Origin of the sequence: uncultured Sanguibacteroides sp. (assembly GCF_900543425.1) — a bacterium.
Classification (GTDB): domain Bacteria; phylum Bacteroidota; class Bacteroidia; order Bacteroidales; family Marinifilaceae; genus Gabonibacter.
This window is the reverse complement of the sequence record NZ_UQRQ01000011.1, coordinates 57,672-115,342: the sequence shown is the minus strand read 5'-3', so window position 1 is coordinate 115,342 and position 57,671 is coordinate 57,672. Positions and strand designations below refer to the sequence as shown.

Genomic DNA, 57,671 nt, shown 5'->3' with positions numbered 1-57,671 from the left:
AAGAAATAGAATAATAATTGAAAAGAAATAGATGATATCTTTTGTATCGATGATTCCGCGCGAGAATGAATCAAAATGTTCTCCCATGGCAAGATAATGAAAAATATTTGTCAGGAGCCCTGTCTCGAATAATTCTGCAATCCATTCGAATAATTTTTGAAAACAAAGTCCTACTCCGATGCTGATGAAAAACGCAAATAGAGGGTTACTGGTAAGGGAAGAGGCGAACATACCGATACTGATGTAGCAACTACTTACTAAAATTAGCCCTATATAACCGCATATACCTACCGCATGATCGATATGCCCTAAGTAGGCAAGGGTAATATAATAAGAGAGTGTTAATACCAAACAAAGAGTGACCTGTAATAGAATAGCACAAAACTTTCCCCAGATGATCTGCCATGTTGTAATGGGTTTGGATAGGAGGAGTTCATAAGTACCCACCTTGCGTTCCTCCGCTATACTTTTCATGGTGAGAAAAGGGATTAGAAAAAATAAGGCCCAGTAAAAGATATTGAAAAGATAGCTAAGAGGGACGAGTCCGATAGAGAATATATTTGACCAGGAAAACCAGCATATAAAGCCTGTCACTCCAAAAAAAACGATGAGAGCGATGTAAATGAGTATGGAGTTAAATGTAATCTTCAGTTCTTTGTTTACTAATATCCTAACTGTACGCATACCTCTAATTTTGAGTGACTTTATGAAATATATCTTCCAGACGCGCTTGTATAGGGGTCAATTCAGTGATATACCAATTGTTATTATGGCATAAGTCAAATATGATCTTTTCGATCTCTTCCCCTGGGGTGTATTCTAATTCGAATGTTTGCCTATTTAATTTGTCAATATTTTTTATTTGAGGTAATAAAGAGAGCGCTTCATAAATGTGATTGGTTTCTCCTCCTTTTATTGCTAATCGAAGACAATGTTCAGAAGCTGATTTTTTACGAAGTTCCGAAGCGGTACCGTCCGCGACTATTTTTCCGTGGCTCATGATCATAACACGATCGCAAGTCGTTTCGATTTCGGCGAGAACGTGTGAACTTAGTATGATTGTTTTATCCTCTTTTACTTTTTTGATGATATCCCGGATCTCGATGATCTGATTCGGGTCAAGACCGGTCGTCGGTTCATCCAAGATGAGAATATCTGGATCATGAATGAGAGCCTGGGCCATTCCGAGACGTTGACAATATCCTTTGGATAGTTCTCTAATTAACTTGTGTTTCTCATTTTCCAGGCCGCATAGACGTAACATATCCAATACTCTGGCTGTCGTTTTATAGCGGGGAATGTTGTATAGCTTGGCAATAAAGAATAAGAAGTCAATGACGTTCATTTCGTTATATAACGGATTGTGTTCTGCCAGATAACCGATTGTTCTTTTAATTTTTGCCTTGTGTTTATATATGGAGTAATTTCCGTAAAAAATATTTCCTTCGTCCGGATAAAGAAATCCGGAAAGAATCTTCATGATGGTTGTTTTGCCAGCTCCATTCGGCCCTAAAAAACCGAGAATTTCTCCTTTCTTGGCTGTGAAAGAGATCGATTCCACGGCTTTTTTACGTTCAAAAGACTTGGTTAAATTTTCAACGACGATATCCATTGGGCTGCTGCTATTAGTTTCCTACAAATTTAATGATGTAGTTTTGGGCTATAGGTGGTTTAACAATATTTAACCATGTGATTAACAAGGTTTTAGTCTCCTAACTTTAAATATGATTAATTATTATGTAATACTTGTCGTTTACGGTTTGACGAGTCCCGAACAATTAATTCACAATTCACGATCTCTTCTCTTATTTTTGCATGTCTATTATCTAAGATTTGTTCAAAAAGGAGTTCAGCCGCAATTTTCCCTATTTTTTCCGGGAATTGATTGATGGAACTAACGGTGGGCGACATATATCTGGAACGTTTCGTGTTGGAGAAACCAACTAAGGCGACGTCTTCCGGTATACGTAAACCTGCTTCTTTCAAGGCCTCGATTGCCCCGATAATTAAATCGTCGTTGATTCCGAATATCGCCTCCGGAATATCTTTTGCGGCAATGATCTGCTGAACGGCTTTTTTGCCGGCCTGCTCCGTATAATCATCACAATGACAGATATAGTGAGGTTTTACTTCCAAGCGATTACTTTCCATTGCTTTCAAGTATCCTTTCATTCGATTGCCTCCGATTGCAATTTGTTTCGGTCCTGTAAGTATAAAAATCTTTTTTGCACCGGTCTCCACAAGGTGTTGAACTGCTTGGAAGGCAGCGGTCAGTCCATCTGTTACAACTCTTGAAATTTCAAATTTATCGGTTGTCCGGTCGAATAGAACGACTGGAATCCCTGCATCCTGTATATTTTTAATATGATCGAACGTGTGAGTCTCATGAGCTAAAGATAAGATGATGCCATCCGCCCGGGTACCCAATAAGATATCGATACTTTTCATTTCTTTTTTAAAACTCTCGTTAGAGGAGCTGACTAATACGTTGTATCCGTACTTATCGGCAACTTCTTCGATCGTTTTTACTACAGTTGCGAAAAAAGTGCTGACGATTTGGGGAACGATAACTCCGATCGTATAACTTTTATGCGTTTTTAAGGCTACAGCAATAGGATTAGGCTTATAACCTACCTTTTTCGCCAGGTCTTGCACGGCTTTCCGGGTCTTTTCACTAATTTCGTGATTATCTTTTAGTGCTCTGGATACGGTAGAGACGGAAATATTCAATTGTTCGGCAAGGTCTTTAATCGTTATCGGTTTTTGACTCATGATCTGTAGATTTACTATCTTGTTGTTTTAATTTTGGATAAGCAATACGGGCATGATACACATTGACTAACATTTCCGTGTATACTCTTTTTACCGTAGAGATATCTTTGAACGTGATGTCGGCATTGGCAAATCTTCCTTCTTTAAGTTGGTCATCAATGATATTATTTACCAGTTTTGCAATATTCTCTTCATTTTTTATTTCTAATGCGCGAGAGGCAGCTTCCACCGCATCTGCCATCATAACAACAGTACACTCTTTACTCATAGGATCGGGTCCCGGGTAAGTAAAGAGCTCTTCGTCAATCTCTTTATCGGGGTATTTATTCTTGTATGAATAATAAAAATACTTGACTTTACTTTTACCGTGGTGAGTACGGATAAAATTGATTATAGCTTCCGGTAATTTGTATTTATTAGCTAATTCGACACCTTTCGTTACGTGTCCGATAATGATTTGTGCACTTTCATCAAAATCCAATGCCTTGTGTGGACTGATTCCCCCGGATTGGTTTTCGATAAACATGATTGGATCGTAGGTTTTCCCGATGTCGTGATACAGGGCTCCGGTCCGGGCTAATAGAGGGCTTCCTCCGATATGATATATGGCTTCTTCTGCCAGATTGGCTACCATTAGTGAATGCTGAAAGGTTCCGGGGGCTTTTCTGGTTAGCGTACGTAAAACAGGATGGTTCGGATTGGAGAACTCCATCAAACTGATTTCGGAAGTATAACCGAATAGTTTTTCTACTAAATAAAGTACCGGATAAGTCAGGCTAAGCAAAAGCACATTAATCATTAAAAAGATGATATCGAAAAGCTGACGAGGTAATATGGTCCCGTTTTGTATGAGGGCAAATGCCCCGTAAACGAGGGTATAGGTGATAAAAATAAAAGCGATAGCCAAAAATAGTTGCCCGCGGCGTTGTAATTGTGATAAACTAAAAATGGCAACGATACCGGCGGATATCTGCATAAAAAGGTACATGTAGCTATTCGGCGAATAGTAAGATACCAACATACTTGTGCCGATTAATAGGTACAATGCCGGGCGGGGACCGAATAAAATATTCACGATAATCGGGCAAAAAAGTACAGGAATAGCCAAGATATTAATATCCCGGAAGTAAGAAAGACTTCCTAATAGGATCGTGAGCAGGAACATGCTGTAAAGGAACAGGAAATCTTTGTTGTTGTAAAAAAGCCGCTTCCTTGAGAAATAAAGAAAAATAGAGAAACTGATAAGGGCTATCAGGGTCAGGATTGTTTGTGCAACGATCATTTTTATCCTGTCACCGGAGGAACCGAGATCTTGTTCGTGTTCGATTTTGAATGATTCCAATATCTTGTATTTTTCCGGAGTAACCAACTCTTCTTTTGAAATAATAACCTCTCCCTTCCGGACCATTCCTTGTGTCGGACTGATATTCTTGATCGCATTGTCTAAGGCCAAGCCTGTTTTTAGTGCATCATATTCCAGATTCGGAATCAGGTAATTATTCAGATCCATTCCGATTAATTTCTCTTTTGCTTCTTGAGATATATTCAGTTTATGAATATAATCGGTCAATGTTTCATATGCCTTTTTAAGCGTGTATACCTGTTCGAAATTTTCTTCGAAAGCGATGTTATTTTTTACGACGAGAATAGATTTAATGTCACTTTTGCTTAATTTCTCGGGCAAAAGAATGATGCCCTTCTGGTAGATCTCTTTTAATTTCGTGATGATTTGCTGAATGGCTTCACTATTGTCTCTATTTTTTAAATCGTTGATCTTTTCTGAAAATTTATTTAGTTGTCCGGTAATTAATGCTTCGTTGAAATTGAAAATAGGTAATTGCTCTTTCTTGACTTTTTCAATTTCGGACATTTTTTCCTGGGACGTTTTATGTATGGGGAAATCCATAGGAGAGGTTAAGGTTCCGTATCTCCAGGGCATTCCTTTTTGATAAGTATATTTAAATCCTTCTATTTTAGGTAATAAGGATACGATGATGCCACAAATAATAATGATTATGACTATTTTGAAAAAATGTTGTAGCCTGCGATGCTTGTTATTCCTTGTGCTATTTGACATAATGATCTCAATTGAATGACGCGACCGTAAATCGGGGAATAAAGATACAAAAAATTTTAAAGCCCCCCATCCGGGAGGCTTTAAAATCATTTATTGTATTCCTGATGTCTCTGCGTCCGGATTTACTTTTTTGATAAGTCCTTGTAAGACTTTTCCCGGTCCTATTTCAAGGAAAGAAGAAGCTCCGTCTGATAACATGTTATGGACTGTTTGGGTCCAGCGTACGGAAGCAGTTAGTTGTGCGATTAGATTTGTTTTAATCTCTTCCGGATCGGATACGGGGGCGGCATTGACATTTTGGTATACCGGACAGGAGGGTTGAGAGAATTTCGTGTTCATGATCGCTTCAGCCAATTCTTTGCGGGCCGGCTCCATTAAAGGGGAATGGAAAGCACCTCCTACATTCAGGGGGAGTACCCTTTTTGCCCCGGCAGCTTTTAATTTTTCACAAGCGATCTCAATACCTTTATTGCTGCCGGATATCACGAGTTGTCCCGGACAATTGTAATTGGCCGTAACAACAACTTCGTCGATTTCGTCTAAAATCTTCTCTACGGTTTCGTCGGGTAGGCCTAATACTGCAGCCATCGTTGAAGGATTGGCTTCACAAGCTTTTTGCATGGCCAATGCTCTTGCATGTACTAATTTCAAACCGTCTTCAAATGAAAGGGCTCCATTGGCGACCAAAGCGGAAAACTCTCCTAAGGAATGCCCCGCGACCATATCCGGTTTTTCATTCAACGATTTGGCTAATATCACGGAATGAAGAAAGATAGCCGGTTGTGTTACTTTGGTTTGCTTTAGATCCGCTTCCGTTCCGTTGAACATTAAATCGGTGATACGAAATCCCAGGATTTCGTTTGCACGTTCGAATAACTCTTTTGCCTCCGGTGAATTTTCATATAGATCTTTACCCATTCCGACGAATTGGGCTCCCTGTCCGGGAAATACAAATACTTTTTTCATACATTTTTGTTTTTAGTGAAATTTATTACTGATTAACCGGATGAACTCTTCTCTTGTTGCCAGTTTCTCGAAAGCGCCACTAAAATCAGAGGTCGTTGTAACAGAATGTTGTTTTTGAACGCCGCGCAGGATCATGCACATGTGTTGTGCTTCAATAACGACGGCAACACCTAATGGGTTTAAGGTGTTTTGAATACAGGTTTTGATGTCATGGGTCAGACGTTCCTGTACTTGTAATCTCCTGGCAAAGGCTTCAACCACCCGTGCAATTTTGCTTAATCCGGTAATATATCCATTAGGAATATACGCTACATGGGCTCGCCCGATAAAGGGGAGCATATGGTGTTCACATAAAGAATATATTTCTATATCTTTCACTATAACCATCTGCCGGTAATCTTCTTTAAAAAGAGCCGAACGTAAAATCTCTTCCGGGTCTTGCGTGTAACCCTGTGTCATAAATTGCATCGCCTTGGCGACACGATAAGGCGTTTTGGCAAGACCTTCCCGGCATGGATCTTCTCCGAGTAATTTGATAATTTCGTTATAGTGATAACTTAGTTTTTCTGTTCTTTCTTTGTTGAAACATTCTATTTTATGATAGAATTCGTTGTTGTTATCTGTTTCAAAGTCCATCATTCCTCTTTCTCTTTATGAAATTTGATCTATGTGATCAATTATGCAAATTGAAGTGCAAAGTAAATATAAATATTTTAGATTAGGATTGATGACGAGAAATAAAATGTCTTATTCCTGATAGAAGAAGCTAATTTACTTCTTTTTGATAGGATTTTAATAAAAAAAATATACCTTTAAACGAAAATTTAAATCGATAGTATTATGGAGTGGTTGGTGCTTATTATGTTGATTCTAATAGGTTTTGTTTTATTAATTATGGAGTTTTTGGTCTTTCCGGGGGTAAATGTTGCCGGGATTATCGGTTTTCTTTGTATAGGTGTCGCTATTTATATGGCGTACAGTAATATGGGAGTATGGGAAGGACATTTTACTTTATTGGGAACAGCCGTGGGAGGTATTGGAATTACTTATTATGCCTTGCGGTCTAAAACTTGGAAGCGATTGCAGTTAAATACTCAAATCGACGGGACGGTTGAGGGAATCGATCATTCGATTCGAGAAGGTGACACGGGATTGTGTTTGGGGAGATTGGCTCCGATGGGCAAAGTAAAGGTCGGAGATTATGTTGTGGAGGGGCAATCCCAATCCGGTTATATTAATGAGAATAGTGAAGTAGTGGTGATAAAAGTTTTAAAAAATAAGATTATTGTTAAACTAAAAACAGAATAGAATGGATGGAATGGTTTTATTGATTATTGTGATAGCCGGAGGACTTTTCCTGCTTTGGATCGTACTCTATTTTATACCTATCGGATTGTGGTTCCAGGCTTTGGTGTCGGATGTGAAAGTATCTCTTTTGCAATTGGTGCTGATGCGTTGGCGGAAAGTTCCGCCTTCTGTTATCGTGAGAGCTATGATCGAAGGTAAAAAAGCCGGATTGGAACTTTATCGCGATTTATTGGAAGCACATTATCTGGCGGGAGGGCATGTCGCACAAGTTGTACATGCATTGGTTTCTGCTTCTAAGGCAAATATTGATTTGACTTTTCAAATCGCAACGGCGGTAGACTTGGCAGGCCGGGACGTATTTGAGGCTGTCCAGATGAGTGTAAATCCTAAAGTAATCAATACTCCTCCGGTAGCGGCGGTGGCAAAAGACGGAATCCAGTTAATAGCCAAAGCCAGAGTTACCGTGCGGGCAAATATCAGACAGCTGGTCGGTGGTGCCGGAGAAGAAACCATACTGGCTCGTGTTGGTGAAGGAATTGTGTCATCCATCGGGTCGGCTAATTCACATAAGGAGGTATTGGAAAATCCCGATTCGATCTCTAAGGTGGTTTTAAATAAAGGGTTGGATTCCGGAACCGCTTTCGAAATTTTGTCTATTGATATTGCTGATATTGATATCGGTAAAAATATAGGAGCGGAATTGCAGACGGATCAGGCTGATGCTGATTTGAAGATAGCACAGGCCAAGGCGGAGGAACGTCGCGCTATGGCTGTTGCTACGGAACAGGAAATGAAGGCGTTGGCTCAGCAGATGCGGGCTAAAGTGATCGAGGCGGAAGCCGATGTCCCTCGGGCTATGGCGGAAGCTTTCAGAAATGGAAATTTAGGAGTAATGGATTATTATCGGATGAAAAATATAGAGGCCGATACGACAATGAGGGAGTCCATTGCGAAACCGAATGATAAAAAAACTCCTCGCAAGTGAAAACATAGAATTAAAGATATGGGGAAAAGACGCCGTCCAAAATGGACGGCGTTTTTATTTTCCTCGACGTGTCGGAAAAATAGGAGTCGGGAAGTTCTTACTGGTAATGGCGAAAGGCTATGACTTCTCCGTAAACTCCGTGTGACGGATCATACTTTTTGATTTAATGCTTTTAAAGCTTTCCGCTTGTCTTCCTGCTTTACGAGTAAAGAGATGCTGTGTTCGCTGGCTCCGTATGAGATCATATGTAACGGGATCTCTTGCAATACATGTAATGTTTGGCCGGATACGCCTGCCTTGTCTACGTTGAAGTTACCTACGACACAAATAATAGTCAGGTTATGTTCAATTTCTACTGTCCCGTATTGTCGGAGGTCTTTCAGTATTTCTTCAAGGTGTGAGGTATCGTCGATTGTCAGAGAGATAGCGACCTCGGAGGTAGCGATCATGTTAATAGAAGTTTTCCATGACTCGAAGATTTCAAATACCTTTTGGACAAATCCGTAAGCTAACAGCGTGTGACTGGATTTGATACGAATCGATGTAATACCGTCTTTTGCGGCGACTGCTTTTATATCCTGTAAAGGGCTGTCTTTCGTGATTAACGTCCCCTCGTCTTCCGGGCATATTGTGTTTTTGAGTCTTACCGGAATGTTGGCTTTTTTTGCCGGTTGAATACTGGAGGGGTGTAGGATTTTTGCTCCGAAATAAGCTAATTCTGCCGCTTCGTCGAAAGATAGAGAACGTAAAGCTTTTGTGTCCTCCACATACCTCGGATCGTTGTTATGCACTCCGTCGATGTCTGTCCAGATTTGGATTTCGTTTGACTTTAAAGCGGCGCCGATAAGGGCGGCCGAATAATCGCTTCCCCCTCTTTTCAAGTTATCGATTTCTCCGTAAGCATTTCGACAGATGAATCCCTGGGTGATAATGATCTCTCTGGTGTCCGGAGAAGAAAGCAATCGGTTTAGATTTTGTTGTATATAGAAATAATCCGGTTCTCCGTCTTTGTCGATACGCATAAAATCCAGGGCTGAAATCAGGGTAGAAGGAATATTTTGTTCCTGAAGGTAATAATGCATCAGGGTTGTTGACAGGATCTCTCCTTGGGCAACAATTGCTTTTTCTTGCAGGGGATAAAAATCTTTATTAATGAACGAACGCAAATAAGTAAAAAGGGTTTGGATAAACTCCTTTCCTTTTCGGGTATATTCGAGACTATGGAATAATTCGCTATTCACGATCAAGTAATTGATCTCCATATCTTGGATAAGATCTGCCGCTTCCTGTTTTTCATTGCGATATAAGGCGTTCGTGATTTCCAATAGGGTATTGGTCGTGCCCGCCATGGCTGAAAGAACGGTGATGTTCGGTTCCCGGATTCCCGAAATTAATTGAGCTACACTTCGAATGCGTTGGGCTGTACCCACGGATGTTCCTCCAAATTTTAATACGTTCATGATATTTTATATATGTGATGTGATATGAAATAAAAAAGCCCGTGTAATTTACACAGGCTTTTTCCACAGTTTTGACTGAAAACAGTTCATCGGCCTGCAAAGAATCTTTGCATGCACATAAGTTTGTATGAGTTGTTAGTAAATATCATTATCCTTTATTTTTTTGCCGATGCAAATTTATACATCTGTTTTCAATTTGCAATAGGTTGTTAAATATTAAACAAATTTACTTTTATTTGTTGAATATTACAACGGTCCAATTCTCTTTCACTTTGTGGGATTTGAACCGGAGTCCCAAATTTTCTGCTTCTTTCTGGATTTTAGGCAGGTCTTGCAAATAGAATCCGCTCATGATTAAATAACCATTTTCATTGAGGACGGAGGTGTAGCAATGCATATCATTTAGCAGAATATTACGGTTTATATTGGCCAAGATGATGTCATAATCTTGTTGTTCCTGGAGTAAGTTTGCATCTCCGATTCTTATGCGTACGTTAGATATGTGGTTGGTTTTTAAATTTTCCATGGCATTATCGTATGCCCATTCGTCGATATCGATTCCGGTTACCCGGGATGCGCCCGATTGTGCGGCCATAATAGAGAGGATTCCCGTTCCGCATCCCATATCCAGTACTTTTTTATTTTTGATTTCCGGTTTAATATCCAGTATGGTTTCGAGCATAAGGGCTGTGGTCGCGTGATGACCGGTACCGAAACTCATCTTGGGATCGATGATGATTTCGTGCTCTATACCGGGAATGGAAGCGTGAAATCCGGCTCTGACTAAAATCCGGTCTTTGACGATGATCGGGGTGAAATTTTCTTCCCACACCTTATTCCAGTCTTGATCCTCAATTTGAGTTATTTCCCATTTGATTTGATATTCTTGTTCGAAGAAGGGGAGAATCTCCATTTGTGAGATGGTATCTTCGTCGTATTGTTTGCTGGGAATGTAAGCTTTAAATCCTTTGTCTGTATAAGAAAAACTATCGTAGCCTAAATTGCCGAGTTCCGAAATAAGAGCATCCGTGATGTCTTCCGAATAGGGGGTGATGTAAAAATTGACTTCCGTGTAATACATGCTATCTAATTTTTTGCAAAAGTAGCAAAAAATTAGATAGCTATGCTCTTCACATGAGTTTATCCAATTCTTTTAAGGACTGGTTAATTTCTATATCTGAGATTTGAAAATCCGAGAGATTCCCGTTCAGATATTGTTCATAAGCGAACAAATCGATCATGCCATGTCCGGATAAATTGAAAAGGATGGTTTTCTCTTTCCCTTCTTTTCTGGCAATTAAAGCTTCCCGTATGGTTTGTGCTATGGCGTGGGTTGATTCCGGTGCCGGAATGATACCTTCGGTTTTGGCGAATAAGATACCGGCCTTAAACGTTTCCAATTGCGGGATAGACACGGCTTCTATCAAGCAGTCTTTCAGAAGTTGACTCACGATCATGCCTGCCCCGTGGTAACGTAATCCTCCGGCGTGGATATCTGCCGGTTGGAAATCGTGTCCCAGGGTATACATCGGTAATAAAGGGGTTAGACCTACACTATCTCCGAAATCGTAGTGGAATTGTCCTCTGGTTAATTTCGGACAGGATTGCGGTTCGACAGCGATAATGCGGGTGTTTTTATTCTCTTTTAGTTTTTCGCGTATAAAAGGAAAAGAGATTCCGGCAAAATTAGAACCGCCTCCAAAACAACCGATGATGATATCAGGCTCCTCCTCTGCTTTTTGCATTTGTAAAATGGCCTCTTCTCCGATAATCGTTTGATGCAGCAGTACATGGTTTAATACACTACCTAAGGAATAATTTGTATACGGGTCTTTGGCTGCCATTTCTACGGCTTCGGATATGGCAATGCCTAAGCTGCCTGATGAATCGGGATGTTCCTGTAATATTTTTCTTCCGGCTTCGGTAAGTGTACTGGGGGAAGGGATAACATCAGCACCCCAGGTATTCATCATCAGTTTTCGATAAGGTTTCTGACCGTAGCTAACTTTTACCATAAATACTTTCAGATCGATTCCGAAATGTTGACAGGCAAAACTGAGTGCGGATCCCCATTGTCCCCCTCCGGTTTCCGTTGTCATCCGTTTGATACCTTGTTTATAGTTGTAATAGGCCTGTGGAATAGCCGTGTTGGGTTTATGCGATCCGGCTGGGCTTGTTCCTTCGTTTTTAAAGTAAATTTTAGCGGGTGTGTCGAGGGCCTTTTCTAAAGCGTAAGCTCTCACGAGTGGAGTTGCTCTCCATATTTTGTACAATTCTTGAACTTCGTCGGGAATCTCGATATAGGGTTCCGTTGCGAACTCTTGATCAATAAGCTCTTGGGCGAATAGAGGGGCGAGGTCCTCTTTTTTTAAGGGAAGTTTTGTTCCCGGATGGAGGGCCGGCAACGGTTTGTTCGGCATATCGGCCACGATGTTATACCATTGGGTCGGCATCTCTTTTTCCGAAAGCAAAATTTTTTTGGTCTTTTTCATGATAATAAAATTTATAAGTGAATAAAAAAGAAGCGAGCCTACTGTAGTAAACAATAGGCTCGCCTGAAATCTTTATGCAATACAATTACATAACCTCATCGTTTACTACGAAGTTTAAACAGGTGCCACCACCAATTTAAGGTTATGTATTGTTTTCTCATCACGTTTCGTGTTCTATTTGTGAGCGCTAATATAGAATATTCTTTTTTTCGACACAATAATTTTGTCGGGTATTTAGGTTTTATTAGGGTTCTTTATTCTCTTTGCAGCATGCTAACCGATCCTCCAGCTTCCCGATTTCCCGGTTTAGTAATTTGATCTCTTGATCTTTTTGGAGAATAAGTTCCTGTAAATATTCTATCTTTTGTTCTTTTTTGATACATTCTTCACAAAATCCGTAAGCATTCCGGTTAATGTAACGTACGATTCTTTGATCATTAAACATGTTTCCGATACTGGTTATAAACCAATTGGCATTTAGTTCCGGATAGAGCTCAATAATCCGAATGATATGTTTTTCCGAAATTTTTTCTCTGCAATTGATCCAATTACTGATTTGTTGCCGGGTTTTTAAACCTAATTGTGAGCGCAATTCCTCTTGACTAATATGTTTTTCTTCTAAAAAATTGCCAAGTCTTTGATTTATTGTCATATCCATGATAGAACGATTCTAAATTTCAATACATGTATTGATTATTGTATATATTTATTCGTAAAATCAATACTTTTGTCCTAAATGTCGTTTATAATTTAATGATAAATATGGATAATTACCATAATTAGGAGGATTAGATTATTTAAAAGGAACTGTCATGCAACCAGACAGTATTTATAAAGTGTGCAGGGTGTCGGTGATTTATTTCATCGGCACTTTTAATTTTTCAAGAAAAGAACGGGACAAAGAGAAGATTTTAGGTGAAACTTTTTGTAGACACATCCGTAATGGAAAGTGTTGGAACAACTTGTTAATTTAAACTGGGAAAAAATGAAAACTTGGAGAAGAATAGGATGGGTTAATTTGTTAATGGTCGTTGCGGCTTTAACCTTTGTTGCTTGTGGAAATAAGCAGAAAAATCAGAATGCAGACCAAAAGTCGACAACGCAGTCTCAGTCGGCTCCTGATTCTACGGATGTTGTTGTGGAGGAATCGGAGGTTCTTATCGTAACGGATAGCATCGCCCCCGATACAACGGCTCCGGCGAAGCAAACCAAACCTACGAAGTAAGGAAAAGAGGCGGTCTCTATTTGGACTACTCTTTTGGTTTTTAACTGATTGATTATCAGTGCTGGTTTTGCTGAGAATTGCGCATCTGTCTTTGTAAGTATACATAGATGGCGTTGACAGCCAACTAATTGCGAATACAAAGGTATATGAAATTTTTGGATTGAAACACAGAAAGAGAGTCTCTTTTACCGGAATGCGTATACAAAACAAAGCGACGTGTGTAGGGGGGCAATTTTACCGTACATGCGCCGCTTACTTAATCCGCTGATTATTATTCGTCTATATTGGTTGATGTTACGTACTCTCCATTGCTATTGGTTGCAGTCGGAGTTCGGTATTGTCCACTTGCCGAATCAGGAATATCTCCTTGAAACGGGTTTGATGAGCAAGCCTATGTGCTCGTGTTCGAGAATGTATTCCATGCCTTTAGCGGGACGATGCCCCGCGTATAAGGCGTTGGATGGCCGCATCGGTGCGGTAATCCCATTCCCTGGCAAGCAACATGTGCAGAAAGGAGTCGATTGTCATTGTCTCGGCCATAGTAGAGGTTAGGCTTTCAGTGGAGGCGGTAATCATGCCGCGGAGTTTCATATGGTTCATCAGTTCGACCGTCAACGTGTTGCGGGACAGTTTAAAGCTCGTGCTTATCTGCTTTATTCCCATCCCCAATGCATGACATTGGAGAATGTTTGCTATCTTTGTTGCATAGTAGAATGATTTTATCCCACCGGTCAAGACGGGAATCAAATCTACGAAAAACACCTCTGTCAGACAACGTTCGGCAGGGGCATTTTTATGTTGGTATCAAGGGGGATGTTTATTTGGCACAAAGGGGCAGAATCGCTTGGTTTATGGGGGCAGCTTCCGCTGGATATTCCAGATGGCGGCTTTCGTGATTCTCGGCGGAGTCATATGGTTACGACACCGACATGTCGTGCGGCTGAGGACGGAACGGTACCGTTACCAATCAAATAGTACGGCGCTTGCTTCCGAGACATTGCGGTTGACTCTCGGCGCGTATAAGCGGTTCAGGGCGGAAGATGCCGCTATCCGCGATACGGTCGTAGGGCGGGATACAGTTTCGGTTCTGAGACGGAAAGTGTAGATGATTACGCCGTATATCCGGTTGGCCGGTATTATCGAGAATAACCGGCCGCATGGTAAGATGCGGGTAGCGGTGACGTTGCATCAGGCTGTATGGATAGAATACCGAGGTTGGTGGTTTTGGAGTCGGGTGAAGGCGGTCTATCAAACGATTTCGGGTGACAATCCGTATGCGGAATCAGGTATTCCGAATACATAGGAATACGTAAAAATAAAAATAGGAGCCTTCATTTTTTTAATGAAGGCTTTTTTATTGGCTGAAATCAAAAACAAATCGTATGGCAACAGTAAAAGTGAAATTTCGTGCTTCTACCATCCCAACGAAGGAAGGCACAGTATTTTATCAAGTGATTCATAACCGTGTGGTACGACAAGTCAATCCCGGTTACAAACTCTACCCGCATGAATGGGATACGGCAAACGCGGAAATCGTCTTTCCTCCGGGTATAGAAAGCGGTCGCCGGAATTATCTTTTTTCCTTGAAAAGCGCTTTGGCGGAAGATGTCAGACGTTTCAAAGGCATCATCACCCGCTTCGAACGGGCGGCCCGGAACTATACGGCCGAAGAGGTGGCGGAACGCTTCCTTGTCTCGGCGGACAGCGGAGGGTTCATGTCGTTTGGCCGTGAACTTGTGCGGCAGTTGAAACAAATCTGCAAAATGCCTACCGCCGAGCGTTATACGACCGTCCTGAACAGTTTCGAACGGTTTCTCGGGGAGAAGGACGTTCCTCTGGACGAGGTGGACTCCCACCTGATGGTCGAGTATGAAATCTTTCTGCATGCGAATGATGCGTGTCCGAATACCTCATCCTACTATATGCGGGGATTACGGGCCATCTACAACCGTGCCGTCGAAAAGGAACTGACCATACAGCGCAGCCCTTTCAAGCACGTCTATACAGGAATCGACAAGACCGTCAAACGTGCCGTGCCCTTGAAAATCATCCGGCAGATAAGGAAACTCGACCTGACATTGTTTCCGGCCATGGACTTCGCCCGGGACATTTTCATGTTCTCGTTCTACACACGCGGAATGTCGTTTGTGGATATGGCCTACCTGAAAAAGAAGGACCTGCAAAACGGTATACTATCATACCGCAGGCAAAAGACGGGTCAGCTACTTTTCATCAAATGGGAAAGACCGATGCAGGAGATCATCGACAAGTACGATACGGGCGGGAGTCCCTATCTGCTGCCGATTATAAAGAACATGAATGCGAATGAACGCTGGCAGTACAAGAATGCCGCGCATCTGGTCAATAGTAAGCTTAAACGGCTCGGTGAAAAACTGGGACTGGCCATGCCCTTGACGAGTTATGTGGCCCGCCATGCGTGGGCTTCCATCGCCAAAAGCAAAAACGTGCCGCTGGCAACCATCAGTGAGGCTATGGGGCACAATTCCGAGAAAACTACGCAAATCTATCTGGCTTCACTGGATACGTCCGCTGTGGATAAGGCCAACAGCCAGATATTGAAATCTTTGTAAGTGATGAGGTCGCCGGAGTTTGTCGGACAATAGTAAAGTTCTCTTTTTAAGAGAAATAGTACGCAGTTGCAAAATTAGTGAAAACGTGGCAAACATTAAATTTCGGACAGATAAAAAAAAAAAAATGCCTGCACAAATTAAAAATAGCGTAAGTCTGCTTTGTAACCCGTAAAATTCTTTTTAAGAGAAATAGCATACAGACGCAAAATTAGTGAAAACGCTGAAAACGACAATGAAAACCGATAAAAAAAAATCGGTTTTCAAAAATGAATCTGGTCGGATGTTAAATGAATACTGGAATTTGTTGTACAATTCTGCCATCCTTTAACTATAACTCCCTAAAAATAAGGCAATATTATTTCTGTCTTTCTCTTAAAAAGAGAAGTGGTTAGAAAAAGTTGTATGTATATCAAGAAATGCCGTGTCGTGTTAATTTTCTTGTATTTGCATACGCATTATACATGTATTGCAAATGATTGCCATAGAAGGATATATAAAACAACATATGTAACATATAATGGATATGAGACTGAAATTAACTGTCATCGCTGTCATGCTGACGCTTTTTTCGAGTGTCAAGGCGCAGGATGTAGCATTGAAGACGAACCTGCTCGCCGATGGCTTTTTCAACCCGAACCTCGGTATCGAGGTGGGGCTTGCTCCGAAATGGACTTTGGACATTACGGGACAATTCAATGCGTGGACTCTCTCGCACGACCGTCGCTGGAAACACTGGGCCGTGCAGCCCGAGGTCCGTTATTGGCTGTGTGATCGTTTCGGCGCACATTTTTTCGGTGCGCATTTACATGGCGGACAGTACAACATCGGCGGTTTCGATGGCAAAATCAACATTTTTGGGACGGATGCCCGGAAACTGAAGGATTCTCGTTATCAAGGCTGGTTTGTAGGTGCGGGCGTGGCATACGGCTATGCATGGATTCTCGGTCACTATTGGAACTTGGAGGCGGAAATCGGTTTCGGTTATTCCTATACCCGTTACGATAAGTTCCGGTGTGCAGGATGTGGGAAAAAGATAGAAACGAACAAGCCGCACCACTACGTGGGACCCACCAAGGCGGCCATTAACCTGGTTTATCTATTCTAAATTGCAACGAACATGAAAAAGACGATATTCATACTGGCAACCTTGCTGGGCATGGGAAATATGTCGGGAGCGATGGCGCAAGACACAAAAAACATTCTACCCGGTGTTTCCATCGAGAATTTCAATATGAATCGTAACGGCAAATACCTTACTGTAGAGATGGATGTCGATTTGACCGCACTCGACGTGGACGCCAACCGCGCCGTACTGCTTACCCCTCGATTGGTCAATGGTGCGGATTCTTTGGACTTGCCGTCGATAGGTATTTACGGACGCCGTCGGTATTATTATTATGTACGAAATGGTATAAGCACCATTTCGGGCGGGTCGGAGAAGTCATTCCAAGTATCGAAAAAACCGGAACAACTGGAGTATAACAACCCTATTCTCTACGAAGATTGGATGAACGGAGCCACGCTCAAGCTACATCGTAGCGACTGGGGATGTTGTCAGGAAATACTGGCGGAATACGAAGGCGATTTGGGAAGCCACCATGAGGCGTTTTTCCCCGAACTGGTATTCGTGCAGCCCAAGGCAGAAATCATGAAAAGCCGTTCGTTATCCGGTTCGGCATACATCGATTTCCCGGTGGATCAAACGGTGATTTATCCCGACTACCGTCGGAATACGGTCGAGTTAGGCAAGATACAGGCGACCATCGACTCCGTGTGCGATGACAAGGATGTCACCATCACTTCCGTGTGGTTAAAAGGGTACGCCTCGCCGGAGAGCCCCTACAAACATAACACGGAACTTGCCATCGGACGTACCGCCGCACTCAAAAAGCACATAGGACAACTATACCGTTTTGCGGATAACGTCATCCAAACCGATTACGAGCCTGAGGACTGGGCCGGATTGCGCCGTTACGTGGAACAATCGAATATCGACCACCGCGCGGAGATTCTGGCTTTGATAGACAGTGATATGGAACCGGATGCCAAAGAGACGAAAATTAAGCGCACTTACCCCAACGAGTATCGCTTCATGCTGCAAAATTTCTATCCCGCGTTGCGCCATACCGACTACCGCATAGACTACAACATCCGCACGTTCAGCGAAGTGGATGAAATAAAACGCATCATGGCGGAGCAGCCGCAGAAATTGAGCTTGGACGAGTTTTACCTCGTTGCCGGAAAGTATGAACCCGGCACGGACGAGTTCACGGATGTCTTTCAAACGGCGGTGCGCATGTTCCCGAACGATGAAACAGCCAACCTGAACGCCGCCAACGCCGCCATCCGCCGTGATGATTTCGGGACGGCACGCAAGTATCTCGACAAGGCCGGCGACTCCGCCGAGGCTGTCTATGCACGTGGAGCGCTTGCCGTGCGGGAGGGAGATTACGATACGGCACGCCGCTACCTCGGCAAGGCGAAAGAGATGGGACTTGAACAGGCCGGCAGGACGCTTGACGAACTGAACGAAAGGCAGAAATGACATCAAATCAATAATATAAATCAAAAGAGAAGAAACATATTTTCAAACAATTTAATTTAACGATATGAAAAAGAACTTTTTATTTATATCTGTGTTGGCATCCCTGTTTATCGCGGGATGCTCACGGGATGAGATTGCTCCGAACGAGGAGGATGTAGGCAACGGTAAGGCTAATACCAGCTACATTGCCGTAAACCTGGTGTCTTCAGATGTTGCACGTGCACGTGCCTCTTCCGGTTACCAGGATGGAGAAGATTATGAAAACAAAGTTACCAAAGTTCGTTTCTATTTCTTCACCGAAAACGGTGCCGCCACTGATGTCAAACTTCAGGGCTCCACTTATGTAAATTACTACGACTGGCCGAACGTGGAGCAGATAGGTGGCTCGATTGACACGGATGATATTGAAAGTAAACTCAAGGCCACTATTGTCATCAGCACCAAGTCCGGAGACAAACTTCCCCAGATGATGGCGGCTGTGCTGAATCCCACCACTGATTTGGGCAACGAGTCAAAGAGTCTTGATGACCTAAAGGCGATTTCCAAAGATTACGCTTCCGATGACTTCACCAAAGAGGGCTCGTTCGTTATGTTCAACTCCGTATATGGAAATAATGGTGCAGAGGTCTGCGCTGTTCCCGTAAAGGCTGAAAATCTGTGTAAGGAAGAGTCTGAGGCCAAATTACATCCCGTCACCATATATGTTGAGCGCAGTGTGGCCAAAGTTACGGTCAGTTTAGGTGATGCAGTAAAACTCGCTGGTACTGGCAAACTGCCACTGAAAGATAAGAACGGGAATGCACTCACGGCCGACGGAAAGCAGGTTTACCTAACCCTTGAAGGCTGGGCCCTGACCGCAGAAACCGATAACAGTAGACTTGTCAAGAAAATTAATCCCGCATGGCCAAGTGATTGGTGGAACGGCACACACCGCAGTTTCTGGGCCATGAATTCTTCTAATGCAAAGAACAAGTATCGTAAGTACGCCGATATCCCTACTGCCATTGACACTGTATTGTACACCAATGAGAACGCCGCTAAGGCTAGTGGTAGTGATGTTGCCGAACTGGCCAAAACCAAGGTTATCCTAAAGGGTTTCCTCTGCAATGAAGACGGCTCTCGCTTGACTTTGGTAAGACACATGGGTTCCCACTATGCCGATACGTATTCCGAGATTCCGTCTGAAAACCTCCCCCTCCTGAAGGCGAGTATCCTTGCCCAGCTGAAAGCCAATGGCTATAACTACTATTATGGAAACAGTACAACGCGTACACAGATTGGTACCGACGATCTTCAGATTGTAATTGCTAAACAGCTGGAAGAAGAGAACAGTACGAACAACTGTTATGTATATGCCCAACTGACAGAAGTCGCAAAAGGGAAAACATGGTACAATTCTGCGGATCGAACTGTAACAGATACTATTAAAGTAGATACAATTAACAAGAAACTTAAGAACAAGGATATAGTTGACTGGGCTTTGGTTTGGAAATCCGGTATGACCTACTATTATTACGAGATTATTCATAATGGTGAAGGTGAAAATGCTACTAAGGGCGTAGTCCGCAACCACGTGTATAAGACAAACGTGACAAAGATAGCTGGCTTCGGCACCCCAGTCTACGATCCTGAGCAGGAGATTTATCCCGAGAAGCCCGACCCCAATGATCACTACATTGCGGCTGAAGTCAAGATTCTGTCCTGGCGCATTGTCAATAATGACTATGCTTTGGATTGGTAATGAACCTGACCGCCCGAAGGCGTTCCTGATACTTATGATGAGTGGGAAACGGCTACCGTCTCCCACGCATCATACAATAATCAAATAAATAAACACAGTACCTGCCCACTGGCACACAAGGGAGGTGCGGCATCGGAAACCTGAACATAAAGCAGGTATCCCACTTGACGAGGAAATCCGGATGCGGAAGTTCCGCACATCATACATATATAAGTAACACTGGTATAAACTATACAAAAGAGTATACGATATGGATATACAGGCATTGATAAGGAATGTGGTAGTGAAGGTCGGCGTGGCGTCGGTCTGCCTGTTGGTTCTTCCGTCATGCAGTAACAACTGGCTCTATGAAGAAGAAGGCGATTGTTCGGTGTATTACCGGCTCAAATTCCGCTACGACAGGAACCTGAAGTGGGCGGATGCTTTTGCAAACGAGGTTTCATCGGTGCATCTGTATGCCTTCGACACGTCGGGTATACTGACATGGCAGCGGGAAGAACAGATAGATCCGTTTACGGCGGAGAACTATTCGATATCGCTCGATCTGCCGGCCGGCGACTATCGACTGTTGGCATGGTGCGGTCTCAGGAACGACGGCGGGCACGAAGAGTCCTTCTCCGTACCTGAAGCCCGTGTCGGCGAGACCCGGATGGAGCAGTTGCAATGTGCGTTGAACCGCCAGCATGACGAGTCCGGTGCCTACAGCAAAGAAAGGCTTTATCGACTCTTTCACGGCACTTTGGATGTATCGCTGCCTTCTAACGACGACGGAGGCAGTTACGACTATACCATGTACCTGACCAAGAACACCAACCATATCCGCATCATACTGCATCATCTATCGGGAGAGGATGTGGATGTCAATCAATTCACCTTCCGCATAGAGGACGAGAACGGGTTGATGGCTCATGACAACGAGTTGCTGGAAGACGAGAACATCACTTACCGTCCTTGGAAAATGCAGAACGGCGAGGCCGGCCTGGGGAAAGCCGATTCCCGTGCCATCATCCATGTAAAGGGTGCCATCGCTGACCTGACTGTAGGACGCATGATGGAAACGCATCGTGAAAAGATGTTCCTTACAATCACCAATCGAGAGGGCGGGATTGTGGCCCGCATCCCGGTGATCGACCATGTGCTGCTGGCGAAAGACTATTACGAGGAGGAGTACAATCGCACGATGACCGATCAGGAGTTTCTGGACCGCGAGGACGACTATGTGATGACATTCTTCCTCGACGAGAACAACAAGTGGATTAGCAGCTACATACTGATTCAATCTTGGCGGGTGGTGCTGAGTAACGTTGAAGTTGAATAATTAGGAAGAGGGATTGGACTGATGAAACCGAACATTATACATTGCATTGCAGTCTGCCTGGCGGCATTCGCACTGCCTTTTATGGTGGCGTGCAGCAGTCAGGAAGAATCCTTACCGGAGGACACTACGGAAGCTGCTCTTTATTTGAATATAGAGCCGATTGTACAGACGAGGTCGGAACTGGCAGAACTACCCGACAACGAAAAGATGAAAAGTATGCGCGTCGTGATCCTGCATGTTGATGGGACGGTGGAACATAACGAATTTTATCGGTTGGGCGCTGCGGTAGAGCGAAAATACATATTACTTAAGGTAAAACCCAACGAAAAGAAAAAGATATTCCTCTTCGCCAATGAAGAGAGCGTATCAACTGTAGAAGGCGTAGCGGGGCCAAACCAAACGCTGACCGGTTTCTTCGACAATTATGCAGAGAGTTCGTCCGGCTTTGAAACTGCGGTGAACGGGCTCTATTTTGCTCCGGACTACTCGGGCGGAAAACCCATCCCGATGTCCTCCATGTACGAAATAGATTTCCCTGAAAAAGGAAGTTTCTATGGCATGTTCTACGTGGTACGTGTCGCCACCAAGTTCACGGTGAACTTTATGAACTGGCGTGGCGAGAAAGTGACTGTGAACAATTTCACCATAGCGAGCCATGCCGACAAGAACTTTCTGATGGCGCATGTCGATGACAGCGAACAGAACCGACAATTATTCAATGGGAAAACTTGGATAAATTGGTTGAAGGAGGTTTCCGACGCTTCGTCCGAAAATGACGATTACGCCACCACGGAAGCCGCCGGCTGGTTGAAGGACTACCAATTACCTACACAAGCGGATAAGACAAAGACCTATACCCACGGGACGGTTACTTTAGGAGTACCGGCAGTTGATATGGTAAACCCTGATAACTCAAAACCGGGTGTAGCAGAGAATGTTCCCGTTTTCTACCTGCCCGAGAGCATGAACCCCAAGGCGGGTACAACGGATGGCGAGCAGGAGTACACCCTGACAATTAATATAGACGGAAGGAGTGAACCTTTTGTCTACACGCTGCCCAACTTGAAGGCACTTTTTCGTAACACCCATGTCGTGGTGGACATAACATTGTATAATAGTAATGAAATCGTAGTTGATGTGATTCCATATAGCGAAAAATTCCTTTATCCAGCATTTGGATTGTAAAAAAATAAATGGAAAGAAGTATATGAAGAAGAGTTTTACACAATTTATGATTGTCTTCCTGATGAGTTTTACCGTTGCAGGTTGTCAGGACGAATTTCTGAAGGAAGAAACCATAGGCGAAGGTCACGCGATGGTTTCCGCCACATTGGACTTCAAACCCATGTCCTCGGCGCTTGCCCGTGCACGGACTGCCGGGGATGCCCTAAAGGATATCAGCTCTCTGCATGTATTGTTGTATGATTATGAAACAAAGGCACTGAAAAAGAGCTGGGAGATAAAAGGATACACCATGTCCGATGAAGACCGTAAAAACACGGATGCGGAAAACGGGCACAGCGCGGAAGAAAAAACGAGACGCGCCACTTTCAAACTGCCGGAAGAAATCGAATTCGGCAAGTATTATATGTATGCCGTAGCGAACATCCCCGACTTACTTACAAACTCGAAGTACTCTGAAGCCATAAAAACAGTGGAAGACCTCAAGAATATTCCCCTCGCATGGGATTCCGAAAACATAGCTAACAATGGCCAGATGATAGGCTTTTTTACAAAAAAATCTGCTCCCGCTCTATCAGCGGACGACGAGTCTCTTGTAGTGAATGAAAAAAGCGTAAAACTCCACGCGTGGGTGCGCCGTGCGGCTTCCAAAGTGACCATCGCTTATGACGGCTCGAACCTCAAAAAAGATGTATCCATCTATATTATGGCTGCCTCCATAAAGGACATACCCAGATCATGTCCGCTGGGAATGCCTAATACACCTGCCCACAATGATTTACTCGTACATGACGGAGGTATTATAAAATATTTCGAGAGCGATATCCAACCCGATGTGGACGGTTTCAAAGACCATTATAAGGCCGTTATCACTAACCAAACGCCGACATACGGGTCGGATCATTCGGAAACGGCTGATGCTCTCTTCTTCTACGAGAATATGCAGGGCGAAGGTAAGGACAAGACGCAGACGGCCCCCGGACCGGGAAATAACAACGGCAATGACCATGCCATAGGCTATCCCAATCCGGATAAAGATGTCGAGGGTTCCGGCTGGAAAGACAACAAACCTTACGGCACTTATATCGAGGTCAAGGCGATATACCAATCGACGAATACCGAGCGCCCCGGAAACGGAATCATAACTTATCGCTTCATGCTCGGCAAAGACATATACAGGGACTACAACGCAGAACGTAACCATCACTACAAACTGACCCTGAAATTCAACAATTTCGCCAATGATTATGACTGGCACATAGAATACAAGGAACAGGTCCTTGAGGTGACAGAGCCTAAAGTGATGAATTACCAGGGAAAGGTCTTCGTTCCTGACAATTCATTGCCCAATCGCGGGCATAAGTTCAGTGACAAAAACACTGTAACAGTTACGAGCTATATAGAGGAGAACGAGAAAATAAAGATGGATTTCTCGATAAAGTACCGTGACTCCGGTAAGGCGGATTTTTCCGATGCTTCCGAGTGGCTCGAATGCGTTATTGAAGATGGCGATGTCCCATACGAGAAAAAGGTGGGGTTCAAAGTCAAAGAAGAGAGACTGCAACCCGATGAAAAAATAAACATAAATGCCAAACTGCAATCCGCTCCCTCGAAAGGTTCGAAAGACGCCCCTTACAATCTTGCAGATCCGAATGGTACACCTAACAGTATCGTCTGCACGGCCAACTGCTACATGGTCGATGCTCCGGGATGGTATATCTTTCCTTTGGTATATGGCAATGCGATTCACAATGGGATAGATAATAAAAGTTCCTACACGTATACCGGCGGAAGTACTGGTGATAATATATTGTCAGTGTTCAGGAACCATCTCAATAAGCCTATTACAAGTCCCTATATCAAAAAAAACGAAGGTTGCAACCCCACAAACGCATACTTCGTATGGCAGGACGTGAACGATCTTCTGCGTCCAAGCTATACGTGGGAAAGTGAGCCGCATGACGAATCCCCGACATATTTACCGGATGCTTACGATGGAAAAGGAGGAATCAGATTCTATGTTGGTGCGAATATTAAGCAGGGAAATGCCATTATAGCGATAAGCGACAAGGCACCTGAAAAAGTAAATGATGGTACGTGGAGGGTTATTTATCCCAATGCTATATGGAGCTGGCACATCTGGGTAACCCGTCTCGATGTCGAGGACAGCGACAAGACTATCAAGGTCACCGCCCATGATACTAATCGCAAGTTTGAATTCATGCCGATGAATCTGGGCTGGTGTTCCGAAGACGGAGAGGAAATAAAGTATTACAAAGAACGCGAGTGTGAGGTCCAGTTTATTTCCGGTAATAAGACCCAGACGATAAAGATTGTCAAAAAATCGCACATGGCTTTCACCCGTGGCAATAATCCCTATTACCAGTGGGGGCGCAAGGATCCTTTCGGTGGAAGAACAGAAGACAGGGTTAATAAGAAGAGATGGAATTACATAGGATATGATGTCAACGATAATCCTCCGCTGCTCACAGGTTACTTCGATGATTCAAAGTTGACCACACGTGCTGCCCTGCACTTGCTTATACAGAAACCAGATACATGGCACAATCCACCACGAACAACGGGGACGGGAGGACATGATTTTGACAGCGACAACAAAACATACGCCAATCTGTGGGAAGGACGCCCCGGAACAGACCCGTCAGCTCAAATTCTTAAGACTATATATGATCCATGTCCGGTAGGTTATCAGGTATCCCATTATAATGCTTTCACCGGCTTCACGACCACGGGTGATAACACCGATTACTCTCCGGAATGGTACGATGTGCGGGTTGAGAATATCGCTGACTACGATGAGACGACCCAGTCGTGCGGAATATATTCGGATAACCTCTACGAGTTTTATACGAATCCCGATAAATACCAGTCGATCATATTCCCCCAGACCGGTTATCGGGATTGGAATAGTTATGCGGATGTCTATCATTTGGACAAGATTGGCTATGTCTGGGCAGCGGGAAATGTGAAAAATGACGACAACAACTCTTACAATTTCGAGTTTTCGCGCATGGATGAAGGACGCAATAGCTATGTACGCCCGAAAAACACCTTCTATCCTTGTGACGGCTTCCCCGTGCGTCCGGTCCGCAACGGTAACCACGGCATAAACACGCCTTAAAGTTTGTCGTTATGCAAGATGCCGAGTTTCGTTATAGCACCGTGCAGGAACGGTACCGTATTGTCAAGATGGCCGTGAAAGAAATCCGCGAACAGGAAGAGTTGGAAAACCTCATGACGGCCCTCGCCTCCGGCAACGCGGAAGAGCTGGATGCGTATTGCGGCGAGGACAAGGTTATCCGCGTCAATAACGATTTGCAGCTCGGGTTAGCAGGAGACATCACGCTTACCATTCCGGATGGATATGCACTTGATGGTACGGGGCATAACCTGACAGTCACCGGTGGAGATTTGACGATTAGCGGTGGTGTGAGTGATTTGTACATCACCAGAAAAAGCAAAATCAATCGGAGCAGCCTTGAAAAAGAGAACGGGTCTAACCGGGTAAGAGGGTGCAAGCCGGAGACGGAAGCAAAATATCGTTCAGCACTGGAGTTGTACACTGCCACTGATCTTTCCTATGTCGAGATATGTCGGCAGTGCGGAGTTTCTCTCAGCGGATTTTCCCGATATATCCGTACCTATCATCGCCATTTGATGCTGAAACGAAAGGGTATCAAATACAGTCTGGAGGAAGCCGGCAGTATTAAAATAAGTCAGCGATGCGGACAGCATCCCGAAACACATGCCAAATACAAGGAGGCTATTGCGGCGTGTGACAGCATGGAATATATTGCATGCAACGTATCGCAGATTGCCCGTGAATTCGGATTGGACGGTACGAACCTTGCCAGACAGTTGATTACACATTATCCCGACGTGCTGGAATTTCGTGAGCGGACACGTCAACAGTTGGGTTTGAACGATAACCTGCCGCGCGGTATGCGCCAGTGGTGCAAAGAACAGTATGCCGAGGCGGTGGAACTTTTGCGTGCCGACCGTTATATCACGGTACAGGATGCCGCCAAGCGTTGCAATGTCTCCTACGCCGGATTGAAACAACACTTGATATTCTACCACAAGGAGTTGGTTGAAAATCGCATCAAGATACGCGAGCGGGCTGTAAGACAGCAATGCAAGGGCAAGATAACGGGGCGTGGAACACTTCATGCCCCTTCCCCTGAAACAATTGAGAAATATGCGGAAGCTCTACACTGGTACCGCACTACGCCGTTGTCCGCCAGAAAGATAGCCAAGCAGGCGGGGGTGTCGATAAAAGGGTTTTACGAATACTTGCAAACATGGCACAAGGACTTGGTTTGCAGGCGAAAAGGTATTCCTTACGAGGAAGGCAAGCCTGTGGACTGGTCAGCCGTTCGAAGATATAACCCTGCTACGGCAGCCAAATACGCGGACGCCATAGCCCGGTTGAAAGAGGGCGGACTTACAACGGCAAAGGTCGCCGCCGAGTTCGGTCTGCATCCGGAATGCTTTAGACAATACCTGAAAGAACACGAGCCGGAACTGCACGCCAGCTTGGGAATGAAAAAGACGGAGAACGGTAAAATGGTATCGCCTCAAAGCATGGAGAAATACAAGGAAGCCATACACCTGTATGAAACGACCCCGGAATCCTTGAAATCCATCGCCCGCCGTTTCGGACTGCACGCCTGCTCGCTGGGACAATTTATCAAACGGCATTTCCCCGAACTTATGGAACGCCGTAACCTGCGGGAAAAAGAAAGGAACCGGAAAGGCGAAAAAGAGCGGTCGGAATCTACCGAACTCGCCTTGAAAAAGGAGACCGAGGAAAAAGTGCCTCCTACAGGCATTGGTCCCGCGTAACTCGGCGTATTTTTTCGCATTGTTGGAACTGTTGATGATTTGGTTGTTTTTGATGCGTTTTTTTTTCTTTGAAACGTAATTCGAGATAGTCTGAAGAACTGACTTGACCTTGCCCTCCGATTGGGTTTGTTTCACTTCGTCAAAGCAATGTGAATGTTGAACCGGAGACCTGTTGCGTTCTTCCGATTCCCGCGTGTCGGCCATATGTAGGTATTTGGTACGCAAATCGAACAACAGTTTGTTCTTGGCAGTCGCTTCCGCACGGCCGACACGGAAACTCTGTGATTTGGCGTCTCAATCCTCTAATGAACCGGTAATATTTAATACCCTTGGTATGCGGGTATAGCCGGTTTTAAAGAATATCATCTCCAGCTTGACCATTTTCTGGTCCTTGGGGTTTTGTTTGCCCCGGATGTTGATCGTGTACATAAAAGGATAACGTGTTAGTTAAATGGTACTTTTAATTCGCCTTGGTAGGCATCAAGTCAGCTTAATTAACCTACATAGAAGCCTATTTGAAAAGTGTAGGACTCTCGGCGAAATAGTGGTTATACGGTTTAATCCGTACTTGTATCGTTTGTTAACACGTTATCAATCAGTGAATTTTAAGCAAAATTAAAATTCATTTCGAAAAAAAGGAAACCCACAAAGAGACCGCTTTTTCTATAAGATCATTTGGGGCATAAATTCGAAACTGTTGTATTTGGGTCGAAGTCGTTCCGTGTTATAGAACTTTTGAACGTCGACTAATTTTTTCGAACTGGTGACGATTTCTATGGGCGCGTTGTCGTAGCGGCCGTTCCTAAGGATGACCAATCGTCCGTGTAACCCTTTGTTGATTAAGTCTAACGCGAGATTTCCGTACGCCATAGGGACAATGGAATCTAAGGCATCCGGATCTCCGCAGCGTACGAGGTAGCCTAATTTTTGGGTAATCGTGTCGATGGCTTCTCCCCGATTGAATTGTGGGGTTAATTCTTTTAATTGCTGGGAGATCAGGTCTCCTATTCCTCCTAATTTTTTATGTCCGAACATATCTTTTTCTTCGCTTTGGAAAATCATATCTCCTCCGGAGTAAGTCGCTCCTTCCGAAACTAAGACGACAGAATACCTGCTTGGGTTGGTAAACCGGTCTTCGCAAAGCAGCTCCGTCAATAGCTCAATGTCGAATTGGTATTCGGGGATAACGCAGCGGTTGGCAGCTCCGGCTAATGTGGGTAGCATGGCCGTGAATCCGGCATATCGACCGAACACTTCCAGAACCAGAATACGTTCGTGCGAACCGGCGGAGGTTCTCAGATCGTGGGTAAGGGAGATGGTTCTGGTAATACAGGTACTGAAACCAATACAATAATCGGTTCCGGGTACGTCGTTATCCATTGTTTTGGGGATGGCGACGACTCTTACCCCTTCCTGGCTCAATCTGACCGCGTAACTGAGGGTATCGTCTCCTCCGATGGGGATGAGAAAATCCACTCCGATGAAATCAAGGTTCTTGAGCACTTCCGGTGTTAAGTCGTTTATATCGTCCGTGTACTTGTCTTGCAAATGTTTCGGAACGCTAGCCTTGGGTACATGAGATGCCCGTGTTCTGGAGGTATGGAGAAAGGTTCCTCCCGTGCGTCCGGCTCTATTTACAATTTCTTCTGTTAATTCGAAAAAGTTATCCGAATTGTCATATGCCGGATCGCGGATGATGTCAATGAGTCCTTTCCAACCTCTCCGTATTCCGATTACTTTATAGCCTTCTCTCAGAGCTCTTATGGTTACGGCTCGTATGGCCGGATTCAGGCCGGGGACATCTCCTCCTCCCGTTAATATCCCGATAATTCCTTTTGTTTTTTGTCCTTTCATAGTATAGCTATTTGTGTTCGCAAATTCTCTTCTAATATAAATAAAATTGTTCAATAGATACGGTAATTTAAGGTTTAAGTATGTATATTTGTCCGATTTTTGCACGATTGAACAAATATTTGTATTATGGAGAATCTTCGGATTATATGGGAGGGGTATGGGTTTTACGGGTATATGGTGATTTTTCTGCTTTTTTTGTGGGGAATTCACCTGTTTTACGTCATATATAAGAGCATCTCCATTCTGGTCAAGGATAAAAAAAGAGCGGGAGGTACGGGAGAAGGGGTTTCGGTTATTATTGTTTCTCATAATAATGCCGGGTTCCTGAAGAAAAATCTGCCGAGTTTTTTAATGCAGTTTTACGACGACTACGAAGTCATCGTGGTGGATGAGTGTTCGGAGGACGATACTCAGGATATTTTAGCTGAAATGCAAAAAGCATATCCTCAATTACGTTATACGCGTATCTTTCCCGACACTAAATTTCGTTTTACGAAGAAACTGGCGATTAATATAGGTATACTGGCAGCAAAACATGACGTATTACTGTTTTCAGAGATCAATTGTCGTCCGGCTTCTTCTTTTTGGGTAAGAACAATGCAATCCTATTTTGATAAGGATACGGCGGTCGTATTAGGATTCTCCAATTACGCCGGAGATGGCCCCGGGATGATGAATCGGCGATGTTTTCGGCTATTGCGTTTTTTAAAAATGTGTTTTCTCGTGAAATCGAAAAAATATATTTTAGGAGATGGATGTAACATGGCGTATAGAAAATCGTATTATATAACGAACCGCGGTTTCACGGGAAATTCGCAATCATATTTAGGATACGATAACGATATGGTTAAGGAATTGTCTAAGTTTGGAAAAGTTCGAGTAGTTAAAGACCCGAATAGTTATGTAATTGTAGATGAAAACGATAAAAAGAGTGGAGCGGATGAAATTTCTTATTACTTTGCCAGTAAATTTAAATGGCCGATCCTGTTGCGTGCGCAAGTGGAAGGGGATGAGATTGTGCGTGTTTTATTTTACGGATTATCATTTTACTTTATAATTACGGGTGTTTTTGCGGAATATTTATTAATATTAGTTCTTTTAACATTTTTATTGGATTTTATATTGTTAAATATTTACTCTAAGCATCTAAAACAAAGAAAATTATTCCTAACTTCGTTAGTCGTAAGTACAGTGGGTTTTGCCTATCGATGGTACTGGAATGGATATTCATTTTTTAACAGAAAGAAATGGAGATAACGAATAATTTATCAGAAAAAGCGCTTTATGATTATAAAATTGTAAAGCGAGCGATTGGGGGTGACGAAAAAGCTTATGCAGAGTTGTTTAAAAGGTATAAAGATTCCGTCTATTTCATGATATTGAAGATGGTGAATAACCGTACCGATGCGGAAGATTTGATGTTCAAAGCATTTGAAAAGGCTTTCGCGAGTTTAAACTATTATTCTCCTCAATTTGCGTTCAGTACGTGGTTATTTAAAATTGCATCGAATAATACCATTGATTTTATTCGAAAGAAAAAAGCCTTAACCGTTTCTTTAGATAAAGATGATATCAATCCGGATGACCGGGGATATATCAATAGTGTCCCGGCGGATGTATTGAGTCCGGAAGAAGAGACAATCCGTAATCAACGCGCAGAATTTATGCGTGAAAAAGTGGCGATGTTGAAAGGACGTTATCGGAAATTGATAGAGTTACGCTACTTTGACGAATTTTCTTATGAAGAGATTGCCCAGGAATTGGCAATACCCTTAGGAACTGTTAAAGCTCAGTTGTTTCGAGCAAGAGAGCTATTGCTGAATATTTTGCAGAATAGTGAAATCGCTCGGGAAAATGAAAGAATTTAGATTATTCCTATTATTTTTCTTTTTTTATGGTATAAATAGTGTCAACGGGCAGGTTGAGAATCAGGATAAACTGTTTGTTACGGGAGTGGTATGTGATCGGGATAGTGTTTTTCCGCTTCGGGATGCCATCTGTCGATGGGAAGGGACTTACCGGGGAATGGACCGGGAGGGACGTTTTGCCTTTGAGGTAAAGCTGGGGGATACCTTGATCTTTTCTCACGTGGGATATGTACCCGTGAAAGTTGTCGTTAGCGATACGCTTACTCAAAAAGATTATCTGTTGGGAATTTTTATGACCCGAGATACTATATTATTGGCAGAGGTTGTTGTTATTCCCCGTTATTTATTGAAAGATTATAAGCCGGACGCCAGGATGGAGAATGCCCTGTATAACGAAAAAGGGATTGTTGCCGGGGCTTTTTCTCCGGTAACGAAGATGGACCGGGAAATGAATCAGAAAATGCAGATAGAGAAATTCGCTTATACGGTAGAAAACAAGGGACACGTGGACGTCGGATTTGGGGTGGGGGTACAGTCGGTAAGAATGATTCGTAAGCTTCATATCTCTCGTGAACTAAGTGAGCGGTATCGTCCGATTCGACAGAATGAAGTGGACCTGTTAAAGAAAATTTTTTATGTAGAAAAAAAGGAAAAACGAGCTAACTAAAAGAAGAAAGACTATCTTTGTAACTGAAACTATTCCCACCGGGAAAGCCGTTTCCAGTTAATCGATTTATTAATAACAAAGTTATATTTTATGAAAAATTTTTCGATAGGATTAAATGTGTTATTGTTAGTTGCCGTGGTCGTATTGTATATTTTGCATTTCGCAGGAAATACCAAAACAGGCAACGAATCGGAAGGAGTAAAAGTTGTTAATCCGGAAGCTAAAATCGTTTATATCAATATGGATACCTTGTTGAGCAATTATACTCAGTCGAGAGAATTGAATGAGGCTTTTTTGAAAAAAATAGAGAAGTATAAGACGGACATGAACGTGAAGATGAAGTCTCTGGTAAAGAGACAAGAAGAATATCAACGTAAGTTGGAAAATAACGGGTTCGTGACCAGAGAGAGTGCCAACCAAGAGTATTACGATATCGTACTTGAAAGCCAGAACATGGAGCGTTTGAAACAAGAGACGCAGGAGAGTATTTTACGTGAACAGAACGAAATCAATAAAAAGTTGTATGATGTCATTATTGCTTTTTTGAAAGAATACAACAAGGATAAAGGATATAGTTTGATCTTGAGTACAACCTTGGGAGGAACTGTTTTTTACGCGGAAGACGGATTTGATATAACACAAGACATATTGAAACAGTTGAATGCGCAATATAAGAAGAAATAAATTAAATAGATAAAAAGAGAAAAGGCTGAATAAATCAGCCTTTTCTTTTGTATGGAAAAGCTTATGGATTTTAAATATACAGTTGAAATAGTTGCTGATCCGGAAGAGGTTTTTGCGGCTTTGACCAATCCTTTTCAAATCGAGCTTTGGAGCGGTTATCCGGCACAAATGAAGGCTGAAAAAGGCTTTGTCTTTTCTCTTTGGGAGGGGGATATCTGTGGTGTGAACCTGGAGGTCGAGCCTCATAAGAGGTTGGTACAGGAGTGGTTTTTCGGAGAGACTGAAAATCCTTCGGTGGTAACGATTGAATTGAAGAAGAAAAAAGAGACGACTCACGTGGAGTTATTGCATACCCATATCCCGGATGAGGTGTATGATGAAATTGTGGAAGGCTGGAAAGAATATTATTGGGGTGCTATAAAGGGGATGTTGGAAATGTACTGATACAAAATCAGTAAAAATGCGGATGTATTGAAAAAAAATGTATCTTATTTTTGCCACCGAATAAATTTAAGAATTAGTCAGATGAGCAAATTTAAGATTTCCGAAGATTGGACCTCAGCAATTGTGGGGTGGTTTATTATTTTATTGATTATTTTTCAGTTGAAACCGCATTGGCCTTCTTTTAGTTGGCCGGATGCAGACGTCTTAATGAATAAAGTGTTTGCTTTAGATAACGTGGGACACGCTCTTTTGGTGTTTGGGTTTATGTTTATTATGGCATTGATCGCCGGAAAAATGACCGGTCGTGGTTTTAAATCCGTTATCTATAGTTTCCCTGTCGTATTCTTTTTGACACTTTTGGCTATGGTCGTCGGCGGGAATAAATTTTTAAAGGATTGGGGACTGGAAACAGTAATATTCAGTTTATTGATCGGCCTTTTCATTAGCAATGTTTTTTCTATTCCCAAATGGTTGAAAGAGTCCCTTTCTTCGGAACTTTTTGTGAAGATCGGATTGGTGTTATTGGGAACGACCGTATTGTTTGGAGACTTGTTGAAGTCCGGTTCGTTAGGGTTGATACAGTCTTGTATTGTTGTCTTTGTCGTGTGGAATTTTTGTTTCTGGTTATGCAAGAGAATGGGCATTGATAAAGAGATGGCCCTAATGTTATCCAGTGCTGTTTCCATCTGTGGCGTGTCGGCTGCCGTGGCTACGGCGGGGGCAATCAAGGGGGATAAGACTAAATTGTCCTATGTCGTTTCGTTGGTTCTGGTCGTGGCTGTCCCGATGATTATACTTATGCCGGCTTTGGCTAAATTGCTCGGTTTGCCGGAAGATATGGCGGGGGCTTGGATAGGAGGAACGATTGATACTACCGGAGCTGTAGCCGCAACGGGAGCTATATACGGGGAGGTCGCTTTGCAAACCAGTACCATTGTGAAATTTTCTCAGAATGTATTATTGGGTATTGCCGCTTTTTTAATCAGTATATATTGGTCCTATACCAAAAAGGAGGTAGAGGGAGTAGAGGAAAAACCGACTTTAAAAGTAATATGGACCCGTTTTCCGAAATTTGTATTGGGTTTTGTTGCTGCTTCTTTGGTGTTTTCTTTTATGATAGACCCGGCCGTTGTGAATGAGGCAAAACCGATTCTGAAAAATATTCAAGGGCTGTGGTTTGCGCTTGCGTTTACTTCAATCGGTTTGGAAACGGATTTCAGGAGTTTGATTACCTCCGAAAACAGACGTTCGACATATGCGTTTTTAGGAGCCCAGACATTTAATGTATTTTTTACCTTATTGATAGCTTGGTTGTTATTTGGTGTATTGAGTTGAGAATGATAATTTTAATTCTTCATTTTTAATAATATTCAGATATTGTTTATACTTTTGTGTGCAGTTCATGATGTTAAACCTAAAAATGATAAGATAATGAAGTTTTTTATTGACACCGCAAATTTGGATCAGATTCGGGAAGCTAATGATTTGGGGGTACTGGACGGAGTGACAACAAATCCCTCGTTGATGGCCAAAGAAGGAATAAAAGGAGTAGAAAATTGCAAAAAACACTATATCGAGATATGCAACATCGTAGATGGAGATGTTAGTGCGGAAGTGATTTCGACTGATTACGAAGGAATGATTAGAGAAGGAGAGGAGTTAGCTGCCTTACATCCCAATATCGTAGTGAAAGTGCCTTGTATCGCGGATGGAATTAAAGCTATAAAATATTTTTCGGGAAAAGGAATTCGTACGAATTGTACTTTGGTTTTTTCACCGGGACAAGCTTTGTTGGCTGCTAAGGCAGGTGCTACCTATGTGTCTCCTTTTGTCGGTAGATTAGATGATATCAGTAGTGACGGTATTGAATTAGTGGAAAAAATTGTGGATATGTATGCTTATTATGGATACAATACCCAAGTGTTAGCCGCTTCGATACGCCATACGCAACATATTATTCAATGTATAGAGGCCGGAGCGGATGTCGCTACCTGTCCGTTAAGTGCTATCAAAGGGCTATTGAAGCATCCGTTGACAGACAGTGGTTTGGCTACATTCTTGGCTGATTACAAGAAGGTGAACTCGTAAATCAGCGGGTTATGTTTGTACGCTTATTCGAGGATAATCCCAACGAAAGGGAGATTCGGAAAATTGTGGATTTGTTACACGACGGAGGCGTGATTATTTATCCTACCGATACGATCTATGCTATCGGGTGTGATATTAATAACGTGAAAGCGGTGCAACGGGTATCGGCCCTTCGCGGTGTAAAAGCGGAGAAGGCAAATTTCTCAATGATATGTAAAGATCTGAGTAATATATCTATCTACGCAAAGGTGAATAATGAGGTATTCCGGACGATGAAGCAGTACTTGCCGGGCCCTTATACCTTCGTGTTACCTGCCACGAATAAACTACCGAATGTGTTGATGAATAGGCGGAAAACGATAGGAATACGGATTCCCAATAATTTTATAGTGCAGGCCATCGTAAAAGAGTTAGGCGGGCCTTTGTTGACAACCTCCGTAAAGGGAGATCCCAATGAGGAAGTCGAATACATTACGGATCCGGAATTGATTTATGAAAAGTATGAAAAAGTGGTGGATATGGTTATTGACGGTGGTTACGGTAAGAATATTCCTTCGACCGTATTGGATTGTACGGGAGATGAAATAGCCGTATTACGTCAGGGATTGGGAGAATTATAAGATCACTTACTTTTATGATATAACGGCGGTCTCTTTTAAGAGAGCGCCGTTTTTATTGCCGGCTGAGTTATTTTTTCCAGAAAGTCCTACTGAATAAAACGAGTACGGTAAATACCTCCAAACGACCGACTAACATTAGGATTGCCAGAAATATTTTTGCGATATCAGACAGACTTGAAAAATTATCCATCGGGCCAATTTCTCCGAATCCTGGTCCCACGTTGCTTAAAGAGGTAATTACGGCACTACAGGCTGTTGCAATATCTTTCGTGAAAAAAGACATGATAACGCTGGAGATACCGAATATGAAGATGTATAGGATGGCAAAACCCATCACCCCGCTCATGATGTTCGGATGCACGCTTTTGTTATTGTACTTTACGTTAATGATCCCGTTGGGGTGTATGATCCGTTTCATCTCGATGAATGAGTTTTTAAACAGCAGGCTTAAACGGACACATTTTAATCCGCCTGCGGTGGAACCTGCCGAAGCCCCGATAAACATCAATACGAAAATAATAATGCCCAAAAGAGGAGGCCACAGAAGGTAATCGGTTGTAGCGTATCCTGTGGTCGTTTGTATGGTAACGACTTGGAATAATGCATCGCGTATGCTTTTCTCTAAATCGGAATACCCGTTAAAATAGAGCCCTGAGGCAATAATTGTGCTGGATACGATGACAATTAGAAAATAGAGTTTAAATTCTTCATCCCGGAAAGGGTTACGTATCTTTTTTAGAATTACGGAATACATGAGCCCGAAATTCGTTCCTGCCAAAAACATGAAGATAATAAATACATATTGAATATAGGCTGAATCCCAGTAAGCAATGCTATTTTGTTTCGTCGAGTATCCTCCGGTTGCCATGGTGGTAAATGAATGGCAGATGGAATCGAAAAGATCCATTCCGCCCAAGAGGAGGAATCCTGTTTGTAAAATAGTTAGGGATAAGTATAGAGTCCACATACGTTGCGCTGTTGAGGTGAATGTGGCCGTAAATTTATCGTGAGTCGGACCCGTTACTTCCGCCACGAACATATCGCGTCCTTCAATCCCGAAACCGGGTAGGATAGCAAGTAGTAATACGATGATTCCGATACCTCCCATCCATTGGGTTAGGGAGCGCCAGAACAAGGTCGCATGCGGAAGTGTTTCGACATTATTTATAATGGAAGAACCCGTTGTGGTAAATCCGGACATGGTTTCGAAGACAGCATCGACAACGGATGGGATGGTATTGCCGAACAAGTAGGGTAAACAACCGAACACGGTAAAAATAACCCAAGTAGAAGTTACGATGAAATACCCGTCTTTCTTGGCTAAAACCCGGTCCTTGACTTTTACCGTAAATGCCATAAGTGATCCGGCGGTTAACGTGATTAGGGTGGAATAGATGAATGCCAGTAAATCGTTTTCCCCGTAAATTAGAGCAACAACGATACAAAGCATGAGAAAGGCACTTTCCACTAATAAAAGTTTTCCTATGATATTAACGATAAATCGGAAGTTAATCATCTTTGAAAGAGCTTAATTACTTTTTTTACGGCATTAGGCAAAGCGAAAATAACCACGTTATCTCCGGCTGCAATTTGTACGTCTCCTTTGGCAATAATGGCTTCGCCATCCCGGATGACCCCTCCGACTGTTGCGTTAAGGGGGAAGTTTACATCTGCCAATGTTTTTTTAGTAATCCTGGAACCTGCTTCTGCCGTTAATTCGAAAACCTCGGCCTCAGAAAACGTCAGGAATTTCAGGTGTTTTACATCTACATTCATGGTATAACGATAGATGTGTGAGGCGGCAATTAATTTTGTATTAACTAATGTTCCTATACCTATATTTTCAGCAAGATCGATATAATCGATATTTTCCACTTCCGCTACACTCTTTTTTACTCCTAATTTCTTGGCTAATAAGCAAGACAGTATGTTTGTTTCGGAAGAGTGCGTAACGCTAATGAAAGCATCTGTATTTTTGATTCCCTCTTCCCGGAGAAGGGCAAGATCCCGTCCGTCGCCATTGATAACCAAGGTCGATTTTAATTTGTCGGCTAATAGGATGCATTTTTCCCGGTCTTTCTCAATAATTTTTACATTGTAGTTTTTCTCTAACAGAGAAGCTGCTTTTACTCCAATGCGGGAACCTCCCACGATAACGACATTTTTAATTTCATATTGTGATTTTCCACAGAGGGCAAAGATATTGGGGACATAAAACGGCTTCGTTACAATGAAGACCAAATCTCCGTACATAAAAGAATCTAATCCTCTCGGAATAATGGTTCTGTCTGCTCTTTTTATGGCAACGACCCGAAAGTTCTGAGCTCCATAGCGTTCAGCCATTTTGATCAGGGTCAAATTTAAAACCGGGGCATTTTCCCATAGTTTAATACCTAAGAGCTGCAGTCTCCCGTCGGAGAATTCGTGTAATTGTCTTGATCCACTTTGCTTTAAAGAGGCGACAATCTCTTCTGCAGCTAAACGCTCGGGATAGATCAGAGAGTCGATCCCGATCATTTTCAAGTACTCTTTATTTTCGTTTTCCAGGTATTCGCTGTTGTTTACCCTGGCGATCGTCTGTTTCGCTCCTAATTTTTTGGCTAAAATGGCTGAATTGATATTTTGGTCTTCTAAATGATTTACCGCAATGAATAGATCACATTTGTTTACACCGGCATCTTTTAAGGCTCCGATAGAGGTACATGATCCTACGATAGATAGCACATCCAGCTGGTTTTCGAGTAATTCCAGTTTTTCCTGATCGCTGTCTATCAACATGATATTATGCTCTTGCTTGCTGAGCATATTCGCGAGATGTGTTCCGACTTCTCCTGCTCCCGCTATAACGATATTCATTTTAGTTAGGTGTTATTTAAGCCAGCAAAATAAAGAATTATAATTTTAATACCATAATTTTGCTGAATGAAATTACGATAAAAGGGCTATTTTAGTTTGAGTTGCAATGATCCGTTTTCAGCAGTAGCTTGCAAAGGAATCCCTTTTTCTTTTGCCCATATTCTCCAAACTTCTATGCTACTACTGTAATTGGAGCCATCAAGTATGATTTTTTTTAATTTACTTTCGGATTGACAAGAGAGCTGGCCGGGAAAAATATTCCCGGTGATAACGAGGTAGTCGGTAGGGGGAATGCTTCGGGTTGAGGTGTCGGCAATGTATAATGAAACAACAGGGGAGACGAGTTGATTACGAGTGTGTTGTATTTGGGTCGTAACAAAGCCGTGATGGGGAGGGATGGCTTTCAGTCGATTCGCTTCTATATAGGGAAGATTTTGCGAAAAAGGGTGGGTGTTCTTCAGAAAGGTATAGTATCCTTTATAATTTAACAGAATCATAGAACTGTTATGTCGGTGATAGATAACGATCTCTTGATTGTTTTGTTTGTCGTATCGGGAAATGACACAGAAGAGGAGCAGGAAGACAAAGGTAAAGTATATGATGTGGCGAATGTATGGTGTACGCTTTTTCAGGTAAACCAGAAAAGACAGAATGAGAAGGTAAATTAAAACAAGTTGTATCGGAGTGGGATAGAGATTATCTTGTACGAGAGTAAAACGGTCAAAAGTACGTAGCAGGAATAGAAGGGATCGTTCTATTCCCATGATAAAAGGAGAGAGGAGTAAGCCGATACAGTCCGGTAATGCAAGTAATAGAATACCCCCGTATAATAGAGATGTAGCCAAGGGTATGGCTACGATATTGATGATAACGCTGTTTAAAGTCAAGTAATGAAAATAGTAGGCCGTTAGGGGGAGAATGGCAATTTGGGCTGCCAGACTAAGACAGCAAAGCGAATAGATTTTTCGAATGATGATAGGCCAATGGGTGGATCTTGCCCGGAAAACGGGATAAAGTAGTACGATTCCCGTGTATGCCGCATAAGACATTTGAAAGCTGACGGAATAAAGCAGTATAGGCTTTATTAATAACGTAAAAAAAGCGGAGGCCCCGATGGCGTTTAAAGGAACATGATCTTTGTGTAATAGTTTACTTATGGTGATAAAACTTAGAATAGACGCTGCTCTGCATGCCGACGGAGAGAGGCCCGATACGAAAGCGAATAACCATAATAAGGGAATAAGTAGCCATACTCCCTTTTTCAGATGAAAAACCGATAGAACAGACGTTAATAACAAGTAGATGGCTCCCATGTGTAGACCGGAGATCGCCAATAAATGGATTGTTCCGGTGGATTGAAATACTTTGCGGTAATCCGGAGAAATATTGTATTTGTAACCGAGGCATAGCGCCTGTAAGAGTGAGCGTGTTGTTGTGTCCTTTACCGTGCGATCTAATTTTTCGAGTAATATATTCCGAATTCTTTGTGAAATCCCCCATATGGAGTACCGGTGTTTGACAGGAATCAGCGGAGAGAGTGCGATTCCTTGTACATGGATTCCCTGTTGCCGGAGGTAGCTATTGTAATTGAATTCATTGATATTAGAGCGAGAGGAAAGGGGAAATAACCTGGCCCGGAAAGAGAGGTAATCTCCGATTTCCGGAAGAAGAGAGTCGTTCACCTGCAAGCGTATACATAGTTTCTTGTTTTTTATGATGTAATGACCTGGTGAAGACTGACCGATGTATTCTCCTGTTATAGCGTAGTCTTTTCCGGTTCGGGGAATGGGAATTTCCGGAGAATGATTTCTATAGGCGGCAAGAAGAAAGAGGAATAAGGCGAGAGATAGATTTTGAAATAGAAAATTCCGGGAAAATAAGAAAGTGAATACGATGGAAGAGAGTGAGAAAAGTATACCTATCACGTATTCTTGGGGAGTGAAGGTTGTCATGTGGTTGCTCCATAAAATCCCGGCTACTACCGGAAGGGATAGTAGTATAAAAGGATATTTATGTTTGGATAAAGCAAACATACGCAATTGGTTTATAATGAATAAACTACAGCGTATGTTCTTATGGAGGGCCTGAATTATTTCGGCAATACGACTCTGTAGTCTATTTTAAATTTACCGGCGCTGATATTATTCAGCTTGCTCTTTAATAGTCTTTTTTTCAATACGGAAAGATGATCCGTGAATACTATCCCATCCAAATGATCGTATTCGTGTTGTATGATACGAGCGCACATCCCTTCGAATTCTTCCACATGATCCTCCCAATTTTCGTCTTTATAAGCAATTTTAATTTTGTCTTTTCTAAGAACATCCTCGTGAATTCCGGGGATGCTGAGACATCCTTCGTTTTGTAATACGTTCTCCCCTGTCCGCTCTATGATGTGGGCGTTGATGAAGGCCTTTTTAAAATCTTTACACCGGGGGTCGTATTCTTCAAACGGAGTACCGTCTATCACGAAGATACGGATGTTTTTTCCGATCTGGGGTGCAGCGAGCCCTACGCCATCCGATTCATACATGGTTTGCCACATATCTTCCAATAATTTAGGCAGTCCCTCGTAATCGGGCGTAATATCTTCTGATATTTTTCGAAGGATCGGATGTCCGTAGATATAAATAGGTAAAAGCATATATTAAATGTTTAAATTTCGTTGTTTTTCCATATAAGACTGTAGAATGATCGTTGCGCTGATGGTATCGACGATCGCTTTGTTCTGCCTTTGTTTCTTTTTAGCTCCTCCTTCCAGTAAGGCTTTATGGGCTAATACGGAGGTAAACCGTTCGTCGTACATTTCCACGGGAATGGTTGGAAATTTTCGTTTTAATGCCGTGAGAAAAGGTTTGATATAAACCATACTCTCGGAGTCCGTGTTATTCAATTGCTTCGGGTAGCCCACGACAAACAGATCAACCGTTTCTTTGGAAATGTAATCTTCCAGAAATTGTAAAATTTCATGTGATCCGACTGTTGCGATGCCGTTGGCAATAATACGACAAGGATCTGTTGCGGCAACTCCAACCCGTTTTTTCCCGTAATCGATAGCAACAATTCTTCCCAATACGTTTACTTTTTTATTATAATGAAAATATCCTCATTTTCATTTTTCATTAAATACTGTTCTCTCGCGAATTTTTCGAGATTATCACGGTTACTCAACAATTCCTCTTTTTTCCGGTTATCCTCTTCAATTTTTTTCATGTAATATCGCTTTTCGCTTTCCAGTTTGAGAATTTTGGATTGTAATTGAATCTTATCGATAAAACTGTATTTATCGAATAAAACGATCCAGATGACAAACACCAGAGTAACAAACGTGTACTTGTTTGCGAATCGTTGAAAAAAGTACCGGATAGGTTGTTTTTTTTCGCCTTGCATATGGCAAAGATACGAAAAAGAGAAAGTTAAATGAAAGTTCTATTGGAAATTTTTATACAGGAAAAGGTCGATTTTGCGCTGCATATTTATAAAAACGGAGAGAATATTTATACATATAGTTAATAATCAGTATGTTGCTTGGGAATAAAAATGGAATTTACCTATTTTTCATATGACTTATTTCGTTAGCTTTGTGGACGAAAATGAAGCATTGAAAAGAGTTAGAAAAATAATTATAAAAGTTGTTGTATGGAAAAGAAACTGGCTGTGGTTGCCCTGGGTGGTAACGCTTTGCTGAGAGGAAATCAAAAGGGAACAATCGAGGAGCAAAACGCGAACACGATTGACACTTTGGAGAATTTAATCTTTTTACTGAAAGATGGATATAACCTTATCATTTCTCACGGAAATGGTCCGCAAGTCGGAAATGTTTTGATGGATAATGCTGCCGGTGTGGAAAAATATGGAAATGCAGCTATGCCGTTGGACGTGTGTGTGGCTTATACGCAGGGGCAGATCGGATACATGATCGAACGTAATTTGCGTAATATCTTAAAAAAACACGGGATCAAACGTAACGTGATCTCTATGGTGTCGCAGGTTATCGTGGATAAAAATGATCCTGCAATGCATAATCCTACCAAGCGTGTTGGAAAAATCTACATGAAGGATGAAGCCGACAAATTGGCAAAGGAAAAAGGTTGGGTGTTTAAAGAGGAGATTAAGGTTGAGGGAGGTTGGAGACGAGTTGTTCCTTCTCCGGATCCGATTGACTTTATGAACGCGGAGTTAGTGGAGCGTCTGGCTCGGGAAGGGAATATCGTTATTACCACGGGAGGAGGAGGAATTCCGGTGTATTTGGATGAACAGGGTGAAATTAAACCGTTAGAAGGTGTAATCGATAAGGATTTGGCTTCTTCCATGGTGGGTAATCGAGTGAAAGCAGACGAATTTTATATTTTGACGGATGTACCTTATATCTATAAGGATTATAAAAAACCGACTCAACAGGTATTGGAGTTTTTGGATTATGCCGATACGGTAAAATACCTGGAGGATGGAACTTTTGCAGAAGGTAGTATGGCACCCAAAATCAGAGCTTGTTTACGTTTTGTAAAGAATGGCGGATTGAAAGCCGTGATTACGGAGGCCACGAAGTTGGAAGATAAAAAATACGGTTCAAAAATAACAATGGAATACGAAGACGATAGAAGATGATTTTTCACTTTCTATTCTCGCTTCTATATTGTAAATTTGGCGAAATTTTATAGAGGAAAGAACATCGTTTTTTCCCCTATTAAAATCTAAAATCATAAATCTAAAATTATATTAGTATGGCTTTTAATTTAAGAAACAGGAATTTTTTGAAGTTATTGGACTTCACTCCGAAAGAGATTAAATACATGTTGGATTTGGCTGCGGATTTGAAAAAGGCAAAGTATGCAGGAACAGAACAACCTCGTTTGAAAGGAAAAAATATCGCTTTGATATTTGAAAAAACATCTACTCGTACTCGTTGTGCTTTTGAGGTAGCCGCTTATGATCAAGGTGCTCATGTGACTTACCTGGGTCCTTCCGGATCTCAGATCGGCGTAAAAGAATCGATGAAGGATACGGCTCGCGTACTGGGACGTATGTACGACGGAATCGAATATCGCGGATTTGCCCAGAAAACTGTTGAAGAGCTGGCCGAGTACGCGGGAGTGCCCGTGTGGAACGGATTGACGAATGAGTTCCATCCGACTCAGATATTGGCTGACTTCCTGACCATGATGGAGCATTCGGATAAACCATTGAATCAGATTACTTTTGCTTATCTCGGAGATGCTCGTTTTAACATGGGTAATTCGTTGATGGTCGGTGGAGCTAAAATGGGAATGGATGTACGTATTATTGCTCCGAAAGGATTGCAGCCCGATGCCGAATTAGTTGCTACTTGTCAGGAGATTGCCAAGGAAACCGGAGCCAAAGTAACAATTACGGATAATGTTGAAGCTGGTGTGAAAGGTTGCGACTTCTTGTATACGGATGTATGGGTATCCATGGGCGAGCCTGCAGAAGTTTGGGCGGAGAGAATCAAACTCTTGACCCCGTATCAGGTGAATAAGAAAGTAATGGAAATGACCGGAAACAAGAATTGTAAATTCATGCATTGTTTACCGGCATATCATAATCTGGAGACCCAAGTAGGACGTGACGTGCACAAACAGTTCGGAATGGATGGAATCGAAGTAACCGAAGAGGTATTTGAATCTGAAAATTCAATCGTGTTTGATGAGGCCGAAAACCGGATGCATACGATTAAAGCTGTTATGGTCGCTACATTAGGAGACTAAATGATAAGATAAATGAAAAAAAAGCGGGTTTTTACCCGCTTTTTTTTTACATCGATTGTAAACAAGTTTCTCTGGTTCCGGTAATATCGAAGATTACCTGCAAGTGCAATAATTTGAAGATTTCTAACACTTCTGGGGTAAGATTACATAGTTTCAGGGTAGATCCGATACTTTTGGCAGTCTTGAATAAAGCAATAATACAACCGATACCACTACTATCGATAAAATCAATTCCATGGAGATCAAAAACCATTTTACACTCCTTGTTGTTTAAAAGTGGTCTGAGTTGTTGTTTTACTTCGTCGGCGATGGATAGTGTGAATCGGGTTACATCCACAAACTCGACAAGAGTAATTCCGTTTTGTTCTATTACATTGAGAATCATTGTTAATCGGTTTTTTAAGGATTAATATTTATCGTAGTTTATGTTTTTCATTCGAAAAGATATTGTTTTTTGGGCCCTTTATCCGGGTACTATGTTACAAAAGTAATCATTTTTTATTGGAATAAAAAACAGAATAATCCGAAAGACAATATTTTTAATGAAAGGGTGGCAAGGATAAATAAAAATTTTAACTTTGCGGAACGTTTAACACAACGTGCGAAAAATAATATAAATATAAAAATAACAGATAAAATGAAAACTACCGTTTTTACACATTTCCATGAAGCACTTGGAGCGAGAATGGCTCCTTTTGCCGGTTACAATATGCCAATAGAATATACTGGTATAAAGGAAGAACACAATACAGTTCGGGAAAAAGTCGGGGTATTTGATGTTTCTCATATGGGTGAATTTTGGGTGAAGGGTCCCAAGGCTTTTGAACTGGTACAGAAATTGACCTCCAATGACGTAGCCGCATTGACAGACGGAAAAGTTCAATATAGTTGTTTCCCCAATGAGACAGGTGGAGTTGTGGATGATCTTTTGGTATATCGCTTTAGTGCTGAAAAATATTTGCTGGTAGTAAATGCTGCCAATATTGACAAGGATTGGGCATGGTGTACCAAATGGGCTAAAGAGTTGGGAATGAATATCGATACGGACCTGGAAAATGCATCGGATAATATTTGTCAGTTAGCAGTTCAGGGACCTTTGGCTTTAAAAGCGATGCAAAAATTGACAACGGCAAATGTTGAGGACATGGAGTATTATACATTCCAGGAGATTCCTTTTGCCGGAGTAGATAAAGTGATATTTTCCACCACCGGTTATACCGGGGCGGGTGGATGTGAAATTTACGCTTATAATAAAGACGCGGATAAGATTTGGAACGCCGTATTCGAAGCCGGGGCTGAATTCGGTATTAAACCGGCAGGATTAGGAGCTCGGGATACTTTACGTTTAGAGGCTGGTTTCTGTTTATACGGACATGAAATTGACGATACACACTCTCCGATAGAGGCTGGTTTGGGCTGGATCACCAAATTCGTTCCGGGAAACGATTTTATCAATCGGGCTTATCACGAGAAATTGAAGGCGGATAAACCTTCTCGTTACATGAAGCCGTTTGAATTATTGGATAAAGGTATTGCCCGTCAGGGATATGTAATCGAAGATGCCGAAGGAAATGAGATCGGAGTCGTTTGTTCCGGAACTGTTTCTCCTTGGACTGGAAAATCGATCGGAACCGGATACGTGAAGAGTGGTTTCCATAAATTGGATACTGAAATTTATATTCGGGTAAGAAATAAAGCTCTTAAGGCAAAGATTGTAAAGACGCCGTTCTTTTAATCGGATGCATGGAGTGGAATAATCAGAGAGGCATCCGGAGACGGATGCTTCCCTTTTTTAGGTGAAAAATGGGTTTGTAAAGAGCTTTTAGAAGGAGGTAAGCTATTTGATTTTCAGTAAATAAGAAAAACGAATAAAAAAACGGTAAAAAGGTTTTTTATACAGACTTATTTCGCATATTTGTAGTGTTTTTATAAATAAGATTTTCGTATTAAATCTATTAAATAATTTTAGTAATGAGAAAACATATTTTTAATGCCGGTCCTTGTAAACTACCGGATTCTACATTGGAAAATGTATCAAAAGCTGCTCTTGAATTCGGAAACACGGGTCAATCTATTATGGAGGTATCTCACCGTTCTGCTGATTTTCAGGCAGTTTACGATGAAGCTGTTGCTTTATTCAAAGAGGTGTTGAACATTCCGGAAGGTTATTCTGTACTCTTCTTAGGGGGTGGTGCCAGTATGCAGTTTTGTATGATTCCGTACAACTTCTTAAACAAGAAAGCTGCTTACGTGAATACCGGAACCTGGTCTACGGCTGCCATTAAAGAGGCTAAAATGTGGGGAGAAGTGGAAATTGTGGCTTCTTCTGAAGCTGACGGATTTACCTATTATCCGAAATTTACCATTCCTTCTGATGTGGATTATATGCACATTACTTCAAACAATACCATTCGCGGTACTGAAATTTTTGAAGATCCGACTTCTCCGGTGCCTTTGATCGCGGATATGTCTTCCGATATTTGCAGCCGTCCGGTTGATGTGGCCAAATACGCTATGATCTACGGTGGTTGTCAAAAGAACCTCGGACCTGCCGGTGTTACTTTTGTAATCATTAAGAATGATTTCTTGAATAACGTGGTAAAAGACAGAATGATTCCGACGATGTTGCGGTATCAGACTCATGTAGATAAAGAATCTATGTATAATACACCTCCTTGTATCAATATTTTTGGGGTAAAAGAGACCTTGAAATGGGTAAAGGCAATGGGAGGAGTAAAAGCTATGGAGAAATTGGCTATTGAAAGAGCCGACATGGTGTATGCTGAATTGGAGAGAAGTAAGGTATTCCGTCCTGTTGTTAAAGAAGGCTCTCGTTCCAGAATGAATATTCCGTTCTTGTTGAGAGAAGGATACGAGTCTTTGGAGAAAGAATTCCTTGATTTTGCAAAATCTAAGAATTTGGTAGGTCTTAAAGGTCACCGTTCTGTAGGTGGATTCCGTGCTTCTACCTATAATGCATGTACGATTGAAGATGTAAAAGCTTTGATTGCTGCCATGCAAGAATTTGAAGCAAAACATATTTAATGATTATAGATTTACGATTTTAGATCTACATTCGGTTTGCTTTTGGCAAACGGATTGTGATCCGGAATCGTAAATCTTTTTTTTTATTATTAAAACATACGATGTTTCCCGTTTCGGAAAAGTCGTGATTTAAAATTTATCGAGATGGCAAAGAAAGTTTTAGTCGCAACAGAAAAACCGTTTGCAGCTGTTGCCGTAAAAGGAATTAAAGAGATTGTTGAAGCTCAGGGATATGAGTTCGTTTTATTGGAAAAATATAGTTCACAGGCAGAGTTGCTTGCAGCTGTTGCTGATGTGGATGCTATGATTATTCGTTCTGATAAAGCGACTAAAGAGGTGATCGACGCTGCCAAGAATTTGAAAGTAATCGTTCGTGCAGGAGCCGGATATGATAATATCGATTTGGCTGCTTGTACAGCACGTGGCATTGTTGCCATGAATACTCCGGGACAGAATTCAAATGCCGTTGCTGAATTAGCTTTCGGTATGATGGTTTACATGGCCCGTAATTTCTATAACGGGAAATCAGGTTCCGAGTTGAAAGATAAGACGATCGGTATTCATGCTTATGGAAACGTAGGTCAGAATGTTGGACGTATCGCTCGCGGTTTCGGTATGGAAGTATATGCTTTTGATCCTTTCATGACAGATGAGCAAATCAAAGCCGCTGGTGCGACTCCATTGCACTCTGCAGAAGAGATGTATAAAAAATGTCAATACATTTCATTGCATATCCCGGCAACGGAACAAACCAAAAAATCGATCAATTACAATTTGTTGAAAGACATGCCGAAGGGAGCTGTTTTGGTAAATACGGCCCGTCAGGAAGTAATTGACGAAGAAGGTTTGGCTAAGTTGATGGAGGAGAGAAACGATTTCCACTACATCACCGATATTGCTCCGGTATGTGATTGTTTCAGTAAATTCGAAGGTCGTTTCTTTACTACTCCTAAAAAGATGGGAGCTCAGACAGAAGAGGCTAACGTGAACGCAGGTTTGGCTGCAGCGCATCAGATCGTTAATTTCTTCGAGAAAGGCGATCAGAAATTTAAAGTAAACAAATAAGATTATAAATTTGGATTTACGATTAAATAAGGATTAATAGATGGGGTGAGTATGGAATTCAGGAGATTACCAATTGAAAATCCACTGTTTAGCACCCAATCGTTAAATCAGTATAGTTGTAAATCGTAAATCATTAAATCTAAAATTAAGTATGGCTATAGTAAAACCATTTAAAGGATTACGTCCACCAACCCAAGAGGTTTGCGAAGAGTTGGCGTGTCTGCCTTATGATGTGATGAACTCGGAGGAAGCCGCTCAAATGGCTGCCGGAAAGCCTCGTTCTTTATTGCATGTGACCCGTGCGGAAATAGATTGTGCTCCTGGTACGGATATTCATTCCGAAACCGTTTATAATAAGAGCGTAGAGAACTTTAAAATGTTCCAGGATAAAAACTGGTTAGTGCAGGATGCCGAACCTAAGTTTTATATTTATGCTCAGACGATGGAGGGAAGAACTCAATACGGTATCGTGGGTTGTGCTGCTTGTGAAGATTACATGAACGGAGTCATTAAAAAACATGAACTGACCCGTCCGGATAAGGAAGAGGATCGTATGATCTTGACCCGTTACGTGAAAGCCAATCTGGAACCTGTATTTTTTGCCTATAAGGCTGTTCCTGAAATCGACGCTATCGTGGAGGATATCGTGAAAAACCGGGAAGCCGATTATGATTTTGTGGCGGAAGATGGCTTCGGACATCATTTTTGGGCTATCAATTGTCCGGAGACCAATAAACGTTTGGAAGAGTTATTTGCCACAAAAGTTCCTTATACTTATGTGGCTGACGGACATCATAGAACGGCTGCGGCTGCTCGCATCGGAGCTGAGTTCAAATCTAAGAATCCGAATCATGACGGAACGGAAGAGTATAACTTTTTCATGGCAGTACATTTCCCGGATACTCAGTTGAAAATTATCGACTACAACCGGGTTGTGAGAGATTTGAACGGGTTGACCGAAGAGGAATTATTGGCTAAGTTAGCCGATCATTTCACCGTAGAATGTATGGGAACGGAAATTTACCATCCGTCTAAATTGCATGAGTTTAGCATGTATTTGGGAGGAAAATGGTACAAGCTGACAGCCAAAGCAGGAAGTTACGACGATAATGATCCTATCGGAGTATTGGATGTGACTATCCTTTCCAATCATGTATTAGCGGATATTCTTGATATTCAGGACTTGCGTCGTTCTACCCGCATTGACTTCGTCGGCGGAATTCGTGGTTTGGGCGAATTGAAACGTCGTGTTGATAATGGCGAAATGAAAGTGGCTTTTGCCCTTTATCCTGTTTCTATGGAGCAATTGATAAATATTGCAGATACTGGTAATATCATGCCACCGAAAACTACTTGGTTTGAACCAAAGCTTCGTTCCGGAATGGTAATTCATAAAATCTGATTATAGCGGCCTTCGGGCCGCTTTTTTTATGCCTTGAAACTTTATTAATTTAAACAATTTTGTACCTTTGTTTTGCCAAAGTATATTTATCGGGTAAATACCGCATAGATGAATCCGTCTTATTATATAAGAGCAGGGAATTCCTCGCACGTGTATTTATCCGTGTATACTTTGGAAAAGTGAGGAACCCTGCTCTTTTTTGTATGATAAGCAAAGTAACAGACTGGGGCATGAAATAAGAACTGGTTATCCGTTCGAAAACAAAGATCGTTGGAGTATACGTGATATGTAGCGTGAGGTTACCAGGTATTAGGAAAGATTAAATTTCTATAGAGAAATTGAAGATGCGGTTGAGAGATAAGTGTTCATGTTGGTGACAGAGGTGGTGTTGTCAACCGGGTAGTAGCACTACCCGGTTTCGTTTAATATTTTAACCACTTGTATAATTCTTTCCAAGTAACTTTTTTGCCATACATCAGAATACCAATGCGATAGATCTTACCGGATAACCAAGTGAAGAACAAAAAAGCGGCAACCAAGACGAGCATAGACGTTATGATTTCCCACATGGGGACTCCAAAAGGAATTCGGACAAGCATAACAACAGGAGAAGTAAACGGAATCAATGAACCCCAGAATGCTATTGACGAATCCGGATTTTTCATGGCAGCTATACCGATATAGAAAGCAACAACCAGGATGATAGACAGGGGAGTCATAAATTGCTGCGAGTCCGTTTCGTTATCGACGGCTGCACCTATGGCTGCAAACAAAGAAGCATACAATAGATACCCTCCCATAAAATAAAAAAGAAAGGTCCCGATGAATTTGAGAATGAATGAAGGGTCTATTGTCTTCACGAGACTTTGAATGATGGCAAGTTGCTGCGGATTAAAGGTCGAATCTTGAGCCATTATTCCTAAATCGGTTGCGTTTTTCAGGGCTTCTATGTCTATATTAGGCATGAAAGCGACTTGTACGATAATGATTACGAACAGGCATATCACTATCCAGATAAGGAATTGCAAAAGACCGACAGCAGCGACCCCGATGATCTTGCCCAGAAGAAACTGAAAAGGTTTTACGGAGGAGACGAGCACTTCAATGATTCGGTTCGTTTTTTCTTCGATAACTCCTTTTAAAACCTGAGAGGCATACATGAAAATAAAGAAATAGATGATGATTCCCGGAACAAGCCCTATGATTGAGGCGATCTCTGAAGAGCTTTCTTTGACGTCACCTTTTCCCGATACGACCATCGTCCGAACCAATACGGGGGTTCTCGTGTTCTGTAACCTTTCTTCCAAATCGGGAATTTGGCTTTCCGCAATGACTTGTGAACGTTTGATACTTTCAATCTTCTGACGCAATTGGGCAGAAAATTCGTTCTTTAACTCCATGGGAACCTGAGAAAGCGAATAAATAGAAAATTCACCGTCTCGCATTACTTCTTGAGGAATGATTGCGATGGCGTATAAATTGTTTTGTTTCAAGTATTGAGCAAAATCACTTTCCGGAATATCCTGATCCAAATAGGTGAAAGTGGTATTGTTAATCTGCTTAAAAGGTTGTTCGATAGAAGAGTGGTTGATGACAGCAATATCCCGTTTTTGCTGATCGTTTCTTAATAACATCCACATTAAAAAAGCATAAAATAAAGCAAAAAGAATCGGGACGAAGATCGTGACGATCAGGAATGTTTTTTTGCGAACCCTTGTCGTGAATTCCCGGTTGATAATAATTAAAGTTTTGTTCATAGTAGTTTAATCTTATTGCTCTTTTACCAGTTTAATAAAAATATCGTTCATTCCGGGAATGATTTTTTGGAAAGAAATGATTTCGGTTTCGGGTAATACCCTGTTTAATAAGATATTCGAGGTACAAGGTCGGGTTTGTTGCAGAACGATTTCCTGCATATCTCCTTCTATCCGTTGAGATATGATTTCGAATTCGTTTCCGAGAATTTGTTCCGGGAGAAATTGAGAATTGTACCTGCAAGTTAATTTATAAGTATTGCTCGCGTATTTTTCCCGGATTTGATTAATGGGGCCTTCGATAATTTTCCGGGACTTGTTAATCAAAGCGATGTGACTGCAAATTTCTTCGACGGATGCCATGTTATGAGTGGAGAAAATGATAGTTGTACCTTTACGCCGTAATTCCAGAATTTCTCTTTTCAGTAGCTCCACATTGATAGGATCAAATCCGCTGAAAGGTTCATCGAAGATCAATAATTCCGGTTCGTGGAGTACGGTGGTGATAAATTGAACTTTTTGCGCCATACCTTTTGATAATTCTTCCACTTTCCTGTCCCACCAGTTTCCGATTTCGAATTTTTCAAACCACATTTTCAATCGGTCAATAGCCTCTTTTTTGCTTATACCCTTGAGGCGGGCGAGGTATACAGCTTGTTCTCCGACTCTCATCTTTTTGTACAATCCCCGTTCCTCCGGCAAATAACCGATATGGTTTACGTCTGACCGTTGTAAAGGATTACCTTTGAATAACAGTTCTCCGGCATCGGGAGCGGTGATTTGGTTAATGATTCGAATTAAAGAAGTTTTTCCCGCTCCGTTGGGACCTAATAGGCCGTAGATTGAGCCTTCCGGGATGTCAATGGAAACATGATCTAAGGCTACGTGTTGGGTATAAGTTTTAACGATGTCTATCGCTTTGAAGAAACTCATGATGTTAGGTTTGTTTAAAGCCGCCCCGAAGGGCGGCTTTTCGTTATTCTATCTCGAACATTGACGTGTCTTTGGGAAGTTTGTCTCCTTTTTTTACATGGATTTTTTTTACATGTCCGGAAATCGGAGCGAGCACTTTATTGTGCATCTTCATGGCTTCCAGCAGGCATAACAGATCACCCGCTTCAACCTCTTGTCCCTCTTGAACATAGATATCTATAATGGATCCCGGAATGTGAGTCGTAACATTTCCCGGATCCGGTTTTTCCCATTTCTGACGATTGGTAAATTTTGTCGTCAGGTGAGTTTTGTATTTTAACCCGTCAATTTCCAGGCTATCGTATTTACAATTGCTCATCGTGGTATGTTTTAAAGTTAAAATGGAGGAATCCCGTGTTTTTTAGCAGGAGTCATAACCGATTTATTGCTGGATACCTCGATAGAGTGTTTTAATATTTTCCGGGTCTCTTCCGGTTCGATAACAGAGTCGATGTAACCTTTAGATGCAGCTACATAGGGATTCGCAAATTTTTCCCGGTATTCGGCTACCTTAATTTTGCGCATCTCTTCCGGATTTTCGGCCGACATGATCTCTTTTCTAAAAATAATGTTGGCAGCACCTTCCGGGCCCATTACCGCAATTTCGGCTGTTGGCCACGCGAACATGAAGTCTGCTTTCAAATGACGGGAGTTCATGGCAATATAACCTCCTCCGTAAGCCTTTCTTAAGATAACGGTTACTTTGGGTACGGTAGCTTCACTGTAAGCATATAAAACTTTGGCTCCGTGACGAATAACTCCCATGTGTTCTTGTTCCGCTCCCGGTAAATATCCCGGCATGTCCTCGAAAGTTACCAATGGAATATTGAAAGCATCACAGAAACGAATGAATCTTCCGGCTTTATCAGAGGAGTCACAGTCCAATACACCTGCCAAGACACAGGGTTGGTTGGCCACGAAACCGATTGTTTCTCCGTCGATACGGCCGAAACCTACAACGATATTCTGTGCAAATTCTTGTTGAACTTCCAAGAAATCCGAGTCATCGGCTACGGCCCTGATAACGTCTCTCACGTCATAAGGTTGAGTCGGATCTGCTGGAACTATTTTTTCAATTTTGTATTCCGGTTTGGGAGGTTTAGGTGGGAATGGTTTTGCTTTCGCTTGATTACTCCACGGAATGAAGGTTAGTAATTTTTTGATTTGCTCAAAACATTCGTGCTCGGTTGGTGCGAAGAAATGGGCGTTTCCACTAACTTGACTATGTACTTTTGCTCCGCCTAACTCTTCCATGGAAATTTCTTCTCCCAGAACTGTTTTCACGACCTCAGGTCCTGTAATAAACATTTTAGAGATATTATCTACCACGAAAACGAAGTCAGTCAAGGCCGGAGAATAAACAGCTCCTCCCGCACAAGGACCTAAAATAACAGATAATTGGGGGATTACTCCTGATGCTTGGGTATTGCGGAAGAAAATTTCTCCGTATCCGGCTAAAGAGTCGACTCCTTCTTGAATACGGGCACCACCGGAATCGTTAATACCGATTAAAGGCATACGCATTTTCAAAGCATGGTCCATGATTTTGGTGATTTTGCGGGCATGCATGAGTCCTAAAGAACCTCCTGCTACCGTAAAATCTTGTGCATAAATACATACAGGTTCACCGTAAATGGTACCGGTACCGATGATCACACCGTCCCCGTGAAGAACCTTTTTATCCATGTCAAAATCTTTTGCCTGATGCTCTACGAACATGTCGTATTCGTGGAAAGAATCTTTGTCGAGAATGGCTTCAATTCGTTCGCGAGCTGTCAATTTTCCCATGGCAGCCTGCTTCTTAATCGCCTCTTCGCCACCTCCTTGAAGAACAATCTCTTTTCTCTTTCTTAAATCAAGAACATTTCTTTTAAGTGACATATTTTACATTTTGGTTAATAAATAATGTGTCATTCTTTTTTAGAAAAAACACACCTACCAGTTTGCAAGATTACGAAAAAAAAACGAGGAAAAAAAACGGCATGAATTGATATTTAATATAATGAATTGATAGCTAAATGCTTATTCTACGTTTTTTGAGAGTAGGCAAATGGATGGGTTTTCGTAACTTGTATTTCGAGTTATTCGTTGAAATAAATTTAAGAGGTTATTCCTTATGAAGAAGATGGAGAAGTGGTAGCATTCTTCGGGGATAGCGACTGAAAAGAGATTTAAGATGTTGTAGGTAGGGAATTGAAAAGAAATAATTGTAGTTTTGTTGGGATTTTTGACTGTAAAAGAAAATGAAGGTCTTACGGAAGGTTTTGAAATATGTTTTGAGAGGCGTATTGTTTTTATGGGGAGTCGTCGTGCTGCTCGTATTACTTTTATATGTGCCGGCAATTCAAGATTATGTAAGGACAAAAGTCGAAGATTACGCGTCTGCAAATTTGGGGATAGATTTATCGGTGAAAAGAATATTATTAAAGTTTCCCTTAGATCTTTACGTGGAAAAAGTTTATGCCGAGCGGACAAAGGGAGATACATTGTTGGCTGCCGAGCAGATTCAGGTCAATGTATCTTTGCTTAAGTTGTTGAAAAAAGAAGTTGAGGTGCGTCGTTTGCTGTTGGAAAAGGTGGTCGTTCGTTTATCCGACGGCTTGTCGGGGATGAAATTGGATGTCGTTTTGGGGCAATTGCGTTTACAGGCAGGAAGGGCTGATTTGAATCGACAGGATGCGGAGGTAAACTCTTTGTTATTAGCGGATGGAAATGTTAAATTCCGGGCGGGTAAAGAAACGGCAGACTCTGTCGATACGGTTGCTACTCCCTTGGCATGGCGTTTTTTGTTGGATGAAATTTCTTTGAAAAACGTGAATTACGAGATGATGGGATTACCGATGGGATGGCTTCGGACCGGGATAGGAAATGGAGAGTTGGAGGCCGGTCTGGTCGATTTGGGAAGTCAGTCAATTGCAATTCGACGGTTGGGATTGGAGGGAGCTTATTGTGAACTTCAGACGACAAATCAGGATGAGGAATCAGACCAAGAGGCTCCTGTCGTACAGAAGAAAGTGGCAGACACTACAGCTTGGGAAGTAAAGGTGAATGAGCTGGATTTGAAGGATGGACGTTTTAAGATGGGGCCCGAGTACGAGAATCGTGAGGTTTTTCCGGAGGTGATCGATGTCTATTCTTTAGCCGTTGTGATGGATAGCGTTTATAATTGCGGGATGGAAGTCGCTGCTGTGATTAAGAGTATACGATTGCAGGAAAAGAACGGGTTGGATATTCGTAATCTATCGGGACGAGTAAAGATCGGAGAAGAGTTTATGACATTATCCGATTTGGCCGTAGAAACGCCATACAGTCATTTTTCTTTACAAGCGAAAGTGGGAAGCGGTTTGTCTGGTATGAACTCCTCTACTCCGATGGAAATATTGGCTCAGGGAAATGTGGCCGGTAGGGATATTGCCTTGTTTGTTCCGGATAGTAGCAGTCAATTGAAGGATGTATTACACGATAAATCCATAAATTTGGGAGTAAAAGCAAACGGGACACAGGAACGGATCAATTTGCAATATTTACAATTACGTTCGGATTCCTGTTTTTCTTTTGACGGAAATGGAACGCTTGCTTTTTGGAATGACCCGGAACGGTTGACAGGTACATTTGATTTTATCGCAAAAATAGAAGATAGTAGTTTTTTATCTCCTTTCTGGATGAATGATTCCGCGTCCGGAATCCGGATCCCCAGTCCGATTGAAATGGACGGAGGAGTTGTGGCGTCCGATGGAGATGTTCGTTTTAGATTAGGAATAACTCCCGGTAAAGGAGCGATTAATTTGAATGGTCATTATGGATTGAAAACGGATTCATATCGGTTTGGAGTGAATATCGATCAGGTGGATCTTGCTAAATTCCTTCCCGGAGACTCATTGGGGATGATCACGATGGATCTTTCCGCATCCGGCCGAGGACTGGATTGGGAAAAGGCGACTGCCACTTCAAACCTGGAATTACAATCGTTGGTTTACCGGGGATATTTATACGAGAATATTACCTTAAATATAGCTCTTGCTGCCGGCAAACTAAAGGGCAAATTACAAAGTCCGGTTGAAGACATGTATTTGGATTTGAATTTCGGACTGGATTCCGATCATGGAGATTATAGTGCTGTTTTGGACGGAGAAGTTCATCGGGTTGATTTGCAGGCATTGCATTTTATGCCGGACGAGTTGGCTTTTGCGTCGGGGATTCATTTGGATGCAGCATTAAAGACAGATGGAGAATCTTCCCTGCGATTACAACTCACTGAAATCAAATTAGACCAGAAGGGGCAAAAATTGAATTTGGGTAATTTCGATTTATCAGCCTCCGGCGGAATGGAAAATACAGACGTGAATATGGAAACGGGTGATTTGAGGTTTTCTTTTAAAAGTTGTGAGGGAAGAGAGGAATTGATCCGTCGATTTACGGCAACCGGAGAGCGGGTAGCTCAACAGTTAAAAGAGTATGCTTTGGATATGGACTCTATTCGGGGAAGTTTACCGGATTTCCGATTATACGTTACAGCCGGAAACAACAATCTGTTGAATCAATATTTAAAAATGAACGGCATCCTGTTTAAGAGTTTGAACGTGGACATGAGGGTTCCTCGGGAAAAAGAATTGGATATTACGACGGAGGTAAGGGGAATTGTTATGGAGAAAATGAGTGCGGACAGCTTGTTGGTTCGTGTATGGCAGGAAGGGGCTGTATTGAAATACGGGTTGACTCTTTACGATTCAAAAGATATACAAACCAATTTTTCTCAGGTATCTTTAAACGGAGGAATCGTTTTTGACCAATTGTATGCTCGTTTGAAAGGAAAAACCTTGTCCGGAAAAACGGCGGTTAACGTGGGGATGAATTTTACTTTGCGCGATAGTGTATTCACGTTTAATATTGCTCCTGATTCTTTGATCTTCGGTTATGTCCCCTGGCAAGTGAATCAAGATAATTATCTTCGTTTGTCCCCGGAAAGGACTTTGTCGGCTGATTTGCAATTAACAAGCGGGCAAAAGAAATTTAAGTTGTTGTCTCATCGGGAGCCCGACAGGTCAGGAGAATCTTTGAGTATTGATATTCAGGGTATAGACATGGGACTAATTTCGGA

51 protein-coding genes and 1 pseudogene (2 of these 52 cut by a window edge) are annotated in these 57,671 nt (G+C 42.1%); 29 read left to right on the top strand and 23 right to left on the bottom strand.

All coding sequences use genetic code 11. From position 1 onward, the window contains the following. From QZR76_RS08140 to folE, 6 genes are all read right to left on the bottom strand, one after another. Positions 1 to 684, bottom strand: partial view of an ABC transporter permease subunit gene (locus QZR76_RS08140; protein ID WP_294142097.1) — the 5' portion only. Its footprint begins 57 nt before the window's first position; 684 of the gene's 741 nt are visible here — the first part of the coding sequence; the start codon lies at positions 682 to 684; the stop codon falls past the left edge of the window. A gap of 4 nt (positions 685 to 688) precedes the next feature. Then, positions 689 to 1,612 (bottom strand): ATP-binding cassette domain-containing protein, encoded by a 924-nt coding sequence (locus QZR76_RS08135; RefSeq protein WP_294142095.1) that lies wholly within the window; start codon positions 1,610 to 1,612, stop codon positions 689 to 691. A 116-nt stretch (positions 1,613 to 1,728) separates the two neighbouring features. Then, complete coding sequence (locus tag QZR76_RS08130) at positions 1,729 to 2,772, bottom strand: LacI family DNA-binding transcriptional regulator (RefSeq protein WP_294142093.1); 1,044 nt, start codon at positions 2,770 to 2,772, stop codon at positions 1,729 to 1,731. Next, entirely contained in the window at positions 2,747 to 4,849 is a 2,103-nt protein-coding gene (locus QZR76_RS08125) for an HDIG domain-containing metalloprotein (protein ID WP_294142092.1), read from the bottom strand. Before QZR76_RS08125 ends, QZR76_RS08130 begins: the two co-directional genes overlap by 26 nt. Before the next feature lie 90 nt (positions 4,850 to 4,939). Continuing rightward, positions 4,940 to 5,815 (bottom strand): ACP S-malonyltransferase, encoded by an 876-nt coding sequence (gene fabD / locus QZR76_RS08120; RefSeq protein ID WP_294142090.1) that lies wholly within the window; start codon positions 5,813 to 5,815, stop codon positions 4,940 to 4,942. A 12-nt stretch (positions 5,816 to 5,827) separates the two neighbouring features. After that, positions 5,828 to 6,454: a GTP cyclohydrolase I FolE gene (gene folE / locus QZR76_RS08115; protein WP_294142088.1), complete on the bottom strand. Its 627-nt coding sequence runs from the start codon at positions 6,452 to 6,454 to the stop codon at positions 5,828 to 5,830. 201 nt (positions 6,455 to 6,655) lie between these two features. Between folE and QZR76_RS08110 the strand changes: the two genes are divergently transcribed. Genes QZR76_RS08110 through QZR76_RS08100 form a run of 3 tightly spaced genes read left to right on the top strand, consistent with a single transcriptional unit; the run spans position 6,656 to position 8,253 of the window. Next, positions 6,656 to 7,123, top strand: a complete 468-nt coding sequence (locus QZR76_RS08110) for a hypothetical protein (protein ID WP_294142087.1) — start codon at positions 6,656 to 6,658, stop codon at positions 7,121 to 7,123. Position 7,124: 1 nt separating this feature from the next. Further along, positions 7,125 to 8,108 (top strand): flotillin-like protein FloA, encoded by a 984-nt coding sequence (gene floA / locus QZR76_RS08105; protein ID WP_294142085.1) that lies wholly within the window; start codon positions 7,125 to 7,127, stop codon positions 8,106 to 8,108. Beyond that, entirely contained in the window at positions 8,083 to 8,253 is a 171-nt protein-coding gene (locus tag QZR76_RS08100) for a hypothetical protein (RefSeq protein ID WP_294142109.1), read from the top strand. Before floA ends, QZR76_RS08100 begins: the two co-directional genes overlap by 26 nt. A 4-nt stretch (positions 8,254 to 8,257) precedes the next feature. Here the strand turns inward: QZR76_RS08100 and QZR76_RS08095 are convergent, their stop codons facing one another. From QZR76_RS08095 to QZR76_RS08080, 4 genes are all read right to left on the bottom strand, one after another. Next, a complete protein-coding gene (locus QZR76_RS08095) occupies positions 8,258 to 9,568 on the bottom strand; it encodes an aspartate kinase (protein ID WP_294142083.1) in 1,311 nt (436 codons plus the stop codon). A gap of 232 nt (positions 9,569 to 9,800) precedes the next feature. Further along, positions 9,801 to 10,649 (bottom strand): 50S ribosomal protein L11 methyltransferase, encoded by an 849-nt coding sequence (gene prmA / locus QZR76_RS08090; RefSeq protein ID WP_294142082.1) that lies wholly within the window; start codon positions 10,647 to 10,649, stop codon positions 9,801 to 9,803. 49 nt (positions 10,650 to 10,698) lie between these two features. Further along, on the bottom strand, positions 10,699 to 12,060 hold the full coding sequence (locus QZR76_RS08085) for a TrpB-like pyridoxal phosphate-dependent enzyme (RefSeq protein WP_294142080.1): 1,362 nt from the start codon (positions 12,058 to 12,060) through the stop codon (positions 10,699 to 10,701). A 244-nt stretch (positions 12,061 to 12,304) separates the two neighbouring features. After that, complete coding sequence (locus tag QZR76_RS08080) at positions 12,305 to 12,718, bottom strand: hypothetical protein (protein ID WP_294142078.1); 414 nt, start codon at positions 12,716 to 12,718, stop codon at positions 12,305 to 12,307. Positions 12,719 to 13,045: 327 nt separating this feature from the next. Between QZR76_RS08080 and QZR76_RS08075 the strand changes: the two genes are divergently transcribed. Further along, positions 13,046 to 13,285 (top strand): hypothetical protein, encoded by a 240-nt coding sequence (locus QZR76_RS08075; RefSeq protein ID WP_294142077.1) that lies wholly within the window; start codon positions 13,046 to 13,048, stop codon positions 13,283 to 13,285. Positions 13,286 to 13,714: 429 nt separating this feature from the next. Here the strand turns inward: QZR76_RS08075 and QZR76_RS14075 are convergent. Beyond that, a pseudogene (locus tag QZR76_RS14075) lies at positions 13,715 to 13,948 on the bottom strand (ATP-binding protein); the annotation flags it as partial. 181 nt (positions 13,949 to 14,129) lie between these two features. On the opposite strand from QZR76_RS14075, the gene QZR76_RS08065 reads away from it, so the two are divergent. The 10 genes from QZR76_RS08065 (at position 14,130) to QZR76_RS08020 (ending at position 27,528) form a co-directional block, all read left to right on the top strand. Next, the gene (locus QZR76_RS08065) at positions 14,130 to 14,390 is read left to right on the top strand and encodes a hypothetical protein (RefSeq protein WP_294142074.1); all 261 of its coding nucleotides are present in this window, start codon (positions 14,130 to 14,132) and stop codon (positions 14,388 to 14,390) included. Beyond that, the gene (locus QZR76_RS08060; protein WP_294142072.1) at positions 14,391 to 14,588 is read left to right on the top strand and encodes a DUF6549 family protein; all 198 of its coding nucleotides are present in this window, start codon (positions 14,391 to 14,393) and stop codon (positions 14,586 to 14,588) included. It abuts the gene before it with no gap. 79 nt (positions 14,589 to 14,667) lie between these two features. Beyond that, positions 14,668 to 15,876, top strand: coding sequence for a site-specific integrase (locus tag QZR76_RS08055; protein ID WP_294142070.1), 1,209 nt, complete (start codon positions 14,668 to 14,670; stop codon positions 15,874 to 15,876). Between the two features lie 523 nt (positions 15,877 to 16,399). Next, entirely contained in the window at positions 16,400 to 16,981 is a 582-nt protein-coding gene (locus QZR76_RS08050; protein ID WP_294142069.1) for a DUF3575 domain-containing protein, read from the top strand. 12 nt (positions 16,982 to 16,993) lie between these two features. After that, positions 16,994 to 18,421 (top strand): DUF3868 domain-containing protein, encoded by a 1,428-nt coding sequence (locus QZR76_RS08045; RefSeq protein ID WP_294142067.1) that lies wholly within the window; start codon positions 16,994 to 16,996, stop codon positions 18,419 to 18,421. A gap of 64 nt (positions 18,422 to 18,485) precedes the next feature. After that, positions 18,486 to 20,162: an Mfa1 family fimbria major subunit gene (locus QZR76_RS08040; protein WP_294142065.1), complete on the top strand. Its 1,677-nt coding sequence runs from the start codon at positions 18,486 to 18,488 to the stop codon at positions 20,160 to 20,162. Between the two features lie 250 nt (positions 20,163 to 20,412). After that, complete coding sequence (locus QZR76_RS08035) at positions 20,413 to 21,480, top strand: FimB/Mfa2 family fimbrial subunit (protein ID WP_294142063.1); 1,068 nt, start codon at positions 20,413 to 20,415, stop codon at positions 21,478 to 21,480. 21 nt (positions 21,481 to 21,501) lie between these two features. Beyond that, entirely contained in the window at positions 21,502 to 22,665 is a 1,164-nt protein-coding gene (locus QZR76_RS08030; protein WP_294142061.1) for a hypothetical protein, read from the top strand. A 532-nt stretch (positions 22,666 to 23,197) separates the two neighbouring features. Beyond that, positions 23,198 to 25,804, top strand: a complete 2,607-nt coding sequence (locus tag QZR76_RS08025) for a hypothetical protein (RefSeq protein WP_294142059.1) — start codon at positions 23,198 to 23,200, stop codon at positions 25,802 to 25,804. A 194-nt stretch (positions 25,805 to 25,998) separates the two neighbouring features. Next, positions 25,999 to 27,528: a hypothetical protein gene (locus QZR76_RS08020; RefSeq protein WP_294142057.1), complete on the top strand. Its 1,530-nt coding sequence runs from the start codon at positions 25,999 to 26,001 to the stop codon at positions 27,526 to 27,528. Between the two features lie 663 nt (positions 27,529 to 28,191). Here QZR76_RS08020 and QZR76_RS08015 read toward each other — a convergent pair. Continuing rightward, the gene (locus tag QZR76_RS08015) at positions 28,192 to 29,382 is read right to left on the bottom strand and encodes an ATP-dependent 6-phosphofructokinase (RefSeq protein ID WP_294142056.1); all 1,191 of its coding nucleotides are present in this window, start codon (positions 29,380 to 29,382) and stop codon (positions 28,192 to 28,194) included. A gap of 126 nt (positions 29,383 to 29,508) precedes the next feature. Between QZR76_RS08015 and QZR76_RS08010 the strand changes: the two genes are divergently transcribed. The 8 genes from QZR76_RS08010 (at position 29,509) to QZR76_RS07975 (ending at position 35,753) form a co-directional block, all read left to right on the top strand. Beyond that, positions 29,509 to 30,639: a glycosyltransferase gene (locus QZR76_RS08010; RefSeq protein ID WP_294142054.1), complete on the top strand. Its 1,131-nt coding sequence runs from the start codon at positions 29,509 to 29,511 to the stop codon at positions 30,637 to 30,639. Then, on the top strand, positions 30,630 to 31,250 hold the full coding sequence (locus QZR76_RS08005; RefSeq protein WP_294142052.1) for a sigma-70 family RNA polymerase sigma factor: 621 nt from the start codon (positions 30,630 to 30,632) through the stop codon (positions 31,248 to 31,250). Before QZR76_RS08010 ends, QZR76_RS08005 begins: the two co-directional genes overlap by 10 nt. Continuing rightward, positions 31,237 to 31,917, top strand: coding sequence for a hypothetical protein (locus QZR76_RS08000; protein WP_294142050.1), 681 nt, complete (start codon positions 31,237 to 31,239; stop codon positions 31,915 to 31,917). The genes QZR76_RS08005 and QZR76_RS08000 overlap by 14 nt, the downstream gene beginning before the upstream one ends. 90 nt (positions 31,918 to 32,007) lie before the next feature. Continuing rightward, entirely contained in the window at positions 32,008 to 32,601 is a 594-nt protein-coding gene (locus QZR76_RS07995; protein WP_294142048.1) for an OmpH family outer membrane protein, read from the top strand. A 63-nt stretch (positions 32,602 to 32,664) separates the two neighbouring features. Continuing rightward, entirely contained in the window at positions 32,665 to 33,045 is a 381-nt protein-coding gene (locus tag QZR76_RS07990; RefSeq protein ID WP_294142046.1) for an SRPBCC domain-containing protein, read from the top strand. Positions 33,046 to 33,126: 81 nt separating this feature from the next. Further along, the gene (locus QZR76_RS07985; RefSeq protein WP_294142044.1) at positions 33,127 to 34,380 is read left to right on the top strand and encodes a putative sulfate exporter family transporter; all 1,254 of its coding nucleotides are present in this window, start codon (positions 33,127 to 33,129) and stop codon (positions 34,378 to 34,380) included. Positions 34,381 to 34,476: 96 nt separating this feature from the next. Then, a complete protein-coding gene (gene fsa, locus QZR76_RS07980) occupies positions 34,477 to 35,133 on the top strand; it encodes a fructose-6-phosphate aldolase (protein ID WP_294142042.1) in 657 nt (218 codons plus the stop codon). 11 nt (positions 35,134 to 35,144) lie between these two features. Further along, positions 35,145 to 35,753 (top strand): L-threonylcarbamoyladenylate synthase, encoded by a 609-nt coding sequence (locus QZR76_RS07975; RefSeq protein WP_294142040.1) that lies wholly within the window; start codon positions 35,145 to 35,147, stop codon positions 35,751 to 35,753. Positions 35,754 to 35,820: 67 nt separating this feature from the next. Here QZR76_RS07975 and QZR76_RS07970 read toward each other — a convergent pair whose 3' ends face one another. The 6 genes from QZR76_RS07970 to QZR76_RS07945 all read right to left on the bottom strand — a co-directional run bounded on the left by QZR76_RS07970 (position 35,821) and on the right by QZR76_RS07945 (position 41,999). Next, the gene (locus tag QZR76_RS07970; protein ID WP_294142038.1) at positions 35,821 to 37,269 is read right to left on the bottom strand and encodes a potassium transporter TrkG; all 1,449 of its coding nucleotides are present in this window, start codon (positions 37,267 to 37,269) and stop codon (positions 35,821 to 35,823) included. Then, positions 37,266 to 38,609, bottom strand: coding sequence for a Trk system potassium transporter TrkA (gene trkA / locus QZR76_RS07965; protein WP_294142036.1), 1,344 nt, complete (start codon positions 38,607 to 38,609; stop codon positions 37,266 to 37,268). Before trkA ends, QZR76_RS07970 begins: the two co-directional genes overlap by 4 nt. 86 nt (positions 38,610 to 38,695) lie before the next feature. After that, a complete protein-coding gene (locus QZR76_RS07960; RefSeq protein ID WP_294142034.1) occupies positions 38,696 to 40,642 on the bottom strand; it encodes a ComEC/Rec2 family competence protein in 1,947 nt (648 codons plus the stop codon). 56 nt (positions 40,643 to 40,698) lie between these two features. Further along, a complete protein-coding gene (gene def / locus QZR76_RS07955) occupies positions 40,699 to 41,253 on the bottom strand; it encodes a peptide deformylase (protein WP_294142032.1) in 555 nt (184 codons plus the stop codon). A 3-nt stretch (positions 41,254 to 41,256) separates the two neighbouring features. Further along, a complete protein-coding gene (gene ruvX, locus QZR76_RS07950; RefSeq protein ID WP_294142030.1) occupies positions 41,257 to 41,682 on the bottom strand; it encodes a Holliday junction resolvase RuvX in 426 nt (141 codons plus the stop codon). Between the two features lie 5 nt (positions 41,683 to 41,687). After that, complete coding sequence (locus tag QZR76_RS07945) at positions 41,688 to 41,999, bottom strand: septum formation inhibitor (protein WP_294142028.1); 312 nt, start codon at positions 41,997 to 41,999, stop codon at positions 41,688 to 41,690. A gap of 249 nt (positions 42,000 to 42,248) precedes the next feature. On the opposite strand from QZR76_RS07945, the gene QZR76_RS07940 reads away from it, so the two are divergent. Then, complete coding sequence (locus tag QZR76_RS07940) at positions 42,249 to 43,217, top strand: carbamate kinase (RefSeq protein ID WP_294142026.1); 969 nt, start codon at positions 42,249 to 42,251, stop codon at positions 43,215 to 43,217. Between the two features lie 116 nt (positions 43,218 to 43,333). Beyond that, positions 43,334 to 44,335, top strand: a complete 1,002-nt coding sequence (locus tag QZR76_RS07935) for an ornithine carbamoyltransferase (protein WP_294142024.1) — start codon at positions 43,334 to 43,336, stop codon at positions 44,333 to 44,335. A gap of 46 nt (positions 44,336 to 44,381) precedes the next feature. Here the strand turns inward: QZR76_RS07935 and QZR76_RS07930 are convergent, their stop codons facing one another. Then, positions 44,382 to 44,720 (bottom strand): STAS domain-containing protein, encoded by a 339-nt coding sequence (locus QZR76_RS07930; protein WP_294142023.1) that lies wholly within the window; start codon positions 44,718 to 44,720, stop codon positions 44,382 to 44,384. Between the two features lie 252 nt (positions 44,721 to 44,972). Between QZR76_RS07930 and gcvT the strand changes: the two genes are divergently transcribed. From gcvT to QZR76_RS07910, 4 genes are all read left to right on the top strand, one after another. Then, entirely contained in the window at positions 44,973 to 46,070 is a 1,098-nt protein-coding gene (gene gcvT / locus QZR76_RS07925; protein WP_294142021.1) for a glycine cleavage system aminomethyltransferase GcvT, read from the top strand. 236 nt (positions 46,071 to 46,306) lie between these two features. Then, positions 46,307 to 47,380 (top strand): 3-phosphoserine/phosphohydroxythreonine transaminase, encoded by a 1,074-nt coding sequence (gene serC, locus QZR76_RS07920; protein ID WP_294142019.1) that lies wholly within the window; start codon positions 46,307 to 46,309, stop codon positions 47,378 to 47,380. A gap of 144 nt (positions 47,381 to 47,524) precedes the next feature. Then, positions 47,525 to 48,445, top strand: coding sequence for a 3-phosphoglycerate dehydrogenase (locus tag QZR76_RS07915; protein ID WP_294142018.1), 921 nt, complete (start codon positions 47,525 to 47,527; stop codon positions 48,443 to 48,445). 151 nt (positions 48,446 to 48,596) lie between these two features. After that, on the top strand, positions 48,597 to 49,847 hold the full coding sequence (locus QZR76_RS07910) for a DUF1015 family protein (RefSeq protein ID WP_294142016.1): 1,251 nt from the start codon (positions 48,597 to 48,599) through the stop codon (positions 49,845 to 49,847). A 422-nt stretch (positions 49,848 to 50,269) separates the two neighbouring features. On the opposite strand, the gene QZR76_RS07905 is transcribed toward QZR76_RS07910, so the two are convergent. From QZR76_RS07905 to QZR76_RS07890, 4 genes are read right to left on the bottom strand one after another with little or no spacing between them, the layout of a single operon-like run. Then, on the bottom strand, positions 50,270 to 51,604 hold the full coding sequence (locus QZR76_RS07905; protein ID WP_294142014.1) for an ABC transporter permease: 1,335 nt from the start codon (positions 51,602 to 51,604) through the stop codon (positions 50,270 to 50,272). A 12-nt stretch (positions 51,605 to 51,616) separates the two neighbouring features. After that, positions 51,617 to 52,534, bottom strand: coding sequence for an ATP-binding cassette domain-containing protein (locus QZR76_RS07900; RefSeq protein WP_294142012.1), 918 nt, complete (start codon positions 52,532 to 52,534; stop codon positions 51,617 to 51,619). A 43-nt stretch (positions 52,535 to 52,577) separates the two neighbouring features. Further along, complete coding sequence (locus QZR76_RS07895) at positions 52,578 to 52,892, bottom strand: acetyl-CoA carboxylase biotin carboxyl carrier protein subunit (protein ID WP_294142010.1); 315 nt, start codon at positions 52,890 to 52,892, stop codon at positions 52,578 to 52,580. A gap of 17 nt (positions 52,893 to 52,909) precedes the next feature. Beyond that, positions 52,910 to 54,454, bottom strand: coding sequence for an acyl-CoA carboxylase subunit beta (locus QZR76_RS07890; RefSeq protein WP_294142007.1), 1,545 nt, complete (start codon positions 54,452 to 54,454; stop codon positions 52,910 to 52,912). Positions 54,455 to 54,816: 362 nt separating this feature from the next. On the opposite strand from QZR76_RS07890, the gene QZR76_RS07885 reads away from it, so the two are divergent. Further along, positions 54,817 to 57,671 carry the 5' portion of a translocation/assembly module TamB domain-containing protein gene (locus QZR76_RS07885; RefSeq protein ID WP_294142006.1) on the top strand. Its footprint extends 1,894 nt past the window's final position, so only the first 2,855 of its 4,749 coding nucleotides appear in the window; its start codon is at positions 54,817 to 54,819; the stop codon falls past the right edge of the window.

Coding starts and splice junctions, on each gene's coding strand:
- QZR76_RS08010 (WP_294142054.1), top strand. CDS start 29,509: ATGGAGAATCTTCGGATTATATGGGAGGGGTATGGGTTTTACGGGTAT.
- folE (WP_294142088.1), bottom strand. CDS start 6,454: ATGATGGACTTTGAAACAGATAACAACAACGAATTCTATCATAAAATA.
- QZR76_RS07930 (WP_294142023.1), bottom strand. CDS start 44,720: ATGATTCTCAATGTAATAGAACAAAACGGAATTACTCTTGTCGAGTTT.
- QZR76_RS08135 (WP_294142095.1), bottom strand. CDS start 1,612: ATGGATATCGTCGTTGAAAATTTAACCAAGTCTTTTGAACGTAAAAAA.
- QZR76_RS08045 (WP_294142067.1), top strand. CDS start 16,994: ATGAAAAAGACGATATTCATACTGGCAACCTTGCTGGGCATGGGAAAT.
- serC (WP_294142019.1), top strand. CDS start 46,307: ATGAGAAAACATATTTTTAATGCCGGTCCTTGTAAACTACCGGATTCT.
- QZR76_RS07960 (WP_294142034.1), bottom strand. CDS start 40,642: ATGTTTGCTTTATCCAAACATAAATATCCTTTTATACTACTATCCCTT.
- QZR76_RS08040 (WP_294142065.1), top strand. CDS start 18,486: ATGAAAAAGAACTTTTTATTTATATCTGTGTTGGCATCCCTGTTTATC.
- QZR76_RS07905 (WP_294142014.1), bottom strand. CDS start 51,604: ATGAACAAAACTTTAATTATTATCAACCGGGAATTCACGACAAGGGTT.
- QZR76_RS08100 (WP_294142109.1), top strand. CDS start 8,083: ATGATAAAAAAACTCCTCGCAAGTGAAAACATAGAATTAAAGATATGG.
- QZR76_RS07970 (WP_294142038.1), bottom strand. CDS start 37,269: ATGATTAACTTCCGATTTATCGTTAATATCATAGGAAAACTTTTATTA.
- fabD (WP_294142090.1), bottom strand. CDS start 5,815: ATGAAAAAAGTATTTGTATTTCCCGGACAGGGAGCCCAATTCGTCGGA.
- prmA (WP_294142082.1), bottom strand. CDS start 10,649: ATGTATTACACGGAAGTCAATTTTTACATCACCCCCTATTCGGAAGAC.
- QZR76_RS07995 (WP_294142048.1), top strand. CDS start 32,008: ATGAAAAATTTTTCGATAGGATTAAATGTGTTATTGTTAGTTGCCGTG.
- QZR76_RS08015 (WP_294142056.1), bottom strand. CDS start 29,382: ATGAAAGGACAAAAAACAAAAGGAATTATCGGGATATTAACGGGAGGA.
- QZR76_RS07940 (WP_294142026.1), top strand. CDS start 42,249: ATGGAAAAGAAACTGGCTGTGGTTGCCCTGGGTGGTAACGCTTTGCTG.
- QZR76_RS07945 (WP_294142028.1), bottom strand. CDS start 41,999: ATGCAAGGCGAAAAAAAACAACCTATCCGGTACTTTTTTCAACGATTC.
- QZR76_RS08125 (WP_294142092.1), bottom strand. CDS start 4,849: ATGTCAAATAGCACAAGGAATAACAAGCATCGCAGGCTACAACATTTT.
- def (WP_294142032.1), bottom strand. CDS start 41,253: ATGCTTTTACCTATTTATATCTACGGACATCCGATCCTTCGAAAAATA.
- fsa (WP_294142042.1), top strand. CDS start 34,477: ATGAAGTTTTTTATTGACACCGCAAATTTGGATCAGATTCGGGAAGCT.
- gcvT (WP_294142021.1), top strand. CDS start 44,973: ATGAAAACTACCGTTTTTACACATTTCCATGAAGCACTTGGAGCGAGA.
- trkA (WP_294142036.1), bottom strand. CDS start 38,609: ATGAATATCGTTATAGCGGGAGCAGGAGAAGTCGGAACACATCTCGCG.
- QZR76_RS07895 (WP_294142010.1), bottom strand. CDS start 52,892: ATGAGCAATTGTAAATACGATAGCCTGGAAATTGACGGGTTAAAATAC.
- QZR76_RS08000 (WP_294142050.1), top strand. CDS start 31,237: ATGAAAGAATTTAGATTATTCCTATTATTTTTCTTTTTTTATGGTATA.
- QZR76_RS08060 (WP_294142072.1), top strand. CDS start 14,391: ATGATTACGCCGTATATCCGGTTGGCCGGTATTATCGAGAATAACCGG.
- QZR76_RS08050 (WP_294142069.1), top strand. CDS start 16,400: ATGAGACTGAAATTAACTGTCATCGCTGTCATGCTGACGCTTTTTTCG.
- QZR76_RS08025 (WP_294142059.1), top strand. CDS start 23,198: ATGATAGGCTTTTTTACAAAAAAATCTGCTCCCGCTCTATCAGCGGAC.
- QZR76_RS07890 (WP_294142007.1), bottom strand. CDS start 54,454: ATGTCACTTAAAAGAAATGTTCTTGATTTAAGAAAGAGAAAAGAGATT.
- QZR76_RS08005 (WP_294142052.1), top strand. CDS start 30,630: ATGGAGATAACGAATAATTTATCAGAAAAAGCGCTTTATGATTATAAA.
- QZR76_RS08035 (WP_294142063.1), top strand. CDS start 20,413: ATGGATATACAGGCATTGATAAGGAATGTGGTAGTGAAGGTCGGCGTG.
- QZR76_RS07985 (WP_294142044.1), top strand. CDS start 33,127: ATGAGCAAATTTAAGATTTCCGAAGATTGGACCTCAGCAATTGTGGGG.
- QZR76_RS08085 (WP_294142080.1), bottom strand. CDS start 12,060: ATGAAAAAGACCAAAAAAATTTTGCTTTCGGAAAAAGAGATGCCGACC.
- QZR76_RS08080 (WP_294142078.1), bottom strand. CDS start 12,718: ATGGATATGACAATAAATCAAAGACTTGGCAATTTTTTAGAAGAAAAA.
- QZR76_RS08110 (WP_294142087.1), top strand. CDS start 6,656: ATGGAGTGGTTGGTGCTTATTATGTTGATTCTAATAGGTTTTGTTTTA.
- QZR76_RS07990 (WP_294142046.1), top strand. CDS start 32,665: ATGGATTTTAAATATACAGTTGAAATAGTTGCTGATCCGGAAGAGGTT.
- QZR76_RS07915 (WP_294142018.1), top strand. CDS start 47,525: ATGGCAAAGAAAGTTTTAGTCGCAACAGAAAAACCGTTTGCAGCTGTT.
- QZR76_RS07900 (WP_294142012.1), bottom strand. CDS start 52,534: ATGAGTTTCTTCAAAGCGATAGACATCGTTAAAACTTATACCCAACAC.
- QZR76_RS07910 (WP_294142016.1), top strand. CDS start 48,597: ATGGCTATAGTAAAACCATTTAAAGGATTACGTCCACCAACCCAAGAG.
- QZR76_RS08075 (WP_294142077.1), top strand. CDS start 13,046: ATGAAAACTTGGAGAAGAATAGGATGGGTTAATTTGTTAATGGTCGTT.
- QZR76_RS07975 (WP_294142040.1), top strand. CDS start 35,145: ATGTTTGTACGCTTATTCGAGGATAATCCCAACGAAAGGGAGATTCGG.
- QZR76_RS07935 (WP_294142024.1), top strand. CDS start 43,334: ATGGCTTTTAATTTAAGAAACAGGAATTTTTTGAAGTTATTGGACTTC.
- QZR76_RS08130 (WP_294142093.1), bottom strand. CDS start 2,772: ATGAGTCAAAAACCGATAACGATTAAAGACCTTGCCGAACAATTGAAT.
- floA (WP_294142085.1), top strand. CDS start 7,125: ATGGATGGAATGGTTTTATTGATTATTGTGATAGCCGGAGGACTTTTC.
- QZR76_RS08030 (WP_294142061.1), top strand. CDS start 21,502: ATGAAACCGAACATTATACATTGCATTGCAGTCTGCCTGGCGGCATTC.
- QZR76_RS08095 (WP_294142083.1), bottom strand. CDS start 9,568: ATGAACGTATTAAAATTTGGAGGAACATCCGTGGGTACAGCCCAACGC.
- QZR76_RS08055 (WP_294142070.1), top strand. CDS start 14,668: ATGGCAACAGTAAAAGTGAAATTTCGTGCTTCTACCATCCCAACGAAG.